Consider the following 57,671-nt stretch of genomic DNA (forward strand, 5'->3'; position numbering starts at 1 on the left):
GATCAATTATGTCACTGTAGGTACGTGCATTCCTACTGATAGCCGTTATGCTTATGTATCGCGTGTAGCGTCTATTAATGCAGGGCTTCCTATGGATTCGGTTGCTATGCAATTGAATCGTCTGTGTTCTTCTGGCTTACAAGCGATTGTGACCAGTGCACAAAATATTATGTTAGGCGACACTGACTATGGCGTGGGCGGCGGTGTAGAAGTTATGTCACGCGGTGCGTATATGTTACCTGCTTTACGTTCAGGTGCACGTATGGGGGATACTACTGCATTTGATGCGATGGTTGCGGTACTCACCGATCCGTTTGGCGCGGGCCACATGGGGATTACGGCTGAAAATTTAGCGGCAAAATGGAATATTACTCGTGAAGAGCAAGACGCCTTTGCAGTTGAATCACAACGTCGCGCAGCAGCAGCGATTGCTGATGGTCGTTTTGTGTCACAAATCGTTCCAATTGTGAAGAAAACCAAAAAAGGCGAAGTGACTTTTGCTCAAGACGAGCACGGTCGTGCTGATACCACGATGGAATCACTGGCTAAAATGCGTCCTGCCTTCAAAAAAGACGGCACAGTAACCGCAGGTAATGCGTCTGGTATCAATGATGGTGCAGCCTTCTTTGTATTAGCCGCCGCCGATGTAGCAGAGAAAGCAGGTCACAAACCGATGGCTCGCTTGGTGTCTTATGCCGTTGCGGGTGTACCTAACCATATTATGGGTGAAGGTCCTATTCCAGCCACTCAAGCCGCACTCAAAAAAGCGGGCTTGAGCCTCGATCAAATGGATGTGATTGAATCTAACGAAGCCTTTGCTGCTCAAGCTATTGCAGTATCGCGTGCTTTAGGCTTAGATCCAGCCAAAACTAATCCTAATGGAGGCGCCATTGCGCTAGGCCATCCCGTCGGTTGTTCAGGTGCATTCATTGCAACTAAAGCCCTATACGAATTACAACGTGTGAATGGTAAATATGCTCTAGTCACCATGTGCATTGGTGGCGGTCAGGGTATTGCTGCTATATTTGAGCGTCTCTAAGCCTAAGCGTATATAAGCTTATAAGAGAGTAGTGTCAGTACTACTCTCTTTTATCCACCGCTAATCATCTAAAGCCTCGGTATAGTTAAACCACAGCCTCTTAAAATAACCTCAGTTAACGTTTGGCTAGCCGTATCATAGTCTTTTTGGGTAAGTTTGCGCTTTCCTTGTGCCGCTAAAATTTGCGTTTCAAAATCAGCATAGTGCTGAGTCGATGACCATAATAAAAAGATCAGGTGAGTGGGATTAATGGGTAAGATTTTACCTTGTGCAATCCATGACTCAATTACAGCTACGCGCCCTTGAAACCATTCATAGTAATCCTTGTTAAGATACGCTTTGAGTTCTGGAGCACCACTGAGAATCTCCTTAGCAAAAATGCGTGATGCGAAAGGATTGGATTGGGCAAAAGTGATTTTTTGTCGAATATAAGTGCTAAGCACTAAAGCGGGATCGTCTTCGGGTTTGAAATCATTTAAAGTTTGATCCCAGAGCTTGAGTGTAGTTTCTAGCACCTTTAGATAGAGTTCTTGCTTACTACCAAAATAATAATGAATATTAGCCTTCGCCAGCTTAGCCCGTTGCGCAATATTATTAATGCTCGCACCTTTATAACCATGCTCCGCAAACTCTAATTCTGCGGCCTGCAATATTTTCGCTTCATTAAATTTTCTAATCCGTCCAACCACTTTACTAGGGGTGTTTGAAATTATTGGCATAATTGATCAGTTCTTAAAAAATAAAAGATAAAATAGAATACTCAATACTATGATTATTCCGTCCCTCGATAGTAAAAATTATTTTAAGCTTTTTTATTAGATTAGGGGAGTCTAAAGATAGCAGGGTAGTTTTTAGACCACTCGATTATTTATCCTTAACCGAGTAGTCAAAAAAGCGGGTTTTATGTTTTTTAGACAATTACTTATAGCCCCTATGTTGCTGCACTTTGGGCATTAGTGTGGCGGATAGCGTTTAAGTCTTTTTTAGCATCATTAAAAAGCAAGTTTAATAAGGTGGCTCTAAATAAGGCTACTATAATGCCAGACTCAATTAACGGGAGCAGGAGCTACATAGGTTTCGGTAATGCCTGCTTGAAAGAGGCGAGTACAATTACGCCCCGCTTGTTTGGCTGCATAAAGCGCCATATCAGAACGCTTAATCACCGGAGTGAGTGACTCAGAAGCATGATGAGAACAGGCTATACCAATACTCACGGTGACTACCTGAGCCGCACGAGCACAGGGGTGGGGAATAGCGGCTTGTTGGATAACAGTACGAATGCGCTCTGCGATTTCTAAACTTTGCGCCTCATTATAACCACGCAGTGCCATAATAAATTCCTCGCCTCCATAGCGGGCAATCAGCGCATTAGGTGTATCAAAGCGTTTTAGAATTTGAGCAACCGTATAAATACACTGATCCCCCGCCGGATGACCAAAAAAGTCATTATAAAGTTTGAAATCATCAATATCGATCATCAAAATGGCTAAATCCAGCGGGCGAGGATAACTGTATTTCTCGAAGCCACGTCGATTATAAAGCTCGGTCAAAGGGTCTTGAAACGATAAGCGCTCTAATTCAGCATTGGTCATCGCCATGAGGCGTTGATTTTCTAAAAGCTTTGCCTGATTAGTGAGATTCAGTGCATCGCGTTTAGCCTCTAATTGGGAAAAAACCCCCAAGTACAGATTTAAGCTCACAAATACCACCATAAAGCTGATGTCCGCGAGATAAGTGGATGGATGACTAGCCCATGTGCCTTGTACATTAAGCGCATAATCTAGCATCAGAAGGGTCGAATAAACACAAGTCCATGCAATAGACAAACGCCCATTGACCGCCACGCGAGCTAGAAACCACAGTAAAGCAATAGCATTAATTAATGAGGGCGCTAAGTGAAACCACATGATGATTTGTGAGCTAATGGCAATAGAGGGTAAATGAGAAAATTGCTGATCCCATTTCGGCCAAGCAGTGCGCCCTTGGTAAAAGAGCTGAGTTAAAAACCACATCATAAGGACACTTAAACCACTGGTTAGGAATAAAGTTAACCAGCTCACCGTTATATAATCGATTGATTTTAAAACTAAGCCAGTGAGTTGAATAAGCACAATGGCAGAGTTCACTATAACGGGGTTATAGCGTTGGATAGGGTCAAAGTGACTTGGCAAGGTCATAACATGATTAGAATTATTATAAATTGACTATATGAGCTTTATTCTAACAGAGTAAGTGGGGAAATACCTTAGCCAAACCATTTAATTAACCCAAAGTTGACTAATGGTAGGGTTGCCTAAAGCCTCCGACATCAAGCGATTAAAATGGGTTACAGTTTTGATCATAGGTTGGTATTATCCCCCACTTCTTTAGTAATGAATAAAGTGTGAACCAGCATGGAATTAAATCCGATTTATAGTCGTATCAAAGACCTACAAGAGCGTATTGAGGCGCTGAGGGGGTATCTTTGACTTTGAGGTAAAGTCAGAGCGTCTAGAAGAGGTCAGCCGCGAGTTAGAGGAGCCTAGTGTTTGGAATGATCCTGAACGTGCTCAAGCCTTAGGTAAAGAGCGGGTAGTCTTAGATAATATCGTGGGTGGTATTAATAAAATGACTACTGCCTTGAGTGATGCTAATGAATTGCTCGAAATGGCGGAGGCTGAACAAGACGAAGGCACGGTCGAGGTTGTGGTGACTGAGCTAGATGGTCTTCAAGCCCAAGTCGAAAAACTTGAGTTTCAGCGTATGTTCTCCGGTGAACTAGACCCCAATAATGCCTTCCTTGATATTCAATCCGGTGCGGGTGGCACAGAAGCGCAAGATTGGGCTGAAATGTTGTTGCGTATGTATCTACGTTGGGGTGAAGCAAAAGGCTTCAAAACTGAGCTGATCGAGGTATCTCCGGGCGATGTGGCGGGGATTAAAAGTGCCACGATTAGTTTTGAAGGTGAATATGCTTTTGGTTGGCTTAGAACCGAAACGGGTGTGCATCGCTTAGTGCGTAAATCACCGTTTAGCTCAGCCGGAGCGCGTCATACCTCCTTTGCAGGTGTATTTGTGTCGCCTGAGATTGATGACAATATCGAAATTGATATTAATCCAGCCGATTTGCGTATTGATGTGTATCGTGCCTCGGGTGCAGGTGGTCAGCACGTTAACCGTACTGAATCAGCCGTGCGTATTACGCATCTACCCACTAATACTGTGGTGCAATGTCAAAATGGGCGCTCTCAGCATCAAAACAAAGACACCGCGATGAAGCAATTACGCGCCAAGCTGTATGAGCTGGAATTACTGAAGCGTAATGCTGAAAAGCAAGCCTTAGAAGAAACCAAGTCGGATGTGGGTTGGGGTAGTCAAATACGCTCGTATGTCTTGGATCAATCGCGCATTAAAGACCTACGCACAGGTATCGAAACCTCCAATACTCAAGCCGTGCTCGATGGCGACCTTGATCGCTTTATTGAAGCTAGCCTCAAAAGCGGACTCTAAAACGGATTAAATGAAATGAGTGAATCTAATAATCACGTCACGAATGACCATCATGATGATAATCAACTCATGGCACAGCGCCGTGAAAAACTAAAAGCCTTGCGTGCTAAAGGCAATGCTTTTCCTAATCAGGTAGTACGTGAACATAAAGCAGCTGATTTAGCGGCTCAATACGGTGAGCATGATAAAGAATGGTTTGAAGCTAATATAATACCAGTGAGCGTGGCGGGACGTATCATGCTGCGCCGCATGATGGGTAAGGCGAGCTTTGTTACCTTATCCGATACCTCTGGGCGGATTCAGCTCTATGTGCAGCAAAATACCTTGGGCGAAGAAGCGTTTCATGACTTCGCCCATTGGGATTTAGGCGATATTATTAGTGCTGAGGGTGTTTTGTTTAAAACTAAAACGGGTGAGTTATCCGTTAAAGTACAAAGCATTCGCTTACTCACCAAAGCACTGCGCTCATTACCGGAAAAATTTCACGGCTTAACCGATCAAGAGCAACGTTATCGCCAACGTTATCTCGATCTAATTATGAATGATGAGTCGCGTAATACCTTCCGTATGCGCTCCAAAATCATTAGCTATATTCGTAACTTCTTTACTCAGCGCGACTATCTCGAAGTCGAAACCCCGATGCTGCAAGTGATTCCGGGGGGCGCGGCGGCTAGACCTTTCGTGACGCATCATAATGCGCTGGATATGGCGATGTATTTGCGTATTGCGCCAGAATTATATTTAAAGCGTTTGGTGGTGGGTGGTTTTGAGCGCGTGTTTGAAATCAACCGCAATTTCCGCAATGAAGGGGTGTCGGTACGTCATAATCCAGAATTCACTATGATTGAATTCTACCAAGCCTATGCTACCTATCACGATATGATGGATTTGACTGAGAGCCTATTTAAAGGGCTAGCGCAGGATTTATTAGGTACGACCGAAGTACACTATCAAGGTCAAGTATTTGATTTTGCTAAACCCTTTGAGCGTATTACGATCCGCGATGCGATTTTAAAATATAACTCTGATGTCACAGCGGAGCAGATTGATAACCTTGAGTCCGCGCGTGAAGTGGCTAAGCGCAAACATATTCACACGAAAGACAGTGATGGTTTAGGCAAGGTGCAAATTGCGATTTTCGAGGAGACTGTTGAGCATTTATTGCAACAGCCGACCTTTGTGATGGAACATCCGGCTGAAGTGTCACCGTTGGCGCGTTGTAAAGATGATAACCCTTTCGTCACCGACCGCTTTGAGTTCTATATTGGTGGGCGCGAGATTGGCAATGGCTTCTCTGAGCTTAATGATGCCGAGGATCAAGCCGAGCGTTTCTTGCAGCAAGTACGAGAGAAAGAGGCGGGGGACGATGAAGCAATGTTTTATGATGCCGATTTCGTGCGTGCCTTAGAATATGGTATGCCGCCAACCGCAGGTGAGGGGATTGGAATTGATCGCTTGGTAATGTTATTTACCGATGCGCCGTCGATTCGTGATGTCATACTATTCCCGCATATGCGCCCAGAGTAGTGCTATCTGGTTGCTTTGAAAAAGAAAAAAGTCGGAGTGATCTGGCTTTTTTCTTTTATAAAAAGGTGTCTACTGATTAGTGTGTAGTCTGTTGGATGTCTTGGGCAATCACTTCTACTTCCTCAATACTGAGCTTAAACAAATCAGCAATCGCTTGATAGGACATGGCATTGAGAGCAATGAGTTGTTTAACCGCATTGTGAACTCGTTGTTTTTCCTGTTGCAATTTTTGCTGTTCTAGTTTAATCGCTTCATCTTTTTCACTAAGTAACGATTCTAACTCAGTACGTGCCTTAGCCATTCCTTCATTAATACCATCTTCTAGCCCCCACTGATAAGTTGAGAAGCGTTTATAATCTACGTGAGTTAGCATGTTTTTTGCCTCCAACAGTTGAGCGTGTAGGTCTCTATTATCCGCTAAAGTTTCCAACATTTCATAGTAATTGCGAAACCGTTGCTCATCATCCCCCGATAATTGCTTTAAACGAGTCACAATGTAATTGACCACATCTTGAGTCGGGCGTTGCTTAAAGTCACACAAAATGGCGAGTATTAAGGCTTCAGGGGTGTCTTGAGCCATTGATTATTTTATATTCTACCTAAGACAGGTTCATTGAATTCTCACTTAAGCGCGGTATGATCTAAATCTCATACTTAAAGCGAGTGAGTTATGATGTGGAGCCGTGTTGGTTTATGGTTAATTTTATTGTTAGCACCTATGGTTTACGCCCACGATTGGGCTGAACTGCACCGCGAGCCACTCAATGCCGCTAATCTAGAAAAACTCATTACCCGTATTGAACAAGAGCAGCGCCAACTACCTAAGACGCCTTCCCTCGCAAAAGAGGCTAACCTAATGCTGGATTGGCTCAAGTGGCTGGAACAAGCGCAAAAGCTCGATACAATGCAGGGGCAAGCCGCTTTAAGTAAGCGCCTCCAAGATTATGGTTACCCTTATGAACTCGACCTAGTAGTGGATGCGTGGCAACATGATTTGGAGCACTTAGCCAATGCTTATGATGCGCTTACTTCGCAACAGAATAACCCAGCACCTGCCACTATTGAGCAACTCAATCAACTTCCTTCCACCGATACCCAAACAGCACAAATACTCAGCTATCGCCTAGCACTGGGTAACGTATTAAAACCAGCGGAGCGTCAAATACTGGAACCCTTTATGCCGCGCTTAGCCCAGCTTATTAAAAATGCCCAAGCCCCACGGTGAGAATCATGCAGTATTTATTAGCGTGCATATTATTGGTACTGAGTTCACTGAGTTGGGCAGAGCAAACGCGTGAATTTGAAGTATTTTGTGGCAAACCTTTTGCCGATGCTAATTCCAGCATAGGGAGCAAAGTGGTCTCTGGTATTGTGGAAGGGGTAGAGGCGGGTGCAACCACTTCTTTAGACCCGTGGTCGTATGAGTTTTATGAGCGTAACTATGGTGAGGAGGAAGACAGTGCGGCTGATGAGGCAAATTGCCTGACGCCTAGCCGTAAAAAGCTGATTGAAGGTTATGCCACTGAGATGTTGCAAGCTTACGAAAGGCTCGGTTTTGCCTACCCTTATCCGCATTTAGGACCCGTAGTTAAAGGCAAACAGGGTAAACCCGTGATTCGCTTATACATGACCGACTTAGACAGCCCCGCCAATACCAGTAGTGCCTGTGTGAATGGGGTTTATGATCCATACCGCGTTAGTTTTATGCGCCTCAATCGAGCGGATTTTCAATTGAGCGCGGAACCGATGATTTACCATTGGTTAGCGCATGAAATCGTGCATGTATTACAGGCAAGTAATGCGCTCAGTCAAGGCAAACCTTGTGGCACAGATAAATGGATCACGGAAGGAACCGCCGATGCGTTGTCTTTAAAACTAGCCCGGAATAAATTTCCTAATTGGAAGCCCGGAGCTACGGGTTATGGCAAAAGTTGGTATGGAGTCAAAAAATATCCCAATAATATGGTTACTCCACCTAAGCATTTGGATATTGAAGATTATTATGTGAGTTCATTTTGGCGCTATTTGGCGGAACGTTATTATAATGACGATTATAGTTATACGGCTCGCTACTACCAAAAAAGCACTTGGCTTAATAAAGAGGAAGATGCGCTAAAATGGTTAAATAACTACTTAAAATCCGAGTCAGCCATCACTCAATATACGAAAGGTGGATTATATTTATTATTTCCTGATTTCCTAGCGGCTTATAGTTTGTGGGGTGAGAAACGCTTTCCAGAGTTGGGTGAAAGTATGTGGCTGTCACGTACTTTTAGAGGTTGCCATTTAGTAAAGTTAGATCCACAAAAAAATCCCCAAACCTTACAGCTTAAGATGGAGCCTTTGAGTGGGCAATGCATCAATATACAAGTGACAGGGCTTTCTCCTAACTCACTTAGTGCAGTAAAGATTATAGCTCAGGATAAGTCGACTCAAAATTTGGATAATATTCATCTAGCAACCGCGAAATTAGGCTCTAAAGTGGTAGGTATGCCCTTTAAAGATTTATTTAATTGTTATGATGCTTTAAATGCCTATCCACAAGGCACTTGTTTAGAGAAACCTTTTACAGGTAAGCAAAAGACGGATGGTTTGCACCCTAAAACATGGCTCACGCATCAACAAGACAATAACGCAGGTACTTATACTAATCGTATTATAGTAGTACATAGCCCCAAGGACCCCACTGATAAAGTACATAGCTCACGTAATACTCAAATAGTTAATTTAGAGTTTGGTTTGGAAATCAGTACTTTACAAAGCACCGCAACCGGTAAAGCGCCTGTCAAAAAAGCTCAAGGAGCCGTACTAAACCATGCTGCTCAAAATAAGGATGGGTTAGGTGCAACACCTATGCAGGGTGGAGAAAAAAGTACGGATAGCTTTATGAATATATTCGGTAGTAGTGAGGGTTTATCTCAATCCTTTTTTCTGATGCCTCAAATCGCTAATGTACAAGGTATGATGCAAAATACCTTATTTGAAACCATTACTCAGTTTAGTTTAGAGCAGGTAGAGCTGCCGAGTGAAGGCGATGAGCTAGCAACTAAAGCGTCGTTTCATCTCTCAGTATTGCCAGCGGGTGTGCCTTTTGGTGCAAAAGGCAATTTTAAAGGTATGGCGTCGGGCATATTAGGGGATAGTGGGGTGGAAGATATTTTATTTCCTTGGCCCGTGCCTAAAAGTCCTAATGCTATTCCCAGTAACGGTACAGTTGAAGTCATAGAATATAGTAGTCGCTTATTGCAGGTAAAATTAAGTGGTACGGTATGTCGTTGGGGTAATTTAATTCGTGATCGTCAAGGTATGGTAATAGGCTGTAAAAAAATAGATTCTTTTTCTGGTGAAATTATTAAACCTTTCGGTTGGCTATATGATATGAAGCAAACGTTTAGCAGCATTGATACCGAGGGTATGAAGGTTTATCGTGATAATTTATACAGTACCATATCGACTATGATGCCAAGTTTATTTCCCGCTCCTACTAATAAAGATAATGAGGACAGTGCTAATGATGAGGGTAGTAATATGACGGCTAATCCTCAAATACTGAGTTGTGATTGCAGTTGTGATGGAATGAAAAAAATTCAAGCCCTTGGTGAGCAAATGGAAAACTCGGACAATCTAATGGCTCCACCCCCTGAATTAATGCAAGCGATGCAATGTATGGGGCAATGTATGTCACAATATATGCAGTGCAGCGAGACAGAGTGAACCAGCGGTTTGGGCTGAATTTGATTTTAAGTTTAAGTTCAAGCCAATAATTGGCAGCCCACCCCTATTAATTTGCTGCGCCCCCCCGTTTGTGGGAGCACTCGAATCTGGGTACTAATACGCTCTTGCAGTGCTTGTACGTGGGAAATAATACCAATTAATTTCCCCTCTTGTTGTAGATTAGATAAGGTTTCGAGTGCTGTTTCTAAGGCTTCTTGATCCAGTGTGCCAAAACCTTCATCTAAAAATAAGGAATCCACTCGTACATTTTGACTCGCCATATGTGACAGTCCTAGCGCTAAAGCTAAACTGACTAAAAAGCTTTCCCCGCCGGATAAATTACGGGTCGAGCGAATTTCTCCCGCTTGATAGGTATCTAATACATTCAGCTCCAACGGTTGCGTGGCGTTGCGTACTAATAAATAGCGTTCGCTCATTTTACGTAATTGTCGATTAGCGTGATGAATCATGATTTCAAAGGTTAGACCTTGGGCAAAGTTACGGTATTTTTTGCCATCACTAGAGCCAATCAGTTGGGTCAACTGCTCCCAACGTTCGGAGGCTTGGCGCTGCAATTCAATCGCGGCTAATTGTTTAGCTTGCTCGACTTTGATTTTTTGATGCGCTGCTAATTGTTGTTGTAATGCACCTATAGTTTGCAACACTTCAACCTGTTGAGTTTGCAATGTCGTGCATTGGTCTTGTAAGGCTGCTGCTGAAGAGTCGCTAAGTTGTTTAGCCTGTAATGCCACCCATTGTAGTTTTTTATCTTGTTCTTTAGTGGCTAATTCGGCTGCCTCTAGATGTAATGCTTGGGCTTGCTGATGTAAGCGCTGACGCTCTGTTTCAGGTAATGCGGCGGCTTGATACTCCGTTTCGGAGCTAAAAGCACTCTGTTGCAAGCGCTCAATAAAATGTTGTTCTAATACGGTTAGCTTGGCATGAGTATTAGTTTTATCGTGTTGCAATGTCTCCCATTGTACTTGTAGCGTAGTTAAAGCGCCTTGGGCTAATTGAGCACGCTCTTGTTGCTGTTGCACTTGTGCTTCTGCGTGTTCCCGTGCTTGAGTGAGTTGTTGCTCAAGCGCCTCCACTGAAGCATCACCGACTAGAACAAAGCGTTGCCGATGCAGTGCATGGTAGTCAGAGTCTTGAGTGCTAAGCTCAGTGGTTAATACGGCAATTTCGCTAGCTAACCCTTGTAAGCGTTCCGTGAGTGCCGCTTGTTGTTGGGTCAAGTCCTGCACTGAGCGATTGACCTGTAATTGCTGTTCAGAGTGTTGCAGCCAAGCATTGCGCCGTGTATTGAGGGTTTGTTCTAGGGTGTCTAAGTGATCTAAGTGCAATTTTTCCATGCTAAAGGGTAGGAGTAATGCTTGCACTTCTGCCCACTCCTGCTGGAGCTGCTGGGTTGATTCCAGACATTGATTCTCTACTTGCTGCAAGGCTTGTCTAGTGTGTTGTAAAGCAAAATGAGCTTGTTGCTGTTGATCGTTATTGGCTTGTAGAGTGGTTTGTGCCGTAGCAAGTTGACTGTGGATTACTTTCAGGGCTTGCTCTACCTTTTCAATCGTCTCAATCAGTACTTGAGTGTCTTGATAATGGTTATGAGTAGTTTGTCGCAAGGCAGCTAAGGACTCCATGCTGAGATCAGCATTAGCTAGATTCAAGTGTTGCATTAATTGATTTAACGCTTGGGCTTGAGTACTGAGTTGGGTTTGATAGGTTTGAGTGCGCTCGGCTTGAGTGGCTAGTGTGGTTTGTAAGTGTGTAATGTCTTGCTGCAAGGTTTGTAGTGCTTTGTTACTTTGTGTAACCGCTTGTTTAGCACGCTTGAGTTCCTTGGCGGTATCGGATTGCAGCGGTAAATTACCCCGCGCAAACGGGTGTTCTAATGCACCACATAAAGGGCAGGGCTGATTATCCTCTAACGCGTGACGATGCTGTTCTAAGGATTGAATCTTTTCCTCAAATAATTGCCGCTCAGTGAGACTATGAACTGTTAGCTCTAAAGTTTCGTGCTGCGCTTGCTTGAGTGCTAAGGCTTGAGTGTGTTGTTCAAATTGAGTTTGTGTCTGATGGGTAGTGTGCTGCAACGCGCTTAAGAGCTGTGCTAATTCAGTATTTTTAGTTAGGGTCGCCTGTGCTTGCTCTAAGTACTGTAAGCGTTCCTTGATACTAGCTGCTGTATTACGCCACTCATTGATGGTTTTGCCTTGTAAATGTTGGTTCAAGCATTGCTCATTATGTTGTAGCTCACTATGCAGTTCAGCCACCTGTTGAGTACTTTGATTCCATGCTTGGTGAACCTGTTCATAGGTCTGGGCTAAGTGCTGTTGCTGGTCTTGTAGAGTGGCAGAGTCCTTTTGCTGTTGATGGAGCGCCTGTTTTAATTGCCGTAAGTGTTTAAAGCGTTGTTGCCAGCCCGCAAACTCACTGACTAAGGCTGCATCAGCCACATGAGTGTGCAAGTAATTTAGTACTTGTGCTAATAGTAATTGTTGAGTACTCAACTGCTGCACTACGTCATTATGCTCTTGAGTAAGGCTTAATTGCTTAGTTTTATGAGTCACTAAGGTAGTTTGCAACTGCTGTAACTGAATATGTTGATGAGCTAGTTTAAAATCTATTGTTCGTACTTGATTCAATAACGGTCGCTGGCGGGCTGACTCATCTTTAGCTTGTTGCCACGTTTGTTGGGCTAGTGCCAGTGCTGCTTGTGCCTGTTGTAAGTGCATTTCAGCGTGAGGAATTTGTTGTTCCAAGTGGCTTTGCTGTTGGCTTAGCTCATTAGACTGCTTACGCATCAAGAGTAAAGGTTGATAATCACCCGCTAACTCCAACGCTTGTAAAGCTTGCTGTAAACGTTTTTGCTCTGGCTCAAAAGCGAGTTGTTGAGCGTTTAATTGCTGCCTATTTTGTGCTACTTGCTCCAACTCCTGCTCTAGTTGAGCTAGATGTTGACGCCAATGCAATGCCGCTTCAGTGGTTTTGATCTGATGGCTTAAGTCATGCGCTTGTGTGTGGCACTGAGCTAATTGCTCGCGCAGATGTTGTTCTTCTTGCTGATCAAGTAGGCGTAGACTTTTGAGTTCGGCTTGTAATTGCGTGAGTTGTTTACGTTCTTGCGTAGAACGCTCGTGTACCTTGATCGAAATTTCACTATAAATCTGAGTGCCCGTAATTTGCTCTAGAATAGGTGCGCGTTCATCCGCACTGGCTTGTAAAAACGCTGCAAAACTGCCTTGGGCTAATAAAATCGAGCGGGTAAAGCGCTCAAAATCCAAACCTGTGACCACTTCAATTTCACGACTGACCTCTAAGAGTTTCTCCGCCAAGGTTTGTTTTTGGGTAATACTGATCAATTTATGCTGTGGATTTTGTAGCTCACCTTCGGCTTTTTTGCGAGCGCGATGTTGACTCCATGTGCTTTCAAATTGCCCATGCTGGGTTTCAAAGGTAATTTGGGCAAAGCACTCTCCGGTATGGCGCGACATAATGTCATTAGCACTTTTGGTAATGCGCCCTAAGCGCGGTGTGCAACCATATAGCCCTAAACAAATCGCATCTAAAATAGTACTTTTACCCGCTCCCGTAGGGCCCGTTATCGCAAATAAGCCATCCGATAAATAGTCGGGTTGGGTGAGATCTATCGACCATTCTCCCACCAGTGAATTTAGATTCTTAAAGCGAATATGCAGGATGCGCATAGTTAAACCAATCCCTTTTCAGTCAGAGGGGCTAACATAAACCAGTCGTTAGTAGGAGGAAAGTACTCTAATGCTTTTGAGCAAGGTTAGATGCACCCATTGCTTTATGAACTAAGTACTTGAGCCAAAGTAATCCTGCATTTCCTCCGCAGACGCTATAAATACGTCCGTCTACGCTTCAAGGCGGCATCCTTGCCGCCAAGACTGCTACAGAAACACACGATTACTTTTAGCTAGCTACTTAAGTAAATTAAACTGAAAAGTGTTAGAGAACTATAAATCGTCATTTAGCTCTGTCTATAATGCGGTAATCCAGACTTAAACAACCGTGGCGAGCCTATGACATTATTAGCCTTTAACTTGCCAATCGTAGTATTGCTGCCTTTTTTGGGAGCATTGTTAGCCGCTATGGCAGCACGATTTAATCGTCTCGCCGCAGCATGGACAGCCGCTTTCATTACTATTAGTGCTTTTGTTTTATTAGTTCCTGCCTTGCATTTGCCCTTTGAGGGACAGACTTTAATCCAACGTTGGGAGTGGATTCCTAGCCTTGGTCTAGAGTTTGCTTTTCGCTTGGATGGGTTGGGGCTAATGTTTGCCTTATTGATACTGGTCATAGGGCTTTTAGTCATTATCTATGCGCGTTACTACCTAGCTCCTCAAGATGCTATGGGGCGCTTTTTTGCCTATTTGCTCAGCTTTATGGGGTCTATGCTGGGTATTGTGCTATCAGAAAATCTGCTGCAATTAGTGATTTTTTGGGAGCTAACTTCATTAAGCTCTTTCTTATTAATCAGTTATTGGTATACCCGTTCGGATGCGCGTCAAGGGGCGCGTATGGCACTTACAATTACTGGCATGGGCGGATTAGCACTGTTAGGGGGCGTGTTAATCTTGGGGCATATGGTGGGAAGTTTTAATCTCACTGAGGTACTCGCCTCTAGTGAGGTAATTCGGGCGCACCCTTGGTATGTACCGATGCTGGTATTGATTTTATTAGGTGCTTTTACTAAATCGGCTCAATTCCCGTTTCATTTTTGGTTACCGCATGCGATGGCAGCGCCCACTCCAGTCTCGGCTTATTTGCATTCTGCCACGATGGTTAAAGCCGGTATTTTCCTCCTTGCGCGTCTCTTTCCAGCCCTTTCCGGCACGCCCGAATGGCATTGGTTGGTGGGTACGGCGGGGATGTTGACCTTATTATTGGGCGCTTTTACCGCTTTATTTAAGCACGATATTAAAGGGCTACTCGCTTATTCGACGATTAGCCACTTAGGGTTGATTACTTTATTGCTAGGCATTGGCTCCCAACTCGCAGCCGTGGCGGCACTGTTTCATATTATTAATCATGCCACCTTTAAAGCCTCCTTGTTTATGGTGGCGGGGATTGTTGATCATGAAACGGGTACGCGCGATATGCGTCGGGTCAATGGCTTGATGAAATATATGCCCTATGTCGGCGTGCTGGCTATTATTGCCTCGGCGGCTATGGCTGGTGTGCCATTACTTAATGGCTTTTTGAGTAAGGAAATGTTTTTTGATCAAACGCTAACGGTATCGGCGATTTCGCCTTTAGCGTGGGTTATTCCAGTATTGGCAACCTTCGCTGGAGTGTTTTCAGTGGCTTACTCCACCCGTTTTATTCATGATGTGTTTTTTAATGGCGAACCGATTGATCTACCTAAAAAACCGCATGAGCCACCGCGCTATATGAAAATACCAGTAGTGCTACTGGTATTGGCCTGTATTGCAGTAGGCGTTTTTCCAGCCTATACCGTGGCTGAGCTGTTGTATGTGATGGTAGCAGGTACGTTACAAGCCCCGCCTCCCGATTATAGTTTAGCGATTTGGCATGGTTTCAATGCGCCCTTAATGATGAGTATTATTGCATTAGGTGGGGGTATTGCCGTTTATTTGGTGCGTAAGCCTTTATTTGCGTGGTATGAGCAGGGTTTGGCGCATTGGGATGCGCGGATCGTTTATCAAGCGATATTAGATAGATTGATTTATACGGCACAAAGCATTACTCGACGTTTAGATCGCGGTACTTTGCGTAATATGTTGGTTTGGTTTCTAGGGGCGACATTATTGGCGGGGCTAGTAGGCTTTGAGGGAAAAACCTTGTTCGGTACGCGCGAACTAATGCCAGTTGATGGTGTAACCTTCATTGCTATTGCGGGACTCATTTTAAGCAGTCTGCTCACTGTGTTGATGCACCGCTACCGTTTAGTGTCATTAGTGATGTTAGGCGTGGTGGGATTAGTAGTGTCATTAGGCTTTGCTAAGTTTTCCGCACCTGACCTAGCTTTAACTCAACTCTCAGTTGAAATTGTGACGGTAGTATTGCTGATGCTGGCGTTATATTTCTTGCCACAATATACCCGTATGTTTAGTTCTAATAAGCGCCATTATCAAGATATTGCTTGGGCGATTGGAGCAGGCTTTGCGGCTGCTTTATTGACCTTAGCGGTATTAACGCGTGATCTACAACCGATTTCTGCCTACTTTTTGGCTAATAGTAAAATCCAAGGAGGCGGAACGAATGTGGTTAATGTGATTTTAGTCGACTTCCGTGGCTTTGATACTTTGGGTGAAATTGTGGTGTTAGCGCTCGCGGGTTTAGGCATTGTGGCGCTGTTACAGGACATTAAGCTTTATGCACCTAAACGCAATGCCGAAAGTATTCCGTGGAATCGGGAATCACATCCACTGATTTTACAAGTGCAAGCACGCATTATGTTTCCGATGATGCTGATGGTGGCTATTTTTATCTTCTTACGCGGACATAATTTGCCCGGCGGGGGATTTATTGCAGGATTAATTGCCGCTTTAGCCATTGTGTTACAAAACCTCGCTAATGGAATTGTCTGGACAGCGGAGCGTATTCGCTTTGATATGCACAGCGTCTTAGCTTTAGGGATTGGGTTTGCTACCGTGACAGGTTTAGCCGCATGGTTATTTGATTATCCCTTCCTCACTTCAACCTTCACTTATTTAAATTGGCCTATTGTAGGTAAGTTTGAAATAGCGAGTGCTATGGCGTTTGATACGGGCGTATTTTTAGTGGTAGTGGGGGCGACGGTTATGATTTTAGTGCAATTGGGGCGCTTAAATTATATCGAGACTGAGCATACGGGCGATTTACAGTCCACTCAAGGAGGCAAAGCATGAGCATTGAATTGTTAATTGCCTTAAGTATTGGTGTGATGGTGTCTTGTGGCGTGTATCTGATCTTAAGACCGAGCACTTTTCCGGTTGTAGTAGGTTTGACCTTTCTCTCTTATGCGGTAAATGTATTTTTATTCGCTATGGGGAGTTTAAAGATTGGGATACCTCCCATACTGAGCGAAAAGATTGATACTTATACAGATCCTCTACCCCAAGCCTTAGTGCTAACGGCGATTGTCATTTCATTTGGTATGACAGCCTTTTTGATTGTGCTGGCGTTAAGAGCACGCGATACCTTGGGCACGGATCATATTGATGGTAAGGCTTATTTGCCCAGTAGTGCAGAGATTCAGGAGTCTGAGCAGGCAGACAAAGAAGTAAATAATTCTACTAGCGAGCGTGTAACTAAAGAGCATACTGCTGCTAATCAGGAGTCCAAACCATGAATCATCTGCCGATTTGGACAGTCTTATTTCCTTTAGTAGGTGGTTTATTACAGCTCTTGGCACGTAAAGGCGGCTTACCGTGGCAGCGAGTATTGTCCCTAGGTTTATTAAGTGGTTTGGTGGTTATAGCTCTAGGTGTATTTATCATAGCTTCAAGTGGCGAGCGCTATGTGTATTACTTAGGTAATTGGCCAGCACCTTTTGGCATTGTCTTAGTACTCGATCAATTCGCCGCGCTCATGGTGTTACTCACCGCTGTATTAGCTTTAATCGCTATGAGTTATGCCCTAGTACGAGATATTGATAAGCAAGGGCTACATTTCCATGTGTTGTTTCAAATTCAATTATTTGGATTAAATGGCGCATTTCTAACCGGAGATGTGTTTAATCTATTTGTCTTTTTTGAAGTATTACTGTTAGCTTCTTACGGTTTAATGTTGCATGGTTTGGGTAAAGAGCGTATTCAGGCCGGTTTGCATTATGTCGTCATTAATTTAGTAGGATCAATATTATTTTTATTTGCCTTGGGCGCTATTTACGGCTCCTTAGGTACGCTAAATTTAGCCGATTTAGCACTAAAAATTGCCCAAGCCCCAGTAGAGCGTCATGGTTTAATTATGACAGCAGGGTTTGCGCTATTAGTGGTGTTTGGACTAAAGGCGGCGATGTTTCCACTTTATATGTGGTTACCTGCGACTTATGCCAGTACGTCCGCGCCCGTAGCGGCCTTATTTGCCATTATGACCAAAGTAGGGATTTATTCGATTATTCGTGTACATGGCACAATGTTTGGTTCAGAGGCCAATGAGTTAGCTCATTTCTATCAACCTTGGGTATTAGGGGCGGGATTAATTACGTTAGTCTTAGCGGCTTTAGGAGTTATTGCAGCCACTCATTTACGCCGTCAAGTAGCCTATGTGGTGTTAGCCTCAGTCGCCACTTTATTAATAGCACTAGGGATTAATACGCCCCATTCATTAGCAGCATTATTATTTTATTTAATCCACTCCACCTTATTAGCAGCGGCATTCTTTTTACTAGCTGATTTGATTGCAATAGGTCGAGGCAGTATGGGGGATCGTTTAGAGAATGCTCCTTTAATGGTGGGGGCGAAGTATTTAGGTATCGTTTATTTTGCTTTAGTGGTAGCGATGGTGGGGTTGCCGCCGCTCTCAGGGTTTTTGGGTAAAGCGATGATTCTAAAATCAGCCCTTACTCATCCATGGCAAGGGTGGATTTTAGCGGTGGTGTTAAGTGCGGGGCTAATGATGTTAGTCAGTATGGCGCGTGCAGGAACCTTGTTATTTTATCGCCTCCCCGCGCATGATCATCGAGCCGAGATACCTTTGCAAAAAACGGCACTATTACCCATTTATGCTTTACTCTTAGCTAGCCCTTTATTAGTGCTATTGGCTCATCCCATTACTGAGTTTATGCTGCAAACTGCGCAACAATTATTAGATATTAAGGCTTATATCCAAGCCGTATTGGCTAATCCTATGCAGGGAGTTCAATAATGCTCAGTAAGTTATTCCCGCATCCTATACTGTCAGTAGTCCTTATTATTATATGGCTGTTATTAAATAATGATTTTTCCATGGGGCATATCGTATTAGGGACACTATTAAGTGTTATTTTACCTATTATCACAGCAAGTTTTTGGCCAGATCGGGTGTGTATTAATAAGCCTTGGTTATTTATAAAGTTTTTGGGGATAGTGTTATATGATATTATTACTGCTAATTTATTAGTAGCACGTTGGGTCATAGGGAGTAATCAACAACTTAAACCTGCTTTTATGGAATTAGAGGTAGAGCTGACTTCTCCAGTCGCCATTAGCATTCTCGCTAGTACCATTTCACTGACACCCGGAACAGTCTCTTGTAGTCTTTCTGCTGATAAACGCCGCTTACTGATTCATTCTTTGCATGTTGAGGATACTCAAGCAGCGTTACAAACGATGCACGAGCGTTATCAAAAACCCTTACTAGAGGTACTTAAGCCATGCTAAGTGTTGCTCTCATCATTAGTTTTACCTTGGTCAGTTTGGCTTGTGTATTTAGTTTAGTACGGCTTTTAATAGGTCCTGATTTGCCTGACCGTATCTTAGCACTCGATACTTTATATATTAATGCGATTGCTCTCATTATTTTATTCGGTCTATTACAAGGTTCGCCCTTATATTTTGAAGCTGCGTTATTAATTGCAGTGATGGGATTTGTCGGCACTTTAGCTTTGAGCAAGTATTTATTACGCGGCGATATTATGGAGTAATACCCATGCCAGATTTAGTTGAAATTATTGTGTCGTTATTAATTATTATCGGTGCGGGATTTACCTTTTTAGGCTCATTGTCTTTAGTGAAATTACCCGATTTTTTTATGCGTTTGCATGGTCCGACGAAAGCGTCTACCTTAGGGACAGGAGCGATTTTAGTGGCGTCGGCTTTGTATTTTTCACTGAAAGTAGGTGAGATTAGTGTGCATGAGGTATTAATTACCGTGTTTTTATTTATTACCGCTCCAGTGAGTGCTTATATGTTGGCTAAAGCCGCACTGCATTTAAAGCTTAAACAACAAGATCAAACTCGTAATAAAGAATTGAGCCAAAAAGATCATTAACCGTCACAAATGGAATTAAAGAACGGCATTATCAATACCGTTCTTGTTCCTATACAGGGTTAAGGAGTGAAGGTTGCGGGTGTGCTGGTGTTATCAGTGGCGGGCTTATCTAGTGATACCGTTTGTGCTTGCTCCATTTCTTCTTTGACTCCCGGGGCGGCTAGCACTTCACGTAATTGATCTTCTTGATCTTTAGTCAGTGAGGTTTTCAGAACTGTGCCACCAAAACCTTTGATGCCCTCTAATACCTTGTCCGTGGTGGCAGAACGTACTAAGACAAACAATACCGAGCCACCCTGAGCGATAGAAGAGCCTAACTCTTTCATAAAGTTGTCATTAATACCAATGTCACTGAGCGCACCGGATAATGCACCTGCACCCGCACCAACGGCTGCACCTAGTATAGGGTTGAGGAATAACATGCCAATCAGCATACCCCAAAAGCTGCCGCTCACCGCACCCGCAGCAGTTAAATTCACCGCTTGATGTAATTTCACCTTACCATCGGCATTTTTAGTGACCACTACAGCATCTTCTAAATCAATGAGATATTCTTTTTGCATGCTGACCAGTTTTTCACGCAATTCAAATGCGCTTTTTTCATCCTTAAAAGCAATAGCGACTAGAGCACTCATCAGGTTTCTCCTAGTTGGATTAATCATTAATAGGCACATGAGCAGAAAGTCTATGAGTGTATATAGCATAAATGCGGGTAGCTTTTTAAATTTGCTAGGTTAGCTCAGTAAATTGAGGTTGGCTGAGCTGATATTTTTTAGCTCTAGTGATATGTATGAGGGTAGATAATAATGTTTTTTACTAGAACAACTGCAATAGACTAGCTAGGAGGAGTTTAGCTAGCCCATTGTTGAAACGAGTCCCTTAGCGCCCAGGTGCTCGCACTTGATCCAATTTAGGATTGATAATTTTAGGATCGATTACTTTGTCTTTAATGTTGGCGCGATCAAAAGGTGGACAACTTAAGCACACAGGGGGGATGGGAAACTTAATTTTTTGCTTAACAATGAGTTTGCCATCAATCAGATCAGGGGGTAAACGTCTAGCGTTCACTTCACTCATGCCTAAGATGAGAGCAACACCTAATAAACCAATCACTACGCTTTTCATTTGAATCACCTCGCATTAATTCAATGTTTTTCGGAACTTTTTTAACTGACTACAGTGTTAAAGTACTCCGATAAGTTCCCTAAAACGGTGATCTAAGCAGCGTTTAAAAGGTGAATAATTCACGGTGATGTCAAAAGTTAGCATTTCATTTGAACCACTAAAGGCAAAGTCATCAGTAAGAGGGATTAGAAGCCCTAAGTCAGCAGGCTTTGATAAGCATTAAAAGAATTTCCAAGGTTTTGTTGACAATAACATTTATTCTAGTTGACAATTATTGATATAAAAGTTGACAAAAGGATGTTAACCTATGAATGAGTTAATCAATAATACGCGTGCTAAGACCGCAGAGATTCGTCAGTTTATTATTGAAAACGTTGCTAATCACCCCAATGACTTATCCCATCTCACCGCGCAACAGTTCGATATTTCACGTCAAGCGGTCAATCGCCATTTGCAAGAGTTGGTTAAACAAGAGTTATTGGAGGTGAGTGGAGCGACTCGCAATAAGGCCTATAAGCTCAAAGTGCTTGATCAATGGCAACAGACTTATGATTTGCAAGGTTTGGATGAGGATCGAGTGTGGCGCAATGATATATTGCCTCGCTTTGCTCGTTTTAACTTAGCTAAAAATGTGCAAAGTATTTGGCACTATGGTTTTACGGAAATGCTAAATAATGCGATTGATCACTCCAATAGCTCAGTGGTTTTTATAAAATTAGTTTCTAATGCGGCTTATTCTTGGATCAGCATTTATGATCAAGGTGAAGGGATTTTTAGAAAAATTCAAAAAGCTATGGATCTTGAGGATGAGCGCCATGCAGTGTTGGAGTTATCTAAAGGCAAATTAACTACAGACCCTGCTAATCATTCTGGTGAGGGAATATTTTTCTCTTCGCGCATATTTGATCAGTTCATAATTGATTCTAATGACATCATTTTTTCGCATGAGCATGATAAAATAGAAGATTGGATCGTAGAAAGTACATTAGGTGTTTCGGGTACTTTAGTAGGTATGAAGTTGCATCATAATACTCAGCGCACTACCAAAGAAATATTTGATTTTTATACTTCTGATGATGGTGATTATAGATTTGTTAAAACCGTAGTACCGGTTCGATTAGCCCAATACGGTAATGAGGAGCTTATATCTCGATCTCAAGCTAAGCGAGTCCTTTCACGTATAGAACGTTTTAAAGTAGTTATTTTTGATTTTGAGGGTGTTGAATCTATTGGTCAGGCATTTGCAGATGAAGTGTTTAGAGTATTTAAAAATCAGCATGCCGAATTAGAGTTAAAGTATGAAAATGCTAATCCCGATACTGAGGCTATGATTCGGCGTGCTTTAACTCATAGCTAAAGCGTTTGTAGCATATCTTGCCAAGTAGGATGCTCACATAAGGCTTGCAGAGCGGCTTTGAGTAGTGTTTTACCCGTATCGCTATGTATCCAAGTGGATAAGCCCGACGGATGCGGGAGTGGTAGTAAATCGACCTCGCGTCCTTGAAGCGTTTTACGGTGGATAAGCCCAACAGCTTCCTCTAAACGTTTAATGGGCAAATACTGATTAATTGCTAATTTACCCACCAAAATGATGAGTTCAGGTTGTAGTATGTCCAGTTCAGCATTAAGCCAGCGCGAGCAATTAGCGATTTCTTCCTGATTCGGTACTCGATCACCACCTTTAGGGTGCTTCCCCGGAAAACAACGACACACCGCTGCCATATACACCCGCTCACGAAATGGGTCTTCTGTAATCCCACATGCTGCAAACCATTTAAACAAAGTCTTACCCGCCGTCCAAGCAAACGGACGCTGAAAATCCCCCTCACGAATCCCCGGCGCTTGCCCGATCATAAGAATAGGGGTGAGTACCGGGTTACAGGTAATGACGGGCGGGATCATTTGGGGGCACTGTCTACAAGTGCGGAGTGCAGCTTGATGGTCAATGAGTGGTTGATAGGGGTAAATAATGCTCTGGGTCATGGTGGTTTGAGGATGTTAGAGAGCGGAGATTGTAGGGTTAATGGATGGATATAGCTATTTTTAGGCAAGTACTCCGTGATAAAGCTCAGCTATCGACAGCTCAATGTTTAATGCTTCGAGCTTTAGGGTGTTGCTGGCTTGAGTATGAATGTAAAAATGCCACTCATCGCGGCTGATTTTATGAAAATGTTCGACCATGATTTGTTCGGGGTCGATCAAGATATAGTCTTGTAGTGGAGGCAAGGAACGATAATGTGCAAATTTGCCACCACGATCATAGTCACGAGTGCTAGGTGAAAGTACTTCAATAATCATGCTGGGGTTTAATAGGGTTGTGTTGTTGTCGCCCAGCTCTGGTTTGCCACAATAAACCGAAATATCAGGATAGGTATCTAACCCTGAGGGTGTGTGGACACGCATGTCGCTATTCATAGGGTGACAAGATTTGCCCATGAGTTTTTGGCGTAGTAGTGAGTAGGCGTTACCTGCTACTTGAGCATGGTTAAATGTGCCACCTGCCATTGCGGTGATTTGTCCCTGAAAGTACTCATGACGCTGAGTACTTTGAGATTCTTGGAGTAGGTATTGCTCACGACTTATTGTATTTTCGACTGAAAACATGCGTGTACTCTCTAAGCATTGAAGGGTCTAAGTATACTATAAGTGTTGAGGCTAGGAGTTAAAAGATGCTTTTTACGCTTTCTACTATGAAAGGCAAATAGCCCGTAATAGCCGTTGAAGCACCTAATGCGCCTGCTACCCCTAATACATTATTAGCAAAATCGGTATTAGCTTGTAGAGCACTCCAAAAGCGGGCTAATTTACCTTGAGTTTCGGGAGTTGATTGTTTTTCATCGGCGCGAAGTACTCTGCGTGCATCTATAATAACCTCAAGATCATCATCGCTCATTGTGCCTTTATTTTTAAGTACTTCTTCAATGATTTGCCCAATGATTTTGCGTTGATCGGTGGTAATAGTAGTAGTGGTATTATCAGAGTTAAGCTTTTGGGTAATGTTGTGCCCAATAGCTACCATTGAGTTTTCTCCAGCAGTTACTGTATTACCCGATTGATGATTATCGCCATTATGTACGGTAGCGTTACCGTGATAGTGATGTGATACTTGAGTCATAAATCTTTCTCCTCCTTGCATATTGTTAATTTCAGTTTTTTCAAAGATACCCTCTAGTAATGCTAATACTGGCACATCTAAAAATTCTTTTTCACATTCTACCGTTTTTTTGTGTTTTTCTTGAGCGCGTTGTAAAACACTGAATTTAAAATAGTGACGATCTTTAGCAGGCGCATTAGTACAATAGGCGCAAATACAGGGAATCATTTGCTCTACGGCAATGTTTCTAAACCATTTTTTATGTAAGCTTTCCACTTCAGTACGGATTAAATGTAATAAGTACTTACGCTTATTAGTATTACCTGTAACAGCTATATCAATCGTTTTCAAACCATCACGATTGTTCTCTTCTTCAATAATTTGAGCACGACAGCTATCATGATTCAATACCATCCCTTTACGCCAAACTACATCACAAGTATTACCACTTTCATCTATGAATTTATCTAGCTTATCATTGAGACGTACTATTAAGCGCGTAATAATACCTTCAGGCATGAACTGATATTGAAAGCGGAATTTTAAGGAGTCTTTATCATTCCAGTTATATTTGGGACGATGCTCGTTGAGTAATTGAGGTGCTATATAGGTATTTTCTTTGCACTCTACTTGGTAGCAGATTTCAAAGTTATCCTTTTTCATCAGAGTCAGGAGTTTATTGCGCTCAGTGGCATTATATTTTTCTTTCCAAATAGACTCTAACTTGGCATAGGTAAAATACCCGTAATTTTTAGCAATACTATTATCATTTAAGACGCTATAGACTGCATCGACTGCCCATTGTGGATTTAAAATAATAAAATCAAATAAGTTTGTGTCATCAGCAAAATGCAGTAGGCTACCTAAACGATGTAAATAGTAACTGAGTAGTTTTTGGCTATCAAAATCGGTCACTTCATGTTTTTTGCAAATAGCCGCGTATTCATCAAAGCTAATATGATTTTTGGTTTTAGCCAGTTCTCTTAGGTCATGACGGATGGGTTCCCACTTGGCAGGGCGTGGCTCATTTACATGCGGTAAGCTGGTGAGTAGTTTTTGAATTTCATTGCGAAGTACTTTGAAATCATCATCGTTTTTTAGGTCAACAGGACGAGTAGTAATGCTCAGTTCGGGATAGCGTTCACGGTAATAGGTTTCGTTAAATTGGTTAATAAACTGTCCGTTTTTATCGTTTTGTACTACTAGGATAGGACTGTGAACGCCGTTTTCCTCGCCGAGCAAATGAATTATCTTAAACCAGTAAGGGAAGTTTGCTGTGGTTTCTTTGCGATCATTGGCTGAGACAAGTACATACACAGCGCTAGGGGTTAAAAAGAATTGGTGAGTCATATATTGGATTTGTTGACCACCAAAATCCCATATGTTAGTAGAAAAATTAATGTTCTCTTTTTGAGGGTGTCGGAATTGCCAGTCTTCTTCAATTTTTATACCTAAAGTTGAATCCTCTTCAGTAGGAACTGAGTACCTTAGATTAATTAGCTTTTTCATTAGGCTGGTTTTACCAGCACCCGGCTCACCTATAATGATAAGCTTAGCCTCATTAATTTTTTTCTCGCCTTGGTGCTCTAAATCTTTAAAATAATTAAGAATAGCTGTATTACCAAGCTCTACAATATTTATAGGAGGATTTTTGATTGGATTATTGCCAAGATAAATAGTTTTGGATTGCGGCTTTGATTTGTAATTTCCATAAAGTTTTATTTCAAATTTAAGTAACCCGTTATTTATTAAAGGACTTATATTGGTTATGACATTGTTTGATAGTGATATGCTTTCTAAATTTTCTAAAGAGGTAATCGGTTCAATGTTACTAATGAGGTTTTTGTTTAGGGAGAGGTTTTTTAAAAAATTTAGTGTTTTAAGTGAGCTGATATCGAAAATCTTATTTTGGCTTATAAAAAGATTTTCGAGATAATTTAATGTAGAAATTGACTCAATATTGCTTATGCGATTTAAACCAAGATCAAGAGTTTCTAGTTTTTTTAAGTCTTTAATTTGACTTATGTCAGTTATTATGTTTCGGCTTAAGTACAAAAATCTTAAATTATATAAGCTGGTTAGTGGTTTTAAATCTATTATTGCATTACAGCTAATGTCAAGATACTCTAGATTAACTAAAAATTTAAGAAAACTTATCTCAGATATAGACCAAGGATCATGTAGAGAACCACATATTATAAGTTTTTTAAGCTCATATAAGTATTTTACTTTTGGGTCTATACGAAAAAATCTATTAGGCACATTATGGTTAAGACTTTTTTGTTGGCTCCAAAGCTTCCGCTCATCATTCCAAAACCAATGCTCATTACTTAGTATCAGAGTTTCTAACCAAGTCAACTCAAATAGCTCATCAGGCAACTCTGTCAAACCACAATTGCCCAAATCTAAACTGGTTAAACGCTTTTCTTTAGCTTTTCGAATCAACCTTAGAGCAAGTTCTGACATAACCGACACCAAACCAACAGAGGAATACTTGATATTATGCCTAAAAACCTACCTTTAATCATAAAATTTGCTACTTTCATCTCAAGTACCTATTGAAAATCCAGCATCAAGCCCGCTCTGAATCCCAATCACCTTATGACCTGATTTTTACTTTAGCAAGCCGTCCGTCTGTGCTAGTATCCGCCCGCATTGCATCATCAATAGGCGCACTGTTTTTCTATGGCACGTTATATCTTTATTACCGGCGGTGTTGTTTCCTCGTTGGGGAAAGGCATTGCTGCCGCCTCACTCGGCGCAATCCTCGAAGCTCGTGGTCTTAAAATCACCATGATGAAACTTGACCCCTACATCAACGTCGATCCGGGCACGATGAGTCCCTTCCAACACGGCGAAGTATTCGTCACCGAAGACGGTGCAGAAACCGATCTCGACCTCGGACACTACGAGCGTTTTGTCGGCTTTAAAGCCACCCAAAAGAACAACTTCACCTCTGGGCGCATTTACGAAAATGTGATTCAAAAAGAGCGACGCGGTGAGTATTTGGGCGCAACCGTGCAAGTCATTCCCCACATCACCGATGAAATCAAACGCTCAGTGCGGGCAGGCGCGGAAGGCTACGATATTGCTCTGGTTGAAGTGGGGGGTACGGTAGGCGATATTGAGTCACTCCCTTTTATGGAGGCAATTCGTCAAATGGGGGTGGAAGAGGGCAGAAGTAATGCACTCTATATTCACCTCACCCTATTACCCTATGTTGCCGCCGCAGGTGAATTAAAAACCAAGCCTACCCAACATTCGGTTAAAGAATTGCGCTCTATTGGTATTCAGCCCGACATTTTATTATGTCGTAGCGAAAAACTGATGCCGGAAAATGAAAAGCGCAAAATTGCTCTATTCACCAATGTTGAAGAGCGAGCCGTTATTTCAGTCATGGATATGGACAATATTTATAAAGTGCCTTTGTGGTTACATGCCCAAAAGCTCGACCGTATTGTCACCGAAAAATTTAATCTGCATTTACCCGAAGCTGATTTAAGCGATTGGAAAAATGTGGTCAGTGCGATGGAGTTTCCCGAAGCGGAAATTAATGTTGCTATGGTCGGTAAATATGTAGATTTAACGGAATCCTATAAATCACTCAATGAAGCTCTCAAACACGCCGGTATTCAAACCCAAACCCGCGTTAATATTACCTATATTGATTCGGAGAAATTAGAGTCTGAAGAAAGCATCCCTGCCATACTTAATCAATATGATGCGATTCTAGTCCCTGGTGGGTTTGGTAAACGTGGGGTAGAGGGTAAAATTCGTGCGGTACAATATGCACGAGAACATAAAGTTCCTTATTTAGGTATTTGCTTAGGTATGCAAGTGGCAGTGATTGAGTATGCCCGTCATGTGGCTCATTTACCTAAAGCCTTTAGTACTGAGTTTGTAAATAATATTGCTGAAATTGATCCGGTGATTGGCTTAATTACCGAGTGGCAAGATGAGGACGGTAATATTGAAACGCGCACTGCCAATTCTGATCTAGGCGGTACTATGCGTCTAGGGGGGCAAAAATGTTTATTAGCCGATAATTCATTAGCGCAAAAAACCTATGGTGCAAAAGAAATTATCGAGCGCCATCGTCATCGTTATGAGTTTAATAACCACTATCGTGAAGTATTGGAAAAAGCCGGATTAGTATTTTCGGGTATGTCAGCCGATAATTCACTGGTAGAAATGATTGAGTTAAGCGATCATCCGTGGTTTTTAGCCTGTCAATTCCATCCTGAGTTTACTTCGCGTCCGCGCCAGGGACATCGTTTGTTTAGCGGTTTTATTCAAGCGGGACGTGAATATCATGAGTTATTGGCTAAACGCAAACAGAGTTTGTAAATATTAATAAGAGGAAAAACCCATGTCTGATACGATGCAATTATGTGGATTTACTGTCGGTTTAAATCAGCCGTTTTTCCTCATTAGTGGTCCGTGTTCGATTGAGTCGGAGCAATTAGCTTTAGAAACAGCGAGTACTTTAAAAGAGATTACTACGCGCTTAGGTATTCCTTTTATTTACAAATCATCGTTTGACAAAGCCAATCGATCTTCCCATACCAGTAAACGCGGTATTGGGTTAGAAGCGGGTTTACGGATTTTGGAAAAAGTTAAAACCGAAGTCGGTGTTCCTGTTTTGACCGATGTGCATGAGGATACTCCGCTGGATGAAGTAGCCAGTGTGGTAGATGTGTTACAAACTCCAGCGTTTTTATGTCGCCAGACCAACTTCATTCAAAACGTAGCCCGTACCCAAAAACCTGTGAATATTAAAAAGGGGCAATTTCTTGCACCTTGGGATATGGGTAATGTGGTGGAAAAAGCGCGTGCGGTGGGTAATCAGCAGATTATGGTCTGTGAACGTGGGGCAACCTTTGGTTACAATAACTTAGTCTCGGATATGCGCAGCCTTGCGATTATGCGTTCCACTCATTGCCCTGTGGTGTTTGATGCGACTCACTCGGTACAACTCCCTGGTGGACAGGGAAATGTATCAGGTGGACAACGTGAGTTTGTGCCCGTATTAGCGCGGGCGGCGGTAGCGGTAGGGGTCGCGGGCTTGTTTATGGAATCGCACCCTAATCCCGCCGAGGCGTGGAGTGATGGTCCTAATTCTTGGCCATTGCATTTAATGGAACCTTTATTAGAGTCATTGCTGGCGCTGGATAAAGTAGTGAAAAGCCAGCCGTTTATTGAAAATAGCTTATAAACCCCCTCTCGACCTTTCCTTTATTAAGGGGAGGAGCAATAGAATCGAGGGAAGCAATAGTTAGCACCCATTTATTACTACCTGTTTAGGATGCAAATTTATGTCACAGATTACCAGTATCAAAGCGCGTGAAATTATTGATTCACGCGGCAATCCTACCGTTGAAGCGGATGTATTATTAGCCAGTGGCGCGATGGGACGTGCGGCTGTACCGTCGGGTGCATCGACTGGTTCACGCGAAGCGATTGAGTTACGTGACGGTGGCTCCCGCTATTTAGGTAAGGGCGTACAAAAAGCAGTAGCCAATGTCAATGGTGAAATCGCTAGCGCATTAATAGGTCATGAGGTGACTGATCAAGCGGGTCTTGATCAAATCATGCTGGATTTAGACGGTACAGACAATAAAGCACGCCTTGGTGCGAATGCTTTATTAGCGGTTTCAATGGCAGCAGCCCATGCAGGTGCTAAAGAGCAAGGTTTACCGCTCTATCAATATTTAAACAAAGCGGACACCTATAAATTGCCCGTGCCGATGATGAATATCATCAATGGTGGTGCGCACGCGGATAATAGTGTGGATATGCAAGAGTTTATGATTCTGCCCGTTACTGCACCCTCGATGGAAGAAGCCATTCGCTACGGTGCAGAGGTATTCCATAGCCTTAAATCCGTACTCAAAAAGCGTGGCTTAAATACGGCTGTAGGGGATGAAGGTGGTTTTGCTCCCGATTTATCTTCTAATGAGCAAGCGATTGAAGTCATACTAGAAGCGATTAATAAAGCAGGCTTTAAAGTCGGTCAGGATATTTGGTTAGGTTTAGACGTGGCCAGTTCTGAGTTTTATAAAGACGGTCAGTATGTTTTAGAATCCGAAAACCGTAGCTTTAGCGCTGAAGGCTTTACTGAGTACTTACATAATTGGGTACGCCAATATCCGATTTTAAGTATTGAAGATGGTATGGCAGAAGGCGATTGGGCAGGCTGGAAACATATGACCGAAGTACTCGGTGGTAAAGTCCAAATTGTCGGTGACGATTTATTCGTAACTAATACTAAAATCCTAAAAGAAGGGATTGAAAAAAGGATTGCCAATTCTATTCTAATTAAAGTGAATCAAATTGGTACATTAACTGAGACCTTAGCGGCAATCAAAATGGCGCATGATGCAGGTTATACCGCTGTGGTATCCCATCGCTCTGGCGAAACCGAAGATGCTACGATTGCTGATATTGCGGTAGCTACAGGCGCAGGTCAAATTAAAACGGGTTCATTATCACGCTCTGATCGTATTGCTAAATATAATCAATTAATCCGTATTGCGGGTGAATTAGGTAGTCGTGGTATTTACGCAGGCAAAGCAGCGTTTAATCAGTTTAAATAATTGTTTGGTTTTTAGATTTTGAAAGCACCTACTAAATAAAGTGGGTGTTTCTATTCAATAAGTAACGAGTTAGAGTTCTTAGAAGAAATCATGATTGAAACCAATACTGAACTACTAAAAAGATGGGCTTCTTTACCAGAACAATCGATTAATTTTGTTAAAGACGGAGTAATTGATAAAAATAAATGGGACAAAGTTAATTGTAAAGTATTGTTATTACTAAAAGAAGCATATAGTGACAAATCCCCAAAAGGGTTTGATTTATGCCTTACTATTCGAGATAAGTGGAAGGGAATAAAAAAAGATGGTAGAGATAATACATGGATCAATGCGGCGTTATGGTGTTATGTAGCGCAAACATTATCATCTATAACGCCTGATCCTGATAAAAACAACCCTATATTAAATGATGCACTGTTACAAGCAGCTGTCATTAATGTTAAAAAGAGTGGCGGAAAGTCCTCATCTGACATGGTTGAAATTGCAGCGATTGCTAAAAGAGATGGCGATTTGATTAAGAGGCAAATAGCTATATTAGAGCCTAATGTAGTAATTTGTGGTAATACTTGGAAAGCTGTTAAGCACTTATATCCAGATGCTATTAGAGTATTTCCGCGTGTTTGGTTTGTTAATGGGGTTTATTTTATAAATTTTTGGCATCCGGCTAATCAATTCCCAAGGGATTTAAATTATTTCTCTTTAGTAACGTTACTTAGAGAAAAAGAAATTCATAGAGTATCAAAAAATAGTTTTTGAGTTTGACTAATAAATGCCATCACTACGTTGTACAACGTACTATGAATTTCCTATACTTGTCTTATTATCTATACAAGTATAGTAGATTATGAAAGTTATATCCTTTTCCGAAGCACGGAATAATTTAAAAGCAGTATTAGACGGGGTGGTAAACGACGCTGATACGACGGTAATCACCCGTCGAGATGCTGAGGATGCTGTGGTAATGTCCCTCGACTACTACAATAGCTTGATGGAAACCGTGTATCTGCTTCGTTCACCTGCTAATGCCGAACATCTCAATAAATCTATTGCTCAATATAAAGCAGGGAAAAGTTTAGTACGAGATCATTATTATTATTGTATGCCTTTATAATTACTAAGTCGTACTTCTTGCGCCGCTAATTTACACCATACCAAGCGCTCAAAACCTAATGAGACTATGGCTAAACAATGTAAACGTTTAGGCTCTTGATATTTTTCGGTAAGTACTTGTTGATAATGCTCTAATTGTTCTAATGCACCCTGCAAAGCCATTTGTACTTGAGGCAAAGCCTTTAATTCAGTGGTGGTTTTGTTTTTTAGTTCTGTGCCTGTTAGCTTTAAATCTTCCAAGCTCAAATATTTAAACTCCAACACAAAATCCTGTAAATCAGGATACTGACGCATATTAGAGCGCACGATCATAATCAGATCACTATAACGTCGTTCTAATGCTGTTTCTGAATCCATCACATAATATAAATCGTTATAGAGCAAACTGGCAAAGGCTGTTTTAATAGTAAGCTCATTACCCCAACGATAATCACGATTACTAAACACTTTAAAATACTTGTGCTCCATGAAGTCTACTAATGCTGCTAAGTCACCAGTACGATAAAACTGTTTAGCCACTTGATACGCTTTTTCTGTGCTGGGACTATCCGGCAAAGCTTGTTTTTTTAGTTGCTCTAAATATAAACCTCTGACTACTAAATTAGGAATAGTTAAAATTAAACTACCGTCTGAGGCTATACCGCCTAAGGTTAGAATACCGAAATAGTACATTAAGGACAGCATATAACGCTTATCTTGTTTAATGCGCCCAATATTCTCCACTCCAAAATCATCTGCTAGCGTATCTAGTTCAACTGGATTCTGCTCATCAATAATACTATCAATGACCTCACGGCCGCCCTCTAAATTAGCAATATAACGAATACGACCAGCATCCATCGCTAAATTAGCATCCAGCATAGTGTGAGGAGCAGTGCAATGTAGTTGGTAATAATCTAGGAAATAGAAGCTGAGAATAGGATTATAGATGAGCGGCTGTTGTAATGAGTAACTAAAGCGATAACCATTATAAAATTGACGCATAGTATCTAGTATAGGCGTAAGAAACAATGTTTTTTTGCAGTCTTCTAAAACTTTTCTAACTAATGGCTCTAGTTCGGCTGTGGTAATGCCGCATAGTTGATTAAAGCGTGGATCGAGTGAGATATTTTTAGCTACGTTATAGCCACTGGTCATATCACTCATAATTACAGGAGAAACACCCGTAATAAATACTCGTGCGATTTTACCTTGAGCAGCCCCCGCTTTAATCACTTTAAATAGTGTTTTTAAAATACCCTCACCTTCTAATAGAGCAAGATAGCGAGCTTTATCTCCTTGATTATACATTAGCACTTCATTAGCAAAGTTATCATATTCGTCAATGAGCAAGTAGAGTTGGTAGCCGCTTTCTTTTACGGCATTAATCAAAGCCTGAAAGGAAGCAATGCCATCATTAGGATTAATAGTGATGGATACTTTTAATAAGCTAGCGTAATAATGAGCGAAGGTTTTGATATATTCATTCAGATGAGCAAATAAACTTTGTTTAATGTGCTCAATAGTGCCTAGGGATGAAATTTGAGAAAAATCCCATTGCAACACCATATATTTGTTTTTTTCGGCAGTGGGGTTTTGACCAATGGCTAGATCACCAAATAGGGCTGCAAATTGTGCCGTTTGATTAATATCGTAATAATGCGCTAGAGTAGATACCAACAGCGATTTACCAAAACGGCGTGGACGTAAAAATAATAATTGTTTGCCCGCTTGTTCGAGTACAGGAATAGAAGGAGTGCGATCTAAATAAACAAACCCCTCGTTACGCAAGGTGGGAAAGTGACTAATACCATAAGGAAACTGGAGCATAAGACTATCCGGCGGGAATGGGCTTAAGCGCAGTATAGCATAGGTGCGCATCGAGGTTGTTTTCCCCTAGTCTGCAATGATTCATCAATGATTAGCGTTTGAGTATCAGTATGGTTGGTTCCTATCCTTTATGCTTAAGTACTTGAGCCAAAATAATCGTGCATTTTCTCCGCAGACGCTGTGAATACGCCCCTGTATGCTTCAAGGCGACATCCTTATCGCCAAGACTTCTCCAAAAATACACGATTACTTTTAGCTGGATACTGAGATCATTGGATAGTTAGGTTGAGGAGTGAGTATGTATTTAGGTATTGATTTGGGTACGTCGAGTGTCAAAGTGGTACTCATGAATGAGGCTCAGCATATTCTAGCGAGTAGCTCCCAACCTTTAACCGTCTCGCGCCCACATCAGGGTTGGTCTGAGCAAAACCCAACTGATTGGATAGTGGCTACTACTCAAGCTTTAGATGAATTAAAACAACACTGTCCTCGTGAGCTAGCCGCCGTAACAGGTATTGGTCTATCAGGGCATATGCACGGTGCAACCTTATTAGATAAGGGTAATCGAGTATTACGCCCTTGTATCCTTTGGAATGATACCCGCAGCCATGTAGAAGCGGCTGAACTAGATGCTGATCCTCAGTTTCGCGCTGTATCGGGCAATATTGTATTTGCGGGTTTTACTGCTCCCAAACTGCTTTGGGTCAAGCGTCATGAACCCGAAGTGTTTGCGCGGACTGCAACGGTACTATTGCCAAAAGATTATTTACGTTGGTGGTTAACCGGTGAGTTTGCATCAGATTGCTCTGATGCAGCAGGGACGGCGTGGCTAGAGGTGGGTAAACGTCAATGGTCTGAGGCTTTATTAGGAGCGTGTGATTTAAGCCTCGATCATATGCCTGATTTAGTGGAGGGAACTGAAATTAGTGGCTATTTACGCACGCCATTAGCCGAGCGTTGGGGGATGGGTAATGCGGTGGTTGCAGGTGGAGCGGGCGATAATGCCGCCTCAGCTTGTGGTATGGGCGTGGTGACTAAAGGCGCTGCGTTTGTCTCCTTAGGTACTTCAGGCGTGTTATTTGCAGCGACCGAGCGCTATTTACCTAATCCAGCCAGTGCCGTCCATACTTTTTGCCATGCTTTATCCAATACTTGGCATCAAATGGGCGTGATTTTGTCGGCTACTGATGCGCTCAATTGGTGGTCACATATCGCGCAACAATCCGCCGCTGACTTGACTCAAGCCTTAGGTAATGAATTACACCAGCCATCGCCCGTCTTATTTTTGCCTTATTTAGCGGGGGAGCGTACTCCGCATAATGATGCTGTTATACGCGGGGCATTTGTGGGCTTGGCGCATTCCACTGAGCGCGAGACACTGACTCAAGCCGTGCTAGAGGGGGTAGCGTTTGCCTTAAAGGATAATCTAGCCGCTTTAGAGCAAGCCGGAAGTCAGCTAGAGCGTATTATTGCGGTAGGGGGCGGTTCACGTTCGCATTATTGGCTGAAAGTATTAGCAACGGTATTAAATTTACCCATTGATTTGCCCGCTGATAATGAAGTGGGGGCGGCCTTAGGCGCTGCACGCTTAGGAATGATTGCCGCATTAAAGGCTGATCCCTTGTCCGTATTAACCGCTCCTGTGATCGAACAAACCTTTGAGCCAGACTTAGCCCTACTAGATCCTTATGCCCAGAGTTATGAGCGCTATCGTTTAGCTTATCCAGCTCTACGTGGCTTAATATAGGAAGGTTAGGGAGGGGCAAACCTAAGTGTTTGCCCTCTTCAATTTAGGCAAAGGTATTTGAGAAATCAGCATACCTGCCAGCATTAAACCACAGCCTAATAAGGCGCGTTGATCTAAATATTCATTTAAAAATAATACTCCACCCACTGCGGCAAATACGGCTTCTAAACTTAAAATAATAGCAGCATGCGAGGGATGTGCATTACGTTGTCCAATCACTTGTAAGGTATAAGCTAAACCTACCGACATTAAACCGGAATAAACTAAAGCGCCCCAACCTGCTGTTATATTTTCTAGGGTAGGTTGCTCTATAAACAGAGCGACGGTAAAACTTAATAAACCACAAATAAAAAATTGTAAGCTAGCTAATTGTACTGGATTGACTCGATGAGAAAAGTGATCAATCGTGAGTAAATGAATAGCCCAAAATAAAGCACCAATGATCTGTAATAAATCACCATAGCCCATAGTAAAATTATCTTTAATACTTAAAAAATATAAACCCACTAGCGTAATAATCGCACCCATCCAAGTATTTAATCCGGTTTTGTGTTTGATTACTAAACCTAAAATAGGCACTAAAATTAAATAAAATCCAGTAATAAAACCTGCATTGGCTACCGTAGTATATTGTAAACCTACTTGTTGTAATGAGGCGGCAATAAAAAGCAAACTACCGGTGGCAACACCGCCTATGAATAAAGGTAGGGAAGGTTGTAAACCACTAGAGCGACTAAACCACCAAATTAACGGTAGTAAAGACAAAGAACCCAATAAAAAACGTAAACCATTAAAGGTATGAGGCCCCATGTGCTCCATGCCGAGGCGTTGAGCCACAAAGCCAAAGCCCCAAATAATCGCAGCACTTAATAATAATCCATTCGCTAAGGGGGTATGATGTTTATCCATATTGCTATCCAACAGCTAAGCGGCTCGCCATGCTAAAGCGCTCTAGAGTAGCTTACAATTGCACCTTTTTTAACTCGGATATGAATCATGTTAAGCCTGTTTAAGGGGTGGCAAGTGCTGCTTTGGCTGATACTGTGGGGATTGAGTAGCACAGTCAAAGCCGAAGGCGTATTAGCCGGAACAGTCGTGGGCGTACACGATGGCGATACTATTACGGTGCTGACCTTTAATTATCAAACCGTTAAAGTGCGCTTAGCTCAAATTGATGCACCCGAAAAACGCCAAGCCTTTGGTGAAGTATCCAAGCAAACATTAGCTAGGCGTGTGATGCGCCAAACGGTAAAGGTTGAGATAGAAACCACCGATAAATATGGGCGTCTTGCAGGCAAAGTGCTGTTAAACGGCATGGATATAAATCGTGAGCAAGTCGAAAAGGGCATGGCTTGGGTCTATACCCAATACGCTCATGAGGCCGATTACTTGCGTGCTCAAGAGCGAGCGCAACGTGCCAAACTAGGGCTATGGCAGGACAAAACACCGATTCCACCGTGGGTGTTTCGGCATAGTGATCAGGACTATGCAGTCACACCATCTGCTCCTGAGGCAAAAAAGCCATTTTGGTTCGGTTGGTGGGGGATGGGCTGTGAGAAAAAAACTTGTGCTGAAATGACTTCCTGTGAGGAGGCTAAGCGCTATTTGCACGAATGTGACCTTAAGCGCTTAGATTCAGATAAAAATGGTGTACCCTGTGAGAGTCTATGCCGAGGACAACACTAAGCTGCTTAACACTATTAGACCAAAGCGGCATAATGCCCCTCTCAGGCGCACCGTCTGACCTCTCTTTTAACTCGGTATGTGAACGCATGGAAATCAAAGTTAATTTTCTCGACAATCTGCGCCTTGAAGCCAAGTTTGATGATTTTACGGTCATCGCTGATCAACCTATTCGTTATCAAGGTGATGGATCAGCCCCCGGTCCCTTTGATTACTTCCTTGCTTCATCTGCGTTGTGTGCTGCCTATTTTGTGCGCTTATACTGCTTAGCACGCAATATTCCCACCGAGCAGATTCGTCTCTCACAAAATAATATTGTAGATCCCGAAAATCGTTATCAACAGACCCTCAAAATTCAAGTTGAATTACCCGAACATCTGTCTGAAAAAGACCGTGCGGGTATTTTGCGCTCTATTGAACGTTGTACGGTAAAAAAGGCGATTCAGGCAGGTCCTGTATTTGAAATAGAGGCAGTCGATAATCTGGATCAAGATGCTCAAGCCTTATTGACCCTCAAACCCGATACAACTGCGCAGACTTTCATTGCAGGTAAAGATCTACCCTTAGAACAAACGATTGCCAATATGACCCAGATATTAGCCAATTTGGGGATGAAAATTGAGGTCGCCTCGTGGCGTAATCTAGTGCCGCATGTATGGTCTTTACATATTCGGGATGCTGCCTCACCGATGTGTTTTACCAATGGCAAAGGGGCGACTAAAGAAAGTGCTTTGTGCTCAGCCTTAGGGGAGTTTATTGAGCGTCTGAGCTGTAATTTCTTCTATAATGATCAGTATTTTGGTCAGGATATTGCCAATAGCTCTTTTGTTCATTACCCCAATGAGCGTTGGTTCAAATCCGGACTCAATGGGCGCTTACCTCAAGGTTTATTAGATGATTATTGTCTGAAAATTTATAACCCTGATGGTGAGCTACGTAGCTCGCATTTAATTGACACCAATTCGGGTAATAAAGCGCGGGGTATTTGCGCCTTACCGTTCATTCGCCAGTCGGATCAGCAGGTGGTGTATTTTCCCTCCAATTTGCTCGAAAATCTTTACCTTAGCAATGGCATGAGTGCGGGTAATACTTTGGTCGAGGCACAGGTGCAATGCTTATCCGAGATTTTTGAACGCGCCGTTAAACGCCAGATTATCGAGCAGGAATTAGTATTGCCTGATGTACCAAAGGAGGTATTAAACCAATACCCCGCCTTAGTAGCAGGTATTCAAGCACTAGAAGCACAGGGGTTTCCAGTGCTGGTGAAAGATGCATCCTTAGGCGGGCAGTTTCCGGTGGCATGTGTCACATTAATGAATCCGCGTAATGGGGGCGTATTTGCCTCCTTTGGTGCACACCCACGTATGGAAATTGCTTTAGAGCGTAGCTTAACCGAATTATTACAAGGGCGTAGTTTTGAGGGTTTAAATGATTTTCAGCCCCCCACTTTTAGTAGTTTAGCCGTATCTGAGCCTAATAATTTTGTGGAGCATTTTATTGACTCATCAGGGGTTATTTCATGGCGTTTCTTTAGCAGTAAAGCCGACTATGATTTTTGTGCATGGGATTTCTCTGGTACTACTGAACAAGAAGCGCAAAAGCTCTTTGCTATTTTAGAAGAGATGGGCAAAGAAGTTTATATGACAGTTTATGAGGATTTAGGTGCACCGGTATGCCGTATTATTGTACCCAACTATTCCGAAATATATCCGGTCGAGGATTTAATTTGGGATAATACCAATAAAGCGCTGTATTACCGTGAAGATATTTTGAATTTGCACAATTTATCTGATGGGGTTTTGGCTAGTTTAGTGGAACGCTTAGAGGAAAGCGAGCTAGACGATTATACCGATATTATTACTTTAATTGGGATTGAGTTTGATGAGAATACGCCGTGGGGACAGTTAACTATTTTAGAGTTAAAACTATTAATTTATCTAGCCTTAGGTCAACACGAAGCCGCCTTAGAAAAGGTTGAGCAGTTTTTGCAATATAATACGAATACGGTAGAGCGGGTACTGTTTTATCGAGCCATTAATGCAGTGCTGGAAATTGTGTTGGATGAGGACTTAAATTTAAACGACTTTTTGCCTAATCTTACGCGCATGTTTGGACAAGTAACGATGGATGCAGTAGTAGGCTCAGTAGAAGGTCGCGTGCGTTTTTACGGTCTCACCCCCACGAATAGCCAATTAGCAGGCTTGGATAAGCATTTGCGTTTGATAGAAAGTTATAAGAAGCTACATACAGCGCGTGCTCAACGTAACCACCATTAACCTTATACTCTATCTTGTTTTTTGTACTAGCTTTGATCTTATTCTAAGGTCAAACCCTATTCTACGCGGAGGATGATGATGAAAACATTAAGTGCATGGGTGTTAGGTCTGGGTTTAGCAATGAGTACCAGCGCATTTGCCGCCGGTAGTGCTGTCACTTATCAGGTTGATGGTAAAGATTATGAAGGTTATTACAGCAAAGCGTCTGATAAAGCTCCTCTAGTGATTTTGATTCATGATTGGGATGGTCTGACCGATTATGAAGTAAAGCGTTCGGATATGTTAGCTGAGTTAGGCTATAACGTGTTTGCGCTTGATTTGTTTGGTAAAGGGGTGCGTCCGGCTGAAATGGAGGAGCGTAAGCGTCTTACCGGAGAGCTGTATAAGGATCGTGCTAAAATGCGTGCCTTAATGCAGGGCGCGATTGAAACCGCCAAGGCTCAAGGGGGCGATGTGAGTAATGCGGTGGCAATGGGTTATTGCTTTGGAGGTGCTGCTGCTTTAGAGCTGGCGCGTTCTGGCACTGAATTAAAAGGCTTTGCTTCATTTCATGGTGGTTTAACCACTCCCGAAGGGCAAGATTATAAAAATACTAAAGGTGAAGTATTAGTCATGCACGGCACGGCTGATGATGCGGTGACGATGGATGATTTTGCGGCTCTGGCTAAAGAGCTAGAGAAAACCGGTATTAAACACGAAATGGTCACCTATAGTGGTGCACCGCATGCGTTTACTGTGTTTGGTTCAGAGCGGTATCGAGAGGATGCGGATAAAAAGTCATGGGCGCTATTTCAAGACTTCTTAAAAGCCAAACTCCAGCCTAGTACGTAAGCGAAATTCTCTTATTCATCCGTTAGCTATCTCGTCTGTTATGTCCCATAGCCTAAAATAAACGGGCTGTGGGAACTTATAAAACTTCTTTAGTTCCAACAAAGTACCTATCTTAACTGGGGCAGATTCTAGTCCCCACGCTTTACAGGTAGGCGTCAACTATTTTTTCCCTAATGCGTCAAATCAAGTAACTAGCCACAACTATCGAGTGTGAAATGAAGTGGTATTAGCTCTTACCGAATAAGAGTGTTTGCTAATTTCAAGGAGAACCCCTGTATGACAACCCTTAAAACATTACTATTGGCATCCTTAGTGTCTGCTATGACATGGAGTACTAGCCTGTGGGCTGACCCTGCGGGTAGTGAGGTCGACCGTATTGATGGTGTGATTGATAGTGTAACGATTGAGCCGGGCTATCCGGTTCCTCCGCGCTATGATCGACCTAATCGCCCAGAGCGTCCTTATCGTCCTGATCGCCCTGAGCGTTATGATGGGGAGTATGAGCGCGAGCGTCGTGAGTTTCCGATGCATAGTCGTCGTATTGATGAGCGTCAACATCGTCAAGCCAGCCGTATTGAGAGTGCTTATAAAGAGGGGCGTTTAACTCATCGTGATTATATGGAGTTAAAGCGTGAGCAAAATGATATTCATCGTATTGAGGCTTCGATGAAAGCGGATATGCGTTTAAGTCGGCGTGAGATTGCGCGTTTAGAGGCTTTATTAGATGAGGCAGCGGATCATTATAGAGCGTTAAGTACTCCGCGTTATATTCCACGTTATTAAATAGCAGTCTAAAGTTTTCTATGGTTCATCCCTTGCATTCATTCGCCGTGATTGAATGCCAGTTTTAGGGTAGGTTCTTTCACCGGGGAGCCTACCCTTTTTTTGCGTGGATTTTTTTGTGGTTTGCCCCTTTAAGTAGGATCGAGCGTAATAGTCCCAGTGGATTTCAAAGCTAGTGAAAATAAAATCCGTATAGCATCTATGATTTGGCGGAATTAGCACGGCTTTAGATAAGTTTCTCTGCTGATTTTGTTTAGATATTCTTCAACCGGTTGGGGAGTATGGGTTCGTATATGTTGATCTGGGTGAGTGGCTATATATTGCTTAGTTCATAGTACATACCAGTTTATATATTTTTTGCTAACTTCATGCTTTAAAAGAAAAAGGGCATAGTTATCCCCCAATTCTTGCGAATAAACGGTTGTCGGTTCTGAGCAGGGTGTTGTATGATTACTGACCATAAGTGTCACTATCCGGATGGAGTTTTTTCCTATGCTAATCCCAGACTATACGGAATCTCGCCAACAGAAAACTATAGCTTCTTTCCCATACTATACGGAGTCTGGAATAAGATGTTATACCGAGATTCCGTATAATAAACTGTTAGACTCTCAAAATAGTAAAACCACCAATTAATAGTGAAACATGCAAGATCAAGATACTCCTCAAGTCTTTTTAAGTTACGCAAGCCCTGATCAAGAAAGGGTCATTCCATTTTTTGAGGCTTTAGAAAAAAGTGGTTTTAATGTTTGGCTTGACTGTAAAAGCATCATGGCTGGTCAAAACTGGGACTTTGAAATTAAAAAGGCTATAGATAAGTCGAACATAATAATTTCATTTTTATCAGAAAGCTCCATAAATAAGAGAGGTTATATCCAGCGAGAGCTGAAAATTGTTCTCGACAAACTTTCTGAGAAGCTTATAGACGACATCTATATAATTCCTGTTAAACTTGATGATCATATTCAAATTCCCAGCCAATTAAAAGACATTCAATGTATTTCGGCTAATTCAAATAACTGTGTTTCAAGCATTGAAGAAGCGATTAATTTTCAATTAAATAAACTCGGACTTGCAACACAAAAGACACAACGAAAAGAAGAACTATCTTGGTCATTCTACACAAAAAAAGAACAATGGGATGGTCTGCCAGGATATGAAGTTGAATTACAATTTATCAAGCTAACGTCAGAAAAATATCCAAACATCCACGAAGCTAGTGAATATATTCAAGGCGAATTATTAAAAAATCTCTTTGCTTGTCGAAGTACAGAGCTCGATCAATCACCAGAAAGATTTAATTATGGACAAGAAAAATACCGTAGAACTGATACCTATGATGCTCATTGTTCTGAACCATCAATAACAGGGCGAGTTATAAGCATTCAATATGCAGTTCATTGGTATGGAGCAGGTGCGGCTCATCCCAATATGCATTTTTGTACTTATTCTTTTGTCATGGAGCCTCTGATATTAATAGACTCATTAGAGCACATATTCATCGACCCGCCTGATGCGCTATTAAAAATACAAGAGCTTATTAGAACCCAACTTAAAAACACAAACTTGGGGGGAGAAGATGAAGATGAGCAATTTTATCTTGATGCTGATTACATTGACCGAGGCACAGAAAAATGGAGTGACTTCGAATCATTTGTTTTCAAAGAAAAAAGTATAGACTTTTTCTTCTCACCATATCAAGTTGCAGCATATGCATGTGGCCCACAATTTGCTGAAATTACATACTTTGACATTATAGAGCTTATTCGCCCAGAATATAAAAGCGCTTTAAATATCGAGCATATCACTTACCAGAAAATGCGAGCTTTAAAAGAATACAACTTAAAAGTCTAACAATCATATATGGTCTCCACAGTCAACCTTAAACCAATAAATTCCCATTCCCAAAAGGCGAGTAGTGCTTGCCTTTTGATGCAACAGCCCTTGTGAACCTTCTTGCCTGAAGCGGCGGTTTTGTCAAGGAGGAGTGCCGCAGGGAAGCGCCTTGCTAAAACTGGTGCGCAAGGCATCCTGTGAGTGGGCTGTATTGCCTTAACTTTCTGGTGCTGGCGTGGGTGATCGTTAGCTCCAGTACAGGTATTGAACAGATCATTGCATGCATTTATGCGAGACATAGGTATGACAATTAATCTATCCTCGATAATAAACAAACTATTTATTTATCTAATAGTTGTTATTACGCTGCCGCTATGGATCCCATTCTATATTTATTTATTAGTTAAAAAATACATTAAATACAAAAGAGATATAAGGAAAAATGGTTACGCTTTTTTATTTGAGCGACATGATGCTTTAGTTTATTGTGAAGTATTCAATGGTAAAATTAAGAAGAGCAATAATCGGAAGATACTCTCATAATAAAGAACCTTCTATTGAGCTAATCAATAAATACGATTGGGATAGTGAAGTCATTATTTGGTTAAAAAAACGCAGAAAAGAGTTAATGCAAAAGCTTTTGGTTGAGGTTAGTACTTCTTATTATGAGCATATTAATTAATCTTTAGATATAATTATAGATAGTGCAGTTAAAAAGTTGAAATAAAGTTTTATCATCTTGTGCAAGTGAGTCTCAGATAAGGCTCTTGCTGATCTTTACATATGCCTTCAACACATCTAATACGTTACCATTTTTCATTAATTTGAGTCATAATAAAATGAAAGAAATAATAGCTTTTGATCTTGATGAGACATTAGGTACAATCATTACGGATGGTTTATCAATAATTGGATTTAATATGAGGGTCGGCAGCGTCGATTTATTATCGAACCTTAAAAAAAGATATATTCTTGCTTTATGGACAGTTAGTAGTCGAGCTTATACAGAAAAAGCATTAGGGTATGGTTTAAGAGATTTTTTTGATGTGATATACACTTGGGATGAAATATCTGAATCTTGGAAGGATATTCGTAGAATTAACGCTAAATATTTAATTGATGATAGTGCATTTCATCAAGAGGAAGCAAAGAAATATAACTTGCACAGTAGGTATATTATAATTCCGAGTTATGGAAGCCCTGAGGATATAAAAGATGAGCTTTTATGGGTTTCTCAGGTTAGAGAAATTATTAATTAAACCTCATGGTACAGTTTGTTCCCCGCTGCCCCCGTCACACAAAAAATTATACCTTTTTAAAGATTGCCTCAGCCCGTCATTCCTTTATAAGCTTAACGCACTATTCAAGTGACTTAGAGCATGACTATGACAACTCTCCCTAGCTGTGACAACCTACCCACCCATACCCTCACCGTCGATCAAGCCCAAACCCGCATCTTAGAAGCCATACAGCCCCTCATCCATACTGAAACCATCCCACTCAAACAAGGTCTAGGGCGAGTACTAGCCGCAGCGATTATTGCCCCCTTTAATGTTCCTCCCCATCGCAACTCGGCAATGGATGGCTATGCCTTAAATAGCCAAGCCTTACCCACAGGACTACAGCAGTTTCGTGTCATAGGCAGATCATTAGCGGGTCATCCGTTTCAGGGAACCGTACAAGCAGGCGAGTGTGTACGCATTATGACCGGAGCAGTCGTACCTCAAGGGGCTGATACCGTACTTATGCAGGAAGAGGTGCAGCGTAGTGCAGATCACATTACCTATCAGGGTGAAATAAAAGCCAATAAAAATATTCGTCATCCGGGTGAAGATCTAGCGCAAGGTGCGGAAGTGTTGAGTGAGGGACGAGTTCTCAATGCTGCCGATTTGGGGTTAATCGCTTCGTTAGGCATAGCACAACTGACGGTTTGGCGTCGCCCGAAGGTAGCGATTATTTCTACGGGAGATGAGTTAGTACCTGTGGGGCAACCTTTGGGAGAGGGGCAAATTCATGACAGTAATCGTTATACCTTATTGGGTTTATTACAGCGCTTAGCGGTGGAAGTCATCGATTTAGGCATAGTGCCCGATGATCCCATTCAGTTAGAACAAGCGTTTCAGCGTGCCACTGAGCAGGCGGATGTCTTGATTACCACCGGTGGGGTTTCAGTAGGAGATGCCGATTATGTGACTCAGCTATTGGAGCGCTTAGGGCAGGTCAATTTTTGGAAAATTGCTATGAAACCCGGCAAACCGTTGACCTTTGGGCAGTTAGGTCAATGTGCCTTTTTTGGTTTACCCGGTAATCCTGTTTCTACGATGGTCACTTTTTTGATTTTTGTACGTCCCGCTTTAATGAGGTTAGCGCATTACCCCGATGCTATGCCCATCACCTATAAAGCTAAAACCTTAACCACCTTAAAAAAAGCGCCCGGACGGCAAGATTATCAACGCGGTATCTGCCATCAAGATGAACACGGACAATGGTGGGTCAAGTCTACCGGATTCCAAGATTCTCACGTTCTGCGTTCTATGAGTGTGGCAAATTGCCTTATGGTGTTAGCGCGGGAATGGGGCGATATAGAGCAAGGGACTGAAATACCTATTATGCCCTTTGCACCGTTATTTTGAGCTTAATAATTAACCAATCGGCGTTGTTTCATCTCTTTTTTTTGAAAAGCATTATAAATAAAATGTATAGTTACTATTATAGGCTTAATCTAAATAGAGTTTATTGGTAACTATTGCCTTAGCTGCGTTCATACCTTACTAGATCTAGCCAGAAGATAGGAAAATGAGTGTTCCTATCTCGCTTTACACTAATAACAAGTTATAAAAATAATTTAGGAGAGCCATGATGCTAGTGTTTCAGTTGGGAGATAAGCCCTGTTGCTTGCTACCCCTGATGTTCTTGCGTAGCAAATGGAAAAGCATAGTAGCGTTAATTTCCCCACTCCAGTGGCTAGTAGTGGGTATGATGCTCTTTACAACACAGCAGACATGGGCGGCGGGACAAGTATTAGAGTACGGCATTAAGCGCAGTAATGATGGGCGTTATCATGTATATATGCGCCCTAATACCGCCATCAGTGGGGAAAATACCAGCTTAACCGGACAGGTAACTATTAAAGTACCCAACGGGACTAATAAGTTTTTGGTGTCGGGGCTTACTTCTATGATTCCGGGGGTGGTGTGGACAGCCTCTTCACGAGTAGACGCACCGCCTGAAAATCCACAAGTCGATTTCATTTCCTTCACTTTTGACCCCATTGGGAGCAGTAGCTTTAATTGGCAGCCCGGAATAGAGCTAGAAGTCTTTAATTTTATCAATCCTAATGTGTGTGAAGGTTCGGTCATTTTATTAGAAAATACCGAGTCATTTGCCATTCGCCCCAACTCAGCAAATACCAATGCAGCGAATCAGTTCACCAATTTAGGCTGGGGTAGTTTTTCTACCAATAACTATTTGGGTAACTACCAAGCCTCAGTAAGCTGTGGCAGTAATCATAATCCAGTCATTACCAGCAACGGTGGGGGAGATAGTGCGGCTCTCACTGTCCCTGAAAACCAAGCTTATGTCACAACCGTTACCGCGACCGATCAAGATAATGATCCACTGACCTTTAGTTTGAGCGGGGGGGTAGACCAAGCGCAGTTTATGTTGCATCCGGTCACCGGTGTACTCAGTTTTATGACTAATCCTTTGGTCGACCAACCTAACGATAGTAATGGCGACAATATCTATCAGGTACAAGTACAGGTCAGTGATGGTCAGGGGGGGATTGATCGGCAAGATCTGGCTATTACCGTAACTCGCTCCAATGCCTACAAGGTATTAGAGTACACCATACGTCGCGCTGCGGATAATCGCTATCATGTGTATATGCGTCCTAATAGAGCACTAGCCGCAAATAATAATTATAACTTGACCGGACAAATTACCCTGACTGTGCCTCATGGTACGGGAGCCAATCGCTTTACGGTCACTAACCTGCAAACTCATATTCCTAATGTAGTGTGGTCACAAACCTCACGCGTAGATGCACCGACTGAAAATGCTAGTGTGGATTATTTATCCTTTACTTTTAATCCTTATGGCACACAAGAGTTCCAATGGCAAAAAGACATAGAGCTGGATATTTTTAGTTTTGAAAATAGTGCTAGTTGTAGTGGTCTAGTAGACGTGATGGAGAATAGCGACCCGTTTAATCAATTACCTAACTCTAGAAATACTCAACCGACCAACCAATTTACCAATTTAGGTTGGGGGTCTATGACGGCTAATAACTATTTGGGTAATTACGGTGATCCAGTCGATTGTAGTACGAATCGAGCGCCTACTATTGTCAGTAATGGCGGAGGTGATACGGCAACTATTACGGTTGCCGATCAGCAAACCAGCGTTACCACAGTGATGGCGACTGATCCTGATAATGACACCTTGACTTATTCGATTATAGGCGGGGTAGATGCGGGTTTATTCTTGATTAATCCTAGTACCGGACGTTTAAGTTTTAGTACGACGCCAAACTTTGATAGTCCGCAAGATGCTAATGCCGATAATACTTACTTAATCGATGTACAGGCGAGCGATGGACGCGGCGGTATTGACCAGCAAGCACTGACTATTCGAGTCATTAAATCAGATAGTTACAAAGTGTTAGAATATACCGTGCGCCGAGGGGCGGATAAGCGTTATCACATTTATATGCGTCCTACGCGCGATCCGAGTTCGGGATTAAATTACAACCTAACAGGGCAAATTACCTTAACCGTACCGACTGGAGCAGGCGCTAATAAGTTTGTGGTGACTGATTTAAGATCAGAAGTCGTCAATGTTACTTGGGCGAATAACTCACGCGTGGATGCTCCGACGGAAAATACCAGTACGGACTATCTCTCTTTTACCTTTTCACCCTATGGTCATCAGGATTTTAATTGGCAGGCAGGCGTTGAGATCGATATGTTTAGCTTCGTCAATAATAATACGTGTAGTGGCGTAGTGGATGTCATGGAGAATACCGAGCTCTTTGCACAAATGCCTAACTCGGCTAATACTCGTCCGGCTAACCAATTTACCAATTTAGGCTGGGGACCCGCCACAGCGAATAACTACTTAGGTAATTACGGTGATCCAGTCGATTGCCGCAATAATGCAGATCCTGTTATTACCAGTGATGGTGGAGGAGATACGGCGACCCTTAGTGTGTTAGAAAATAGCGTTGCAGTGACTACCGTGACCGCTACTGATCCTGATAATGATGTATTGACCTTTAGTATTACGGGTGGCGTGGATGCCGCTAAATTTGTGCTTCATCCCAGTACTGGGGTATTAACTTTTATTACTGCCCCTGATTATGAAATACCCACCGATGCTAATCTGGATAATCGTTATGAGCTACAAGTGACGGTGGAGGATGGGCGCGGAGGTATAGACCGCCAAACGATTACGGTCGTAGTGGGAGATGTATTTGAAAATCTGCCGCCTGTGATTATTAGTGATGGCGGGGGCGATGTAGCGAATCTGTCGGTGATTGAGGGGCGCACCCATGCCACCACCGTGGTAGCTACCGATGGTAATAATGATGTATTGACCTACAGTATTATTGGTGGAGCCGATGCTGCAAAATTTACCCTTGATCCGGCGACTGGAGTACTAAGCTTCAAATCACCCCCTTCTATGGGCGGACAAGCTCCTTGGGGTGACGTGTTTTTACCCCCCGGAGATATAGATAAAAATAATGTTTATGTGGTGGAGGTACAAGCACTGGATCCTCATGGTGCTGCCGATACCCAAATCATTAATCTAAAACTCATTACTGGCTTAGTGTTGCAATTACAAGTACGTGCTTGGTTACAAGGTCCCTTTGATCCTAATACCCAAATGATGCGTGACAGTTTACGCACTAAAGGGCTGATACCCTTACAACAACCCTTTAATATTCCGCCCTTTATTTATCAAGGCGGAGAGTCATTATCAGCTAGCTTATTATTAGAAGAGGGTTTTGATGCTCCGGTGGATTGGGTATTAATACAATTACGTAGTGCAACCTCTCCCGCAGCGGTGTTGTGGAGTAAAGCGGCATTAATCCAACGCGACGGTGATATTGTTGACCCTGCTACGGGCAGTAATCGGATTACGGTCGAAAATGCGCCTTCAGGTAGGTATTATTTGGCGGTACAACATCGCAATCATTTAGGAGTGGTGAGTGCCAGTACGGTGCTTTTGGAAAATACGGTAGCCACTTGGTATGACTTTGGTTTAACCACCACTTCGGTGATGGGAAGTCATTCACGCTTATTAAATACGAGCAAAGCTTTCCTCTGGGCAGGTGATGCGAACTATGACAAGAAAGTAGCCGCTAGTGGTACAACTGCTAATGATTTGAGCGTGATGCGTAATGCTATCTTGGGAGCGGGCGCGAATAATACAGCGAGTGCTAACTATAAGCTCAGTGGCTATCAGATTACCGATTTTAACTTAGATGGTATAACCACCTTTAGTGGTGCAATGAATGATCTTAACCCTTTAGTGGCGAATATCATTACCCATCCTGCCAATACGACGAAATCAGGTGATTATATTTTGATAGGTAATTTGCCGTAGTTAGCCACCGAAGAGGTCATTTTTCCTCTCCTCGTGGCTAGCCATGAACGGGATCAGAGGTTAAAGTGTACTCATTGATTGAAGGGATAACTTTAATGGACGCTTTTTTGAGTATACTTTTTACCTTTCCAACGATATTTTTTACCGGATTACTTGCATTGGCGGCGATGTTGTGGCTCGCCATTATTGTGAATCAGGTTAAAGCGTGGCAGATCGATAAGGTATTGCGTAGTAGTTTAGGCGTTAATGAGCAGGGTCAGTCATTATCACCCTTTTTAAGGCGTTGGCAGCGTGCAGGCGTACCCTTAAGTGTAGGCTGGGCACTGTGGATTTTAATGAGTTGGTTAATCAGTTTAATAACCACCTATGTATTATATCCCTATTTGCCTGATGAAATCGTGACCTTTGGAGTAGCGATTGCTTTATTAATGATTATTCCAGTGATAGCAGCCGCGATTACTTTAGTGCTATTACCGTCGTTAAAACCTTGGGTTGATAGCTGGGTATCAACCCAAAGACAACGCTTACAAGCCTTAGCCGAAGCAGAAGAGCGAGCTAAGCGTCAAGATGCTTAAGCGTGCTCATTGCCTTGCTCATAAAAAGCGCGTGCCGCTGCAACCGCTGCACCGCTCTCAATCTTAGCGCCTTGTTGCTTGAGCACGGTATCGAGTGCACCTAAACAGAACAGCACATTGGTCGGATGACTCGCAGCACCCATTAAACCAATACGCCAAACTTTCCCTGCTAAAGCGCCTAGACCTGCACCAATTTCAAGATTGTACTCTCTCAATAAAGTGCTACGTACTTGTGCATCATCTACACCTTCAGGGATAGTAATAGAGTTGAGTTGTGGCAAGCGATGCGCTTCATCCACTAAAAAGCTCAATCCTAAGGCTTCAACACCTGCTTTTAAAGCTTGGTGATTGCGCATATGTCGCGCCCAAGCATTTTCCAAGCCTTCCTCTTGCACCATGACTAAGGATTCATGTAGCCCGTAGAGTGTATTAACTGGAGCGGTATGATGATAAGCGCGTTTAGTACCGCCACCCCAATACGCCATGACTAAATTCATATCCAAAAACCAGCTTTGTACTTTGGTTTTGCGTGCTTGAATGCTTTCTACCGCACGAGCACTAAAGCTCACGGGTGACAGCCCGGGAACGCAAGACAAGCATTTTTGTGTGCCAGAGTAAATCGCATCAATGCCCCACTCATCCACCTTTAAAGGGCTACCTGCTAGGGAAGTGACAGCATCAACAATCGCTAAAGCTCCATGCTCATGAGCTAAAGCACAAAGCGCTTGAGCATTGGATTGTGCACCTGTTGAGGTTTCGGCGTGTACAAAGGCTAGGGCTTTTGCATCAGGATGAGCTTTTAAAGTTTCAGCCACTTTATGTACATCAACTGCTTTGCCCCAATCGTCTTGCACCATAATCGCGGTTGCGCCACAGCGCTCAACGTTTTCTTTCATCCGTCCGCCGAATACACCATTTTGGCAGACAATGATTTTGTCCCCCGGCTCGACCAAATTGACAAATACTGCTTCCATTCCCGCTGAACCCGGCGCAGATATGGGCATAGTCAGTTCATTCTTAGTCTGAAACGCATACTGGAGTAGGGTTTTGATCTCATCCATCATGCGAATAAAGGCGGGGTCTAAGTGTCCCAATGTAGGACGCGCCAAAGCTGCTAATACACGCGGGCTAACATCCGAAGGACCCGGACCCATAAGCGTTCGGATTGGGGGGTAAAAAGATGAAATAGTCATAAAAGCGCTCCTCACGTAAAACTGGATGACGTATGTTCGTTGAAGTGGGGATTAATGTCTAGTCAAGCACTAGGGTAATTGACAATGGATAATAGGCTCCATTGTCGCTCATAGTCTGATTTACTGAATACTTACGGAGCCTATTAAAGGGTAAATAGGCTAGGACACTGCCGCAAAACGTTGATAATAATTAGAGGTAGGGCAGGCAAATTTACCTTTTTCAGTCTCACTGAGCTCGGTGAAATACTCATCGGCGGGCTTAGCAATAGTTTGATATAGCTCGACCATTAATAGTCGTGCACGCCAGCTCCATGAATCTTCATTAATTAAACCTTGGGGTAATTCGGGTTCACGCAATAATATGCGCCGATACTTATGAATTAATAGGGTGCGCATTAAAAAACACAATCTAGGATCGAGATTATGGTGTGTAGCACGTACTGCTTCTAAAACAGGATGAAATAATTCATAAAACTCCTGATATTCTGGCTCAAAGGCTTGCACATTAAAGCAATTTTTAATCAAAGCATTCGCAATAGGAATATGAGTATCATCCATTGTTTTGGCTTGGAGCATGACTATGTGCTCAGTGAGTTGCATTTCATCAACCATTTGTTTGACCGTAGCCAAATCAATAGTAGGGTGTACAAACACCCCTGTAGTAATATGGGTGAAACCAAGCCAAAACAATTCCTTACGAACAGTTTCGCGTTGCTCTTGCTCTAGTCCACCTAAAGAGGTAATCACTAAGCGCCATTCACCATCCCATGTTTGTAATGGACCTTGATAAATACGTTTGGCGGCACTGGAGAATTGACGGAAACCTTTATCAGTTAATGAATAATAACTGCGCCTACCAATTTGTTTGGCTTTTAGAATTTTCTTTTCAGATAAGCGAAACACTGAAGTTCTGACTAGGCGTTGATTGATACCTAAAGGCTCCACCAGTTTAATTAAACTACCGAGCCAAATATTGCCACCATGCGGGCAAATGGTATCGCCGTAAATGCTTAAAATCAGTGAATTAGCATACATCGTTGATGCTTGGCTAAAGTCGTCAATCACTGCTTGTGCAGCTTTAGCAAAAGTTTGCGAACTCAAAATACTCACGATTCTGTTGTTTTAAATTGATATAAGGGGACTACATCTTCCAGTACATGACGTTGGCGGTCAGGCTCTACTGTGTTTAATGGCACTGTTTCTACGAGAGTAGCTTGGCTACGTAATGCCAATTGATGATAAGTCATTGTACCACTTTCTTTCCACGCGATCTCCTGATCTGAAAGTGCTCTAATCACGCGTGCGGGTGAACCTACTACTAATTGGCGTGGCTCAATTATCATATTAGCTTTGACAAAGCTCATAGCTGCGACAATAGACGAGTGACCTATAACAGCCCCATCCATAATCACACTATTCATGCCAATCAATGCATTTTCACCAATGCGGCAACCGTGTAATACCGCACCATGCCCAATATGCCCATTACGCTCGACAATAGTATCGGTATTCGGAAAACCGTGCATCACACAGGTATCTTGTAGATTCGAGCCTTCTTCTAAGATTAAGCGTCCAAAGTCGCCGCGCAGTACCGCATTAGGTCCCACATAACAGCCAGCTCCAATAATCACATCTCCAATCACTACAGCAGTCGGGTGTACATAGCTATCAGGGTGTACAACAGGGCGTATTCCATCAATGGCATAGTAAGGCATAGATTCAAGCTCCTCCAAAAAGTTATAAAGCAGATTATGATACAAAAATAATATTTTAAATATTTAAATGTATTTAAATCATGGTTTTATCTGCTGCATTGCAGCAATTTACCCTTATTAGTGATACTTAAAATTAGAATTTGACTATTTATTTGTGTCATATTAGGATGATTATTATCAAATACAGCGGAGGAGAGCGACGAATGAAGCTACACAGTTATGCACAAGGTGAATGGTATGCACCGTCAACTCAAGGCACACTCATTCGTCATGCCATTACTGGAGCAGAAGTAGCGGAGATCAGCAGCGAGGGCTTAGACTTCCAGGGTATGCTGGAGTATGCCCGTAAGATAGGTAGCAAAAAATTACAGCAATATACTTTCCATCAACGTGCTTTAATGCTCAAAGAGCTAGGTAAGTATTTGATGGAGCGCAAAGAGCTATTTTACGACTTATCCAAAGCGACGGGCGCAACTCGTACTGACTCATGGATTGATATAGAAGGCGGCATTGGTACTATGCTGGTATTTGCTAGCAAAGGGCGACGTGAAATGCCCAATAGCAATGTCTATATTGACGGTCCACAAGAACAAATTTCCCGCAACGGTACTTTTACAGGCATTCACGTCTATACCCCGATTACAGGTGTTGCCCTACAAATTAATGCCTTCAATTTCCCGATCTGGGGCATGTTGGAGAAATTAGCACCGACTTTCCTCGCAGGCGTACCTACTATTGTCAAACCAGCCAGCCAAACGGCTTATCTGACTGAGCTAATGGTGCGCCACATTATTGAATCGAAAATTTTACCCGAAGGCTCGTTGCAATTGATTTGTGGGAGTACGGGTGATTTATTTAATCATCTGACCTATCAAGATGCAGTGAGCTTTACCGGCTCCGCATGGACAGGGCAAAAGCTTAAACAACATCACGCTATAATTGCCAATTCAGTGCGCTTTTATATGGAAGCGGATTCGCTCAATAGTTCTATTTTAGGCTCAGATGTCGAAGTAGGATCGCCCGCTTTTGAGCTATACATTAAAGAAGTAGTACGCGAAATGACGGTGAAGGCCGGACAAAAATGTACTGCCATTCGCCGCGCTATAGTCCCCGCCGATAAACTGGATGCAGTAGCCACCGCACTTAAAGCTCGCTTAGCTAAAATTACTGTGGGTAATCCCGATGTAGAAGGTGTGCGTATGGGAGCTTTAGCGGGTTTAGATCAGCGTAATGATGTCCGTGAGCGTATTGCCGAGTTAGCCAAAACGAATGAGGTAGTATTTGGCAGTGCTACTGAGGTTGAAGTATTAGGTGCAGATGCTGAAACGGGTGCATTCCTAGCGCCCATGTTATTAGCTTGCCGTGATCCTTATGCGACCTCTGCTCATGATGTGGAGGCTTTTGGTCCGGTGAGTACCTTGATTCCTTATCAGTCTGATGAAGAGGCGATTGAAATTGCCGCTTTAGGTAAAGGGAGTTTGGTTGCCTCGGTCGTGACCGCAAGCCCAACAGTGGCGACTCGTTTAGTATTAGGAGTAGCACCACATCATGGACGGGTCTTAGTACTGGATGAAAAAGCCGCTAAAGAATCCACCGGACATGGCTCGCCGCTAGCGCATTTAATTCATGGTGGTCCGGGGCGTGCGGGTGGTAGTGAGGAAATGGGGGGTATTCGCGGTGTTAAACATTATATGCAGCGTACTGCACTCCAAGGCTCACCCGATATGCTCACCGCGATTACCGGAACATGGCTCAAAGGTGCAGAGCGTCATATTGATACAGTACATCCCTTCCAAAAAACCTTTAATGAATTAGAAATCGGTGATGCAGTCATTACGGCTAAGCGCACGATTACCCTACAAGACATAGAAGCCTTTGCTGAGCTATCCGGTGATAAGTTCTATGCGCATATGGATGAGGCGGCTGCTAAACGTAATCCGTTCTTTGAAAATCGGGTTGCACATGGCTATTTCCTTGTTTCATTAGCGGCGGGTTTATTTGTTGAGCCGAATGAAGGTCCCGTTTTAGCGAATTACGGCTTAGATCATTTACGTTTTGCAACCCCCGTTTATGCGGGTGATACCCTGCAAGTGCAGTTTACCTGTAAGCAAAAAATCAATCGTGAAACCGAGGAATACGGTGAAGTACGTTGGGATACCACGATTGTGAATCAAAATGGTGATGTAGTAGCCAACTATGATGTATTGACCTTAGTGGCTAAACATCATGGACGTAATGAAGGAGCACAGTGATGAATCCAGAACCAAACTTCATGCGCAAAATTGACGCAGAAGAAAAAATTGAACCTAAAGATTGGATGCCCGATGCCTATCGCAAAAACTTGATTCGACAGATTTCTCAGCATGCTCATTCTGAGGTCATAGGTATGCAACCAGAGGGTAACTGGATAACGCGAGCACCCTCATTACGGCGCAAGGCAGTGTTGCTCTCTAAGGTACAAGATGAGGGTGGGCATGGCTTATACCTTTATAGTGCTTGTGAAACCTTAGGTATTAGTCGTGAGGAACTCATTGCAGCCTTGCAAGACGGCTCAGCTAAATACGCCTCGATCTTTAATTATCCTACGCAAACATGGGCAGATGTGGGGGCGATTGGTTGGTTGGTTGATGGGGCTGCGATTGTCAATCAGGTATCACTGCAACGTACCTCCTATGGTCCTTATTCGCGTGCCATGATTCGCATCTGTAAAGAAGAAAGCTTCCATCAGCGCCAAGGCTACGAAATCATGTTAGCGCTAGCGCGTGGTAGTGAGGCCCAAAAAGCCCTTGCTCAAGATGCGCTCAATCGTTTTTATTGGCCTGCACTGATGATGTTTGGGCCGCATGATAATGAGTCAGCCCATTCTGCTAAGTCGATGCTGTGGAAAATTAAACGCGAAACTAATGATGATTTGCGCCAAAAATTTATTGATCAAACCGCGCCACAAATTGAGTTTTTAGGCTTAAAACATCCTGATCCCGATCTGAAGTGGAACGAGGAACGGGGGCATTATGATCATGGTGAGATTGATTGGGAGGAGTTCCACAATGTCATTAATGGTAATGGTCACGCTAATCGGCAGCGTTTAGAGCACCATATTCGCGCTCATGAAGAAGGGGCTTGGGTACGTGAGGCTATGCATGCCTATAACGCTAAGCAACAAGCCAAACGTGCACTAGCTGAGCAGTCCACTACCGCACAGGCCGCCTAAGGAGACATTGTAATGGCTGATTTAGAGTTATATGAAGTATTTGTACGTTCACGTCGGGGCTTGGATCATAAACATGTGGGTAGTCTACACGCTCAAGATCCTGAGCAAGCCTTAGAGTATGCCCGTGACTGTTACACACGCCGTAGTGAAGGAGTAAGTATTTGGGTAGTGCGCTCTCGCGATATTTGCGCTTCACAAGAAGATGATAGCGCAAGCTTTTATGATCCTTCTGATGATAAGCCCTATCGTCATGCGATGTATTACCAGCTTCCTGATGCTGTCAACCATATGTGAGGTAGGTGATGAGCGATTTAGCATTAAAGCAGGCAACCCAAGAGTATGCTACGCGTTTAGGTGATGATTCGGTAATTTTAGGACATCGCCTCTCAGAATGGTGTAGTAATGCACCGTTTTTAGAGGAAGACCTAGCATTAGCGAATGTAGCCCTAGATTATATTGGGCGAGCGCGTATGTATTACACCTATGCAGCGGAGCTAGCCAATGATGGGCGCACAGAAGATGACTTCGCCTATGGGCGCAATGAACGTGAGTACCATAATTTACTCATCAATGAATTACCGCGTGGTGACTTTGCCTATACCATTATGCGGCAGTTATTACTCGATGTATTCAATGTGCATTTTTTGACGCAGCTAATGCAGTCTAAGGATGAAACATTAGCGGCTATTGCTGCTAAGGCGATCAAAGAAACTCGTTATCACTTGCGCCGTAGTCGAGAGTGGACCTTACGCTTGGGTGATGGTACTGCGGAAAGTCACCGTCGTGCTCAACGAGCTTTAGATAGTTTGTGGGGCTATACCCATGAATTATTTGATTTAGATACCACTGAGCAACTCTTAGCTGATGCCGGTATTGGTGTGAATAATCCTGCTTTACGTCCGCAATGGCTCAAAGAGGTAGCTGAAATTGTTGCTGAGGCAACCTTGACTTTACCTGCTGATGGTTGGGCAGTACGCGGGGGGCGTGTGGGTTATCACACTGAGAATCTAGGTCATATTTTGACTGAAATGCAGTTTGTGCATCGCTCCTATCCTGCGCAACAGTGGTAGCTATTGATGAACGCTATACCTATTCCTATTGTGTCCTCAGCGTGGTTAGAGCGTTTACAACGTCGTAATCAGTCGAACTATAGCGCTATTTGGCAAGTATTAGATCAAGTTAAAGATCCTGAAGTACCAGTGGTGAGCATCTGGGATTTAGGGATTTTGACCGATGTGAGTCAAGTACCTAGTGAGCAGGGTATATGTACAGTTGTGACGATTACCCCTACTTATTCAGGATGCCCTGCTATGGATGCTATTCGTAAGGCGATTGGTGAGGTATTAACAGCCAATGAGTTTACTCCCTATCAGGTACATACGAAATTAGCACCTGCTTGGAGCACCGATAGTATTTCTCCTGAAGGGCGTAAACAGTTACGTGATTATGGTATAGCGCCGCCGAGTACCTGTTGCCAACATGCTGATGGTATGACCCCTGAGTTTGGGGTGGAGTGCCCACATTGTGGTTCATCAGCGACTAAGCGCATTAGCGAATTTGGTTCAACTGCCTGCAAAGCATTGTTTCAATGTCAACATTGCCTAGAACCGTTTGATTACTTTAAGCATTTATGAGGGACGACACTATGTCGGATACTCGCTTTTATCCTTTAACCATTGCGGATGTGCGTCCAGAGACCGATACCGCTATTTGTGTAACCTTTACTGTGCCTGATGAGCTAAAACAGACTTTTGCCTTTAAGCA

47 protein-coding genes (2 of these 47 cut by a window edge) are annotated in these 57,671 nt (G+C 42.7%); 33 read left to right on the forward strand and 14 right to left on the reverse strand.

Going from position 1 to position 57,671, the window contains the following annotated elements; translation table 11 throughout:
- Nucleotides 1–1,039, forward strand: the 3' portion of a protein-coding gene (locus tag IPL34_RS13200) for an acetyl-CoA C-acyltransferase family protein (protein ID WP_296841913.1). 143 nt of this gene lie to the left of the window's left edge; the window shows 1,039 of its 1,182 coding nt (coding positions 144–1,182); the start codon falls outside the window, past its left edge; its stop codon occupies nucleotides 1,037–1,039.
- Between the two features lie 68 nt (nucleotides 1,040–1,107).
- Here IPL34_RS13200 and IPL34_RS13205 read toward each other — a convergent pair whose 3' ends face one another.
- Both IPL34_RS13205 and IPL34_RS13210 read right to left on the reverse strand, forming a co-directional pair.
- On the reverse strand, nucleotides 1,108–1,758 hold the full coding sequence (locus IPL34_RS13205) for a TetR/AcrR family transcriptional regulator (RefSeq protein WP_296841914.1): 651 nt from the start codon (nucleotides 1,756–1,758) through the stop codon (nucleotides 1,108–1,110).
- Nucleotides 1,759–2,085: 327 nt separating this feature from the next.
- On the reverse strand, nucleotides 2,086–3,054 hold the full coding sequence (locus IPL34_RS13210) for a GGDEF domain-containing protein (RefSeq protein WP_296841915.1): 969 nt from the start codon (nucleotides 3,052–3,054) through the stop codon (nucleotides 2,086–2,088).
- 378 nt (nucleotides 3,055–3,432) lie between these two features.
- On the opposite strand from IPL34_RS13210, the gene prfB reads away from it, so the two are divergent.
- Both prfB and lysS read left to right on the forward strand, forming a co-directional pair.
- A protein-coding gene (gene prfB / locus IPL34_RS13215; protein ID WP_296841916.1) for a peptide chain release factor 2 occupies nucleotides 3,433–4,528 on the forward strand; the annotation gives its coding sequence in 2 pieces (ribosomal slippage) (nucleotides 3,433–3,504 and nucleotides 3,506–4,528; 1,095 coding nt in all).
- 15 nt (nucleotides 4,529–4,543) lie between these two features.
- Nucleotides 4,544–6,055, forward strand: coding sequence for a lysine--tRNA ligase (gene lysS, locus IPL34_RS13220; RefSeq protein ID WP_296841917.1), 1,512 nt, complete (start codon nucleotides 4,544–4,546; stop codon nucleotides 6,053–6,055).
- 76 nt (nucleotides 6,056–6,131) lie between these two features.
- Here the strand turns inward: lysS and IPL34_RS13225 are convergent, their stop codons facing one another.
- Nucleotides 6,132–6,635, reverse strand: a complete 504-nt coding sequence (locus IPL34_RS13225) for a hypothetical protein (RefSeq protein ID WP_296841918.1) — start codon at nucleotides 6,633–6,635, stop codon at nucleotides 6,132–6,134.
- Between the two features lie 90 nt (nucleotides 6,636–6,725).
- On the opposite strand from IPL34_RS13225, the gene IPL34_RS13230 reads away from it, so the two are divergent.
- The gene (locus tag IPL34_RS13230; protein WP_296841919.1) at nucleotides 6,726–7,280 is read left to right on the forward strand and encodes a hypothetical protein; all 555 of its coding nucleotides are present in this window, start codon (nucleotides 6,726–6,728) and stop codon (nucleotides 7,278–7,280) included.
- Between the two features lie 5 nt (nucleotides 7,281–7,285).
- Nucleotides 7,286–9,769 carry a hypothetical protein gene (locus IPL34_RS13235; protein ID WP_296841920.1) on the forward strand — a complete coding sequence of 828 codons (2,484 nt, stop codon included), beginning with the start codon at nucleotides 7,286–7,288 and terminating at the stop codon, nucleotides 9,767–9,769.
- 38 nt (nucleotides 9,770–9,807) lie between these two features.
- Here IPL34_RS13235 and IPL34_RS13240 read toward each other — a convergent pair whose 3' ends face one another.
- The gene (locus IPL34_RS13240) at nucleotides 9,808–13,479 is read right to left on the reverse strand and encodes an AAA family ATPase (protein ID WP_296841921.1); all 3,672 of its coding nucleotides are present in this window, start codon (nucleotides 13,477–13,479) and stop codon (nucleotides 9,808–9,810) included.
- 339 nt (nucleotides 13,480–13,818) lie between these two features.
- Between IPL34_RS13240 and IPL34_RS13245 the strand changes: the two genes are divergently transcribed.
- The 6 genes from IPL34_RS13245 to IPL34_RS13270 are packed head-to-tail and all read left to right on the forward strand — an operon-like array spanning nucleotide 13,819 to nucleotide 19,714.
- Complete coding sequence (locus IPL34_RS13245) at nucleotides 13,819–16,650, forward strand: monovalent cation/H+ antiporter subunit A (RefSeq protein ID WP_296841922.1); 2,832 nt, start codon at nucleotides 13,819–13,821, stop codon at nucleotides 16,648–16,650.
- A gap of 2 nt (nucleotides 16,651–16,652) precedes the next feature.
- Complete coding sequence (locus tag IPL34_RS13250) at nucleotides 16,653–17,093, forward strand: Na+/H+ antiporter subunit C (RefSeq protein WP_296843070.1); 441 nt, start codon at nucleotides 16,653–16,655, stop codon at nucleotides 17,091–17,093.
- Entirely contained in the window at nucleotides 17,090–18,610 is a 1,521-nt protein-coding gene (locus tag IPL34_RS13255) for a monovalent cation/H+ antiporter subunit D (RefSeq protein ID WP_296841923.1), read from the forward strand. The genes IPL34_RS13250 and IPL34_RS13255 overlap by 4 nt, the downstream gene beginning before the upstream one ends.
- Entirely contained in the window at nucleotides 18,610–19,104 is a 495-nt protein-coding gene (locus IPL34_RS13260; RefSeq protein WP_296841924.1) for a Na+/H+ antiporter subunit E, read from the forward strand. Before IPL34_RS13255 ends, IPL34_RS13260 begins: the two co-directional genes overlap by 1 nt.
- The gene (locus tag IPL34_RS13265; protein ID WP_296841925.1) at nucleotides 19,098–19,367 is read left to right on the forward strand and encodes a K+/H+ antiporter subunit F; all 270 of its coding nucleotides are present in this window, start codon (nucleotides 19,098–19,100) and stop codon (nucleotides 19,365–19,367) included. The genes IPL34_RS13260 and IPL34_RS13265 overlap by 7 nt, the downstream gene beginning before the upstream one ends.
- Before the next feature lie 5 nt (nucleotides 19,368–19,372).
- Nucleotides 19,373–19,714: a Na+/H+ antiporter subunit G gene (locus IPL34_RS13270; protein ID WP_296841926.1), complete on the forward strand. Its 342-nt coding sequence runs from the start codon at nucleotides 19,373–19,375 to the stop codon at nucleotides 19,712–19,714.
- Nucleotides 19,715–19,773: 59 nt separating this feature from the next.
- On the opposite strand, the gene IPL34_RS13275 is transcribed toward IPL34_RS13270, so the two are convergent.
- Both IPL34_RS13275 and IPL34_RS13280 read right to left on the reverse strand, forming a co-directional pair.
- Nucleotides 19,774–20,349 carry a DUF1269 domain-containing protein gene (locus tag IPL34_RS13275; protein WP_296841927.1) on the reverse strand — a complete coding sequence of 192 codons (576 nt, stop codon included), beginning with the start codon at nucleotides 20,347–20,349 and terminating at the stop codon, nucleotides 19,774–19,776.
- Nucleotides 20,350–20,593: 244 nt separating this feature from the next.
- On the reverse strand, nucleotides 20,594–20,839 hold the full coding sequence (locus IPL34_RS13280) for a hypothetical protein (protein ID WP_296841928.1): 246 nt from the start codon (nucleotides 20,837–20,839) through the stop codon (nucleotides 20,594–20,596).
- 307 nt (nucleotides 20,840–21,146) lie between these two features.
- Between IPL34_RS13280 and IPL34_RS13285 the strand changes: the two genes are divergently transcribed.
- A complete protein-coding gene (locus IPL34_RS13285; protein ID WP_296841929.1) occupies nucleotides 21,147–22,196 on the forward strand; it encodes a DUF4325 domain-containing protein in 1,050 nt (349 codons plus the stop codon).
- Here the strand turns inward: IPL34_RS13285 and IPL34_RS13290 are convergent.
- From IPL34_RS13290 to IPL34_RS13300, 3 genes are read right to left on the reverse strand one after another with little or no spacing between them, the layout of a single operon-like run.
- Nucleotides 22,193–22,822 carry a uracil-DNA glycosylase family protein gene (locus IPL34_RS13290; RefSeq protein WP_296841930.1) on the reverse strand — a complete coding sequence of 210 codons (630 nt, stop codon included), beginning with the start codon at nucleotides 22,820–22,822 and terminating at the stop codon, nucleotides 22,193–22,195. The genes IPL34_RS13285 and IPL34_RS13290 overlap by 4 nt on opposite strands.
- A 60-nt stretch (nucleotides 22,823–22,882) precedes the next feature.
- Entirely contained in the window at nucleotides 22,883–23,443 is a 561-nt protein-coding gene (locus IPL34_RS13295) for a Uma2 family endonuclease (protein WP_296841931.1), read from the reverse strand.
- A 58-nt stretch (nucleotides 23,444–23,501) separates the two neighbouring features.
- A complete protein-coding gene (locus IPL34_RS13300; protein ID WP_296841932.1) occupies nucleotides 23,502–26,399 on the reverse strand; it encodes a COR domain-containing protein in 2,898 nt (965 codons plus the stop codon).
- A gap of 219 nt (nucleotides 26,400–26,618) precedes the next feature.
- On the opposite strand from IPL34_RS13300, the gene IPL34_RS13305 reads away from it, so the two are divergent.
- From IPL34_RS13305 to IPL34_RS13325, 5 genes are all read left to right on the forward strand, one after another.
- The gene (locus IPL34_RS13305; protein ID WP_296841933.1) at nucleotides 26,619–28,280 is read left to right on the forward strand and encodes a CTP synthase; all 1,662 of its coding nucleotides are present in this window, start codon (nucleotides 26,619–26,621) and stop codon (nucleotides 28,278–28,280) included.
- A 34-nt stretch (nucleotides 28,281–28,314) separates the two neighbouring features.
- The gene (gene kdsA, locus IPL34_RS13310; protein ID WP_296843071.1) at nucleotides 28,315–29,148 is read left to right on the forward strand and encodes a 3-deoxy-8-phosphooctulonate synthase; all 834 of its coding nucleotides are present in this window, start codon (nucleotides 28,315–28,317) and stop codon (nucleotides 29,146–29,148) included.
- Between the two features lie 100 nt (nucleotides 29,149–29,248).
- A complete protein-coding gene (eno, locus tag IPL34_RS13315) occupies nucleotides 29,249–30,529 on the forward strand; it encodes a phosphopyruvate hydratase (RefSeq protein ID WP_296841934.1) in 1,281 nt (426 codons plus the stop codon).
- Between the two features lie 90 nt (nucleotides 30,530–30,619).
- Nucleotides 30,620–31,285 (forward strand): hypothetical protein, encoded by a 666-nt coding sequence (locus tag IPL34_RS13320; protein ID WP_296841935.1) that lies wholly within the window; start codon nucleotides 30,620–30,622, stop codon nucleotides 31,283–31,285.
- Between the two features lie 88 nt (nucleotides 31,286–31,373).
- Nucleotides 31,374–31,640, forward strand: a complete 267-nt coding sequence (locus IPL34_RS13325; RefSeq protein WP_296841936.1) for a type II toxin-antitoxin system Phd/YefM family antitoxin — start codon at nucleotides 31,374–31,376, stop codon at nucleotides 31,638–31,640.
- Here the strand turns inward: IPL34_RS13325 and IPL34_RS13330 are convergent.
- Nucleotides 31,622–33,499: an AAA family ATPase gene (locus tag IPL34_RS13330; RefSeq protein WP_296841937.1), complete on the reverse strand. Its 1,878-nt coding sequence runs from the start codon at nucleotides 33,497–33,499 to the stop codon at nucleotides 31,622–31,624. The two genes, IPL34_RS13325 and IPL34_RS13330, sit on opposite strands and share 19 nt — an antisense overlap.
- Before the next feature lie 247 nt (nucleotides 33,500–33,746).
- Here IPL34_RS13330 and xylB point away from each other — a divergent pair, with 247 nt between their 5' ends.
- Nucleotides 33,747–35,195 carry a xylulokinase gene (gene xylB, locus IPL34_RS13335; RefSeq protein ID WP_296841938.1) on the forward strand — a complete coding sequence of 483 codons (1,449 nt, stop codon included), beginning with the start codon at nucleotides 33,747–33,749 and terminating at the stop codon, nucleotides 35,193–35,195.
- 21 nt (nucleotides 35,196–35,216) lie between these two features.
- Here xylB and IPL34_RS13340 read toward each other — a convergent pair whose 3' ends face one another.
- Entirely contained in the window at nucleotides 35,217–36,104 is an 888-nt protein-coding gene (locus IPL34_RS13340) for a DMT family transporter (protein ID WP_296841939.1), read from the reverse strand.
- A gap of 87 nt (nucleotides 36,105–36,191) precedes the next feature.
- On the opposite strand from IPL34_RS13340, the gene IPL34_RS13345 reads away from it, so the two are divergent.
- The 9 genes from IPL34_RS13345 to IPL34_RS13385 all read left to right on the forward strand — a co-directional run bounded on the left by IPL34_RS13345 (nucleotide 36,192) and on the right by IPL34_RS13385 (nucleotide 49,788).
- Nucleotides 36,192–36,881 carry a thermonuclease family protein gene (locus IPL34_RS13345; protein ID WP_296841940.1) on the forward strand — a complete coding sequence of 230 codons (690 nt, stop codon included), beginning with the start codon at nucleotides 36,192–36,194 and terminating at the stop codon, nucleotides 36,879–36,881.
- A gap of 86 nt (nucleotides 36,882–36,967) precedes the next feature.
- On the forward strand, nucleotides 36,968–39,154 hold the full coding sequence (locus IPL34_RS13350; RefSeq protein WP_296841941.1) for an OsmC domain/YcaO domain-containing protein: 2,187 nt from the start codon (nucleotides 36,968–36,970) through the stop codon (nucleotides 39,152–39,154).
- A 78-nt stretch (nucleotides 39,155–39,232) separates the two neighbouring features.
- Complete coding sequence (locus IPL34_RS13355) at nucleotides 39,233–39,985, forward strand: dienelactone hydrolase family protein (protein WP_296841942.1); 753 nt, start codon at nucleotides 39,233–39,235, stop codon at nucleotides 39,983–39,985.
- 276 nt (nucleotides 39,986–40,261) lie between these two features.
- Nucleotides 40,262–40,768: a hypothetical protein gene (locus IPL34_RS13360; protein WP_296841943.1), complete on the forward strand. Its 507-nt coding sequence runs from the start codon at nucleotides 40,262–40,264 to the stop codon at nucleotides 40,766–40,768.
- Nucleotides 40,769–41,413: 645 nt separating this feature from the next.
- A complete protein-coding gene (locus IPL34_RS13365; RefSeq protein WP_296841944.1) occupies nucleotides 41,414–42,622 on the forward strand; it encodes a TIR domain-containing protein in 1,209 nt (402 codons plus the stop codon).
- Nucleotides 42,623–43,443: 821 nt separating this feature from the next.
- Entirely contained in the window at nucleotides 43,444–43,863 is a 420-nt protein-coding gene (locus tag IPL34_RS13370) for a hypothetical protein (RefSeq protein ID WP_296841945.1), read from the forward strand.
- 126 nt (nucleotides 43,864–43,989) lie between these two features.
- The gene (gene glp / locus IPL34_RS13375) at nucleotides 43,990–45,237 is read left to right on the forward strand and encodes a gephyrin-like molybdotransferase Glp (protein ID WP_296841946.1); all 1,248 of its coding nucleotides are present in this window, start codon (nucleotides 43,990–43,992) and stop codon (nucleotides 45,235–45,237) included.
- Between the two features lie 223 nt (nucleotides 45,238–45,460).
- The gene (locus IPL34_RS13380; protein WP_296841947.1) at nucleotides 45,461–49,213 is read left to right on the forward strand and encodes a cadherin domain-containing protein; all 3,753 of its coding nucleotides are present in this window, start codon (nucleotides 45,461–45,463) and stop codon (nucleotides 49,211–49,213) included.
- Between the two features lie 107 nt (nucleotides 49,214–49,320).
- Entirely contained in the window at nucleotides 49,321–49,788 is a 468-nt protein-coding gene (locus IPL34_RS13385) for a hypothetical protein (protein WP_296841948.1), read from the forward strand.
- Here the strand turns inward: IPL34_RS13385 and IPL34_RS13390 are convergent.
- The 3 genes from IPL34_RS13390 to paaY all read right to left on the reverse strand — a co-directional run bounded on the left by IPL34_RS13390 (nucleotide 49,785) and on the right by paaY (nucleotide 52,696).
- On the reverse strand, nucleotides 49,785–50,981 hold the full coding sequence (locus IPL34_RS13390; protein WP_296841949.1) for an alanine--glyoxylate aminotransferase family protein: 1,197 nt from the start codon (nucleotides 50,979–50,981) through the stop codon (nucleotides 49,785–49,787). The genes IPL34_RS13385 and IPL34_RS13390 overlap by 4 nt on opposite strands.
- 159 nt (nucleotides 50,982–51,140) lie before the next feature.
- The gene (locus IPL34_RS13395; protein WP_296841950.1) at nucleotides 51,141–52,082 is read right to left on the reverse strand and encodes a PaaX family transcriptional regulator C-terminal domain-containing protein; all 942 of its coding nucleotides are present in this window, start codon (nucleotides 52,080–52,082) and stop codon (nucleotides 51,141–51,143) included.
- Nucleotides 52,083–52,087: 5 nt separating this feature from the next.
- The gene (gene paaY, locus IPL34_RS13400) at nucleotides 52,088–52,696 is read right to left on the reverse strand and encodes a phenylacetic acid degradation protein PaaY (RefSeq protein WP_366931047.1); all 609 of its coding nucleotides are present in this window, start codon (nucleotides 52,694–52,696) and stop codon (nucleotides 52,088–52,090) included.
- 203 nt (nucleotides 52,697–52,899) lie between these two features.
- Between paaY and paaZ the strand changes: the two genes are divergently transcribed.
- The 6 genes in view from paaZ to paaE are tightly spaced (at most 12 nt apart) and all read left to right on the forward strand, a layout consistent with a single transcriptional unit that may run on beyond the window.
- Entirely contained in the window at nucleotides 52,900–54,948 is a 2,049-nt protein-coding gene (paaZ, locus tag IPL34_RS13405; protein ID WP_296841951.1) for a phenylacetic acid degradation bifunctional protein PaaZ, read from the forward strand.
- Complete coding sequence (gene paaA, locus IPL34_RS13410; RefSeq protein ID WP_296841952.1) at nucleotides 54,948–55,907, forward strand: 1,2-phenylacetyl-CoA epoxidase subunit PaaA; 960 nt, start codon at nucleotides 54,948–54,950, stop codon at nucleotides 55,905–55,907. The genes paaZ and paaA overlap by 1 nt, the downstream gene beginning before the upstream one ends.
- 12 nt (nucleotides 55,908–55,919) lie before the next feature.
- Nucleotides 55,920–56,201 carry a 1,2-phenylacetyl-CoA epoxidase subunit PaaB gene (gene paaB, locus IPL34_RS13415; RefSeq protein ID WP_296841953.1) on the forward strand — a complete coding sequence of 94 codons (282 nt, stop codon included), beginning with the start codon at nucleotides 55,920–55,922 and terminating at the stop codon, nucleotides 56,199–56,201.
- 8 nt (nucleotides 56,202–56,209) lie between these two features.
- A complete protein-coding gene (gene paaC / locus IPL34_RS13420; RefSeq protein ID WP_296841954.1) occupies nucleotides 56,210–56,977 on the forward strand; it encodes a 1,2-phenylacetyl-CoA epoxidase subunit PaaC in 768 nt (255 codons plus the stop codon).
- 6 nt (nucleotides 56,978–56,983) lie between these two features.
- On the forward strand, nucleotides 56,984–57,541 hold the full coding sequence (gene paaD / locus IPL34_RS13425) for a 1,2-phenylacetyl-CoA epoxidase subunit PaaD (RefSeq protein ID WP_296841955.1): 558 nt from the start codon (nucleotides 56,984–56,986) through the stop codon (nucleotides 57,539–57,541).
- Nucleotides 57,542–57,552: 11 nt separating this feature from the next.
- Nucleotides 57,553–57,671 carry the start of a 1,2-phenylacetyl-CoA epoxidase subunit PaaE gene (gene paaE, locus IPL34_RS13430; protein ID WP_296841956.1) on the forward strand. Its footprint extends 979 nt past the window's final position, so the window shows 119 of its 1,098 coding nt (coding positions 1–119); it begins with the start codon at nucleotides 57,553–57,555; its stop codon lies off the right edge, out of view.

Source organism: Thiofilum sp., from assembly GCF_016711335.1.
Taxonomy (GTDB): domain Bacteria; phylum Pseudomonadota; class Gammaproteobacteria; order Thiotrichales; family Thiotrichaceae; genus Thiofilum.

Coding starts and splice junctions, on each gene's coding strand:
- IPL34_RS13255 (WP_296841923.1), top strand. CDS start 17,090: ATGAATCATCTGCCGATTTGGACAGTCTTATTTCCTTTAGTAGGTGGT.
- IPL34_RS13325 (WP_296841936.1), top strand. CDS start 31,374: ATGAAAGTTATATCCTTTTCCGAAGCACGGAATAATTTAAAAGCAGTA.
- kdsA (WP_296843071.1), top strand. CDS start 28,315: ATGCAATTATGTGGATTTACTGTCGGTTTAAATCAGCCGTTTTTCCTC.
- IPL34_RS13330 (WP_296841937.1), bottom strand. CDS start 33,499: ATGCGCACCTATGCTATACTGCGCTTAAGCCCATTCCCGCCGGATAGT.
- IPL34_RS13205 (WP_296841914.1), bottom strand. CDS start 1,758: ATGCCAATAATTTCAAACACCCCTAGTAAAGTGGTTGGACGGATTAGA.
- IPL34_RS13280 (WP_296841928.1), bottom strand. CDS start 20,839: ATGAAAAGCGTAGTGATTGGTTTATTAGGTGTTGCTCTCATCTTAGGC.
- paaA (WP_296841952.1), top strand. CDS start 54,948: ATGAATCCAGAACCAAACTTCATGCGCAAAATTGACGCAGAAGAAAAA.
- paaD (WP_296841955.1), top strand. CDS start 56,984: ATGAACGCTATACCTATTCCTATTGTGTCCTCAGCGTGGTTAGAGCGT.
- xylB (WP_296841938.1), top strand. CDS start 33,747: ATGTATTTAGGTATTGATTTGGGTACGTCGAGTGTCAAAGTGGTACTC.
- paaB (WP_296841953.1), top strand. CDS start 55,920: ATGGCTGATTTAGAGTTATATGAAGTATTTGTACGTTCACGTCGGGGC.
- IPL34_RS13235 (WP_296841920.1), top strand. CDS start 7,286: ATGCAGTATTTATTAGCGTGCATATTATTGGTACTGAGTTCACTGAGT.
- IPL34_RS13305 (WP_296841933.1), top strand. CDS start 26,619: ATGGCACGTTATATCTTTATTACCGGCGGTGTTGTTTCCTCGTTGGGG.
- IPL34_RS13260 (WP_296841924.1), top strand. CDS start 18,610: ATGCTCAGTAAGTTATTCCCGCATCCTATACTGTCAGTAGTCCTTATT.
- IPL34_RS13265 (WP_296841925.1), top strand. CDS start 19,098: ATGCTAAGTGTTGCTCTCATCATTAGTTTTACCTTGGTCAGTTTGGCT.
- IPL34_RS13275 (WP_296841927.1), bottom strand. CDS start 20,349: ATGAGTGCTCTAGTCGCTATTGCTTTTAAGGATGAAAAAAGCGCATTT.
- glp (WP_296841946.1), top strand. CDS start 43,990: ATGACAACTCTCCCTAGCTGTGACAACCTACCCACCCATACCCTCACC.
- IPL34_RS13340 (WP_296841939.1), bottom strand. CDS start 36,104: ATGGATAAACATCATACCCCCTTAGCGAATGGATTATTATTAAGTGCT.
- IPL34_RS13210 (WP_296841915.1), bottom strand. CDS start 3,054: ATGATGTGGTTTTTAACTCAGCTCTTTTACCAAGGGCGCACTGCTTGG.
- paaY (WP_366931047.1), bottom strand. CDS start 52,696: ATGCCTTACTATGCCATTGATGGAATACGCCCTGTTGTACACCCTGAT.
- IPL34_RS13225 (WP_296841918.1), bottom strand. CDS start 6,635: ATGGCTCAAGACACCCCTGAAGCCTTAATACTCGCCATTTTGTGTGAC.
- paaZ (WP_296841951.1), top strand. CDS start 52,900: ATGAAGCTACACAGTTATGCACAAGGTGAATGGTATGCACCGTCAACT.
- IPL34_RS13290 (WP_296841930.1), bottom strand. CDS start 22,822: ATGACCCAGAGCATTATTTACCCCTATCAACCACTCATTGACCATCAA.
- IPL34_RS13245 (WP_296841922.1), top strand. CDS start 13,819: ATGACATTATTAGCCTTTAACTTGCCAATCGTAGTATTGCTGCCTTTT.
- IPL34_RS13300 (WP_296841932.1), bottom strand. CDS start 26,399: ATGTCAGAACTTGCTCTAAGGTTGATTCGAAAAGCTAAAGAAAAGCGT.
- IPL34_RS13370 (WP_296841945.1), top strand. CDS start 43,444: ATGAAAGAAATAATAGCTTTTGATCTTGATGAGACATTAGGTACAATC.
- IPL34_RS13350 (WP_296841941.1), top strand. CDS start 36,968: ATGGAAATCAAAGTTAATTTTCTCGACAATCTGCGCCTTGAAGCCAAG.
- IPL34_RS13240 (WP_296841921.1), bottom strand. CDS start 13,479: ATGCGCATCCTGCATATTCGCTTTAAGAATCTAAATTCACTGGTGGGA.
- lysS (WP_296841917.1), top strand. CDS start 4,544: ATGAGTGAATCTAATAATCACGTCACGAATGACCATCATGATGATAAT.
- eno (WP_296841934.1), top strand. CDS start 29,249: ATGTCACAGATTACCAGTATCAAAGCGCGTGAAATTATTGATTCACGC.
- IPL34_RS13345 (WP_296841940.1), top strand. CDS start 36,192: ATGTTAAGCCTGTTTAAGGGGTGGCAAGTGCTGCTTTGGCTGATACTG.
- IPL34_RS13355 (WP_296841942.1), top strand. CDS start 39,233: ATGAAAACATTAAGTGCATGGGTGTTAGGTCTGGGTTTAGCAATGAGT.
- IPL34_RS13390 (WP_296841949.1), bottom strand. CDS start 50,981: ATGACTATTTCATCTTTTTACCCCCCAATCCGAACGCTTATGGGTCCG.
- IPL34_RS13230 (WP_296841919.1), top strand. CDS start 6,726: ATGATGTGGAGCCGTGTTGGTTTATGGTTAATTTTATTGTTAGCACCT.
- IPL34_RS13360 (WP_296841943.1), top strand. CDS start 40,262: ATGACAACCCTTAAAACATTACTATTGGCATCCTTAGTGTCTGCTATG.
- IPL34_RS13365 (WP_296841944.1), top strand. CDS start 41,414: ATGCAAGATCAAGATACTCCTCAAGTCTTTTTAAGTTACGCAAGCCCT.
- IPL34_RS13270 (WP_296841926.1), top strand. CDS start 19,373: ATGCCAGATTTAGTTGAAATTATTGTGTCGTTATTAATTATTATCGGT.
- paaC (WP_296841954.1), top strand. CDS start 56,210: ATGAGCGATTTAGCATTAAAGCAGGCAACCCAAGAGTATGCTACGCGT.
- IPL34_RS13320 (WP_296841935.1), top strand. CDS start 30,620: ATGATTGAAACCAATACTGAACTACTAAAAAGATGGGCTTCTTTACCA.
- IPL34_RS13295 (WP_296841931.1), bottom strand. CDS start 23,443: ATGTTTTCAGTCGAAAATACAATAAGTCGTGAGCAATACCTACTCCAA.
- IPL34_RS13285 (WP_296841929.1), top strand. CDS start 21,147: ATGAATGAGTTAATCAATAATACGCGTGCTAAGACCGCAGAGATTCGT.
- IPL34_RS13380 (WP_296841947.1), top strand. CDS start 45,461: ATGATGCTAGTGTTTCAGTTGGGAGATAAGCCCTGTTGCTTGCTACCC.